The organism is Streptomyces sp. NBC_00038 (assembly GCF_026343635.1).
Classification (GTDB): domain Bacteria; phylum Actinomycetota; class Actinomycetes; order Streptomycetales; family Streptomycetaceae; genus Streptomyces.
Genome location: NZ_JAPELQ010000001.1, coordinates 4,181,165 through 4,238,835, shown reverse-complemented (window position 1 = coordinate 4,238,835; position 57,671 = coordinate 4,181,165). Strand labels below are relative to the sequence as shown.

Genomic DNA, 57,671 nt, shown 5'->3' with positions numbered 1-57,671 from the left:
CGTGTACGGCCCGTCGAAGGCGCCGTCCGCGGGGTCTTCGGCCCGGGCCCACGAGGGCCGTCGGGCTCCGCCGCGGCCTTCGCCTTCACGGGGAGCGCCCGGCGTCTGCGGGTGGTCCTCCAGTCGGCGGAGGAGTTCCTCGGTGCGGGCCGTGGCCTGTTCGCGGTCGTACGCGACAAGGAGGCGGCAGTCCTGGCCGTGGGTGGGGCGCAGGTGGGGGAGCCAGCCGAGCCAGGACCACTCGGCGGTGCGTTCCTCCACCGTGCGGGAACGGTCCGTGCTGATCAGGACGATCTCCAGCGCGTCGGGCGAGTGCAGCGCGGCGAGCTGCGCCACGACCGCGCGGGCCAGCCCCGTGAGGCGTTCCCGCGGTCCGGCGAGGCCCAGTGCGCCGGCCTCGCGCAGGTCGGCGGTGACCGGCACGGCGGGCAGCAGGCCGGAACCGTCGGGTGCCGCCCGGTCCGCCGTACCCAGTCGTACCGTCAGTGCCTCCGGGTGCCCCGGGCCGCGTTCCCACAGCCTCGGTCCCGGACCCAGCGCGGTGAGCAGCAGGGCCGCGGGGTCGGGCCAGCTCTCCGGTGACCGCGTCACCGGTGGGGGGTCCTCCTCCGCGGCGGCTTCCCCGTCGTCGTACGGGTCCTGCCCGGCTCCCTGCGGCTCCGCGCGCCCGCCGGTCAGGCGCCGGGCCCATGCGCCGAGTCCGCTCCGTTTGCGTACGCCCGACGGCACGTCCGTACCCCGAGGAGGGGTGCCCTTTCGTGTGCCCGTGGCAGAAGCGCTCGTGGCAGAAGCGCCTGACGTGGAAGTGCCTGTGCTGGAAGTGCCTGTGCTGGAAGTGCCTGTGCTGGAAGTGCCTGTGGTGGAAGCGTCGTCGGCAGCGGTCGGGTCGCCTGGGGCGCTGCCGGTGTCGCGGGGGGCCGCGGTCGCACTGGAGGGTCTGGAGGGTCCCCTGGTCTCGATCCGGGGCGCGCCGCCCTGTTCCGGTACGACCGGACCGTGGTCCTGTGCCGCCGGGACGCCGCCCGCGGCACCCCACTCGGCCGATCCGTAGCCGTGATGTGTGTCTCCCTCGGGCGGGAGCGCGCTGTCTCCGGCCGCCCCGGTGGCCGAGGTCGACGTCCGGGCCTGGGAGGCTCCGCCCACGCGCGCGTGGGGCACGTTCGCCGTCGGTGCGGGGCGGGTGCGTTCGGCGCCGTCGGCGTGAGCGCTGGCATCCCGCGTATCGCCGTGGACCGTCACCCGGACGTGCCCCTCGCCGTCCGGTGTCGTCCCCACGGACCCCGTGACCCCGGGCGGAGCCAGCCTCAGGGCCGACTCGCCGACGCGCAGGAGCGCCCCCGGGGCGAAGCGGACCGGGCGGGTGCCCACACGGGTGCCGTTGAGCGTCGTGCCGTTCGTGGAGCCGAGGTCGGCGACCGAGACGCGGCCCTCGGGGGTGACCGTGACCGCGCAGTGCAGGCGGGAGACGTCGGGGTCGTCCAGCGGTACGTCCGCGTCGGCGGAGCGGCCGATGCGGATCTGGCCGCCGTGCAGCAGGTGGACGCCGCCCGCGTCGGGGCCCGCGATCACCTGGAGCTGGGCGGCGACCTCGTCCACGTCGGGACCGGGCTCCGCGGGGGAACCCAGGGACAGCACGGCGCCGTCCGTCAGCGGTGGCTCGCCCACGGTGCAGCGCTGGGCGTCGAGGCGCTCGGCGCCCGCGTACAGCACGACCTGGCTGTCACTCCCCCCGACCGCCGAGGCAAGTGCCGAGGCCACCGCTGCCAGCGCCGTCCCGGCGGGGGCGGTGACGAGCACATCGCAGACCGCGGCTCGCCCCCGCGGCTCCGAGGGCGGGCCCAGCGGGTCTACGACGGTCAGCCGGATCTGCATCGCCGTCAGCGGTCCCTTCCGCGCGTGTGTCCGCGACGAGGAGAGGCTGCGCTGGTGTCCCCCCACCGCAGATTCCCCCACCGCACACGGGCACGTCGGCCAGTACTGGAGGCATCCTCGCACCTGCCACTGACAACACGCCCGCCACCCACCCTCAAGTGATCTTGATTGGTCGGCTCTGCCCGTAAAAGTTCCTGACCAGTGCCCTACCCGTGCCGGAGCGGTGCCCGCTTGAGATCGGTCACGTTCGCGTCTCGGCAACCAACCGACCGGACCGAGCGTCTTTCCATCGAACATGTACGGCAACTGGTACGTAAGCGACTATGAGGCGCACGGGATGCGGGGGGCAGCACAGCAGGACGACAGCCCAGTGCTATGTACCTCGGCACTACAGTGGGTCGGAATGAGCAGGCGAGCAGCAAGCAGCAGGGAGCCATGACGTGCGGCCGGTAGGGAGCAAGTACCTCCTTGAGGAGCCGTTGGGGCGCGGCGCCACAGGCACCGTGTGGCGCGCCCGCCAGCGGGAGACGGCAGGCGCCGAGGCGGCCGTCCAGGGCCAGCCCGGCGAGACCGTGGCGATCAAGGTCCTCAAGGAAGAGCTCGCCAGCGACCCCGACATCGTGATGCGGTTCCTGCGGGAGCGCTCCGTGCTGCTCCGGCTGACCCACCCGAACATCGTGCGCGTACGCGATCTCGTCGTCGAAGGTGATCTGCTCGCGCTGGTCATGGACCTGATCGACGGTCCCGACCTGCACCGCTACCTCCGCGAGAACGGGCCCCTCAGCCCTGTCGCCGCCGCCCTCCTGACCGCCCAGGTCGCCGACGCGCTCGCCGCCAGCCACGCCGACGGCGTCGTCCACCGCGACCTGAAGCCGGCGAACGTCCTGCTCATGCAGCAGGGCGGCCAGATGCACCCGATGCTGACGGACTTCGGCATCGCCCGGCTCGCGGACTCCCCGGGGCTGACCCGGACCCACGAGTTCGTCGGCACGCCCGCGTATGTCGCGCCCGAGTCCGCGGAGGGGCGTCCGCAGACGTCCGCCGTCGACATCTACGGGGCCGGCATCCTGATGTACGAGCTGGTCACCGGGCGTCCGCCGTTCGGCGGCGGGTCCGCGCTCGAAGTGCTGCACCAGCACCTGAGCGCCGAGCCGCGCCGCCCGTCCACCGTCCCGGATCCCCTGTGGACCGTCATCGAGCGCTGCCTGCGCAAGAACCCGGACGAGCGGCCCAGCGCCGAGAACCTCGCGCGCGGACTGCGTACGGTCGCCGCCGGCGTCGGTGTGCACGCGAGCTCCGCGCAGATCATGGCCGCGGAGGGGGTGGGTGCGATGCTCGCCCCCGACCTGTCCCCGGCGACCGTCCCCGGCATGCCCGGTGCCGCCGACCCCACCCAGGTGCTGCCGCAGGGCGCGGGCGCGTATGACCCGAACGCCGCGACCAGCTACCTCCCGCACACCGGTGCCGCCGACCCCACCGCCGTACTCCCCAATCGTGGCGCCGCCGACCCGACCGCCGTCATGCCTCCCGTGCCGCAGAACCAGCCGGGCGGGCAGGGCGGCCCCGAGGACCCGCACCCCTGGCAGAACCAGCTGCGGGCGGCCCGCGACCGCAACGAGGCGACGCAGGTCCAGTACCTCGACCCGAACGAGGACCCGCTGCGCCGCCGCCCCCAGCGGCAGGTCGCACGGCCCCAGCAGCGCCCGCAGCAGCAGCGCCCGCCGCAGGGACAGCAGCCGCCGCCCGGATACGGATATCCGCAGCAGCAACAGCCGCAGCAGTACGCGCCTCAGCACCAGCAGCCACAGCGTCAGCAGCCTCAGCCGCAGCACCAGCAGCCTCAGCGGTACGCGCCCGCGCCGCAGCAGCCTCAGCAGCCCGCGCCGCGTGAACCGCGCGAGCCCCGGCAGCGCAGTGCCAACCCGATGAAGATTCCCGGGCTCGGCTGCCTCAAGGGGTGCCTGTTCACCGTCGTCATCCTCTTTGTCGCCGCTTGGCTGATCTGGGAGTTGAGTCCCCTTCAGGAATGGGTTGGCAGCACGAGGAGTTTCTGGGGCCAGCTGACTGAGATGTACGACACGGTCTCCGGGTGGGTCGCGGACCTCGGCGGAGGTTCCAGTGGGACTTCCGGGCAGTAATCCGGGACTTCTGGGGACCGAGTCTGGGGATTTGTCGACACCTGGCGGGTGATTTCCCGCTCAGGAGTGAAGGTTGGCTCTTCGGACGCGTACTTTTAGCGACAACACGCGTCTGTAGGAGCAGCCTTGGCACGGAAGATCGGCAGCCGGTACACCGCAAACCAGATTCTGGGGCGGGGCAGCGCCGGCACGGTGTGGCTGGGTGAGGGGCCCGACGGGCCCGTCGCCGTCAAGCTGCTGCGCGAGGACCTCGCGTCCGACCAGGAGCTCGTGGGGCGGTTCGTGCAGGAGCGCACGGCGCTGCTCGGGCTCGATCATCCGCACGTCGTCGCCGTACGCGACCTCGTCGTCGACGGCAACGACCTCGCGCTCGTCATGGATCTCGTCCGCGGCACCGATCTGCGCACCCGGCTCGACCGGGAGCGGCGGCTCGCCCCCGAGGCCGCGGTCGCGATCGTGGCCGATGTCGCGGACGGGCTGGCGGCGGCGCACGCCGCGGGGGTCGTCCACCGGGACGTGAAACCGGAGAACGTGCTGCTCGACATGCAGGGGCCGCTCGGCCCCGGCGGCTCGCACCCCGCGCTCCTCACCGACTTCGGTGTGGCCAAGCTCATCGACTCGCCCCGGCGGACCCGGGCGACGAAGATCATCGGCACGCCGGACTATCTCGCGCCCGAGATCATCGAGGGGCTGCCGCCCCGGGCCGCCGTCGACATCTACGCCCTCGCGACCGTCCTGTACGAACTCCTCGCCGGATTCACGCCCTTCGGCGGCGGACACCCCGGGGCGGTGCTGCGGCGGCATGTGACCGAGACGGTCGTTCCGCTGCCCGGGATCCCTGACGAGCTGTGGCAGCTGCTCGTGCAGTGTCTGGCGAAGGCGCCGGCGTCGCGGCTGCGGGCGTCCGAGCTGGGGGCGCGGTTGCGGGAGCAGCTGCCTCTGCTGGCCGGGATGCCGCCGCTGGACGTGGATTCGCCGGACGCGGAGTCCGAGGACGAGGGGTACGAGGAGGCTGCCGAGCCGTCTGCTCCGCGGGCTCCGGCGGCGGCTCGGCGGGGGGCTGTGCCGCTCGTGCCGGGGGGTGTGTCCGACTCGAACCGGGACACCCATACGTCGATGCGGGTGCCGGGGCCGGACGAGCTGGCGGGTGGGGCGCGGGGGACGGCTCGCGTTCCGCGGGCCGCGGGGGCGCCGCGGCCCGGGTCCGCGCGGCATCGTGCCTCCGCCCGGAGGCGGCGGATCACTCTCGGGGCGGCGGCTGTCGCCCTCGTCGCCGCGGTGGGCGTCGGGACGTGGCTCGCCACCTCGGGTGACGACGCGGGGGCGACGCCCCAGGACACGAAGAACTCGGCGCCGGCGTCTCCGTGAGCTTGGTTTTTCTCGCCCCCTCCGCCCCTTCCCGTCCCTTGTTCCTGGGGGCTGCCGCCCCCAGACCCCCGCATCGCGCTGACGCGCTCGTCCTCAAACGCCGGACGGGCTGAAAGATCTCCAGCTCCGGCCGGGTAAGGGTTCAGCCCCTCCGGCGTTTGAGGAGCGGGGTCTGGGGCGGAGCCCCAGGAAGCAAGGGACGGGCAGGGGCGGAGGGGGCGAAAAACCACCCCCCAGCCCCGCCCCGGACCGAGCGGCCGGCCCCGGTTGTCGTAGCCGTTACGCTGGAGGCGTGGCAGTCGTCGATGTATCCGAAGAGCTCAAGTCCCTCTCCTCGACCATGGAGTCGATCGAGGCCGTCCTGGACCTCGACAAGATGAGGGCAGATGTCGCCGTGCTCGAGGAGCAGGCGGCCGCGCCGTCCCTGTGGGACGACCCGGACGAGGCGCAGAAGATCACCAGCAAGCTGAGCCACCTCCAGGCGGAGGTCAGGAAGGCCGAGGCGCTGCGCGGGCGTATCGACGATCTGAGTGTGCTCTTCGAGATGGCCGAGGAGGAGGACGACCCGGACACCCGCGCCGAGGCCGAGACCGAGCTCACGGCCGTCAAGAAGGCGCTGGACGAGATGGAAGTCCGGACCCTGCTCTCCGGCGAGTACGACTCCCGCGAGGCCGTCGTCACCATCCGCGCCGAGGCCGGCGGCGTCGACGCCTCCGACTTCGCCGAGAAGCTCCAGCGCATGTACCTGCGCTGGGCCGAGCGCCACGGCTACAAGACGGAGCTCTACGAGACCTCGTACGCGGAAGAGGCCGGCATCAAGTCGACCACCTTCGCCGTCCACGTCCCGTACGCCTACGGAACGCTCTCCGTCGAGCAGGGGACCCACCGGCTCGTCCGGATCTCCCCCTTCGACAATCAGGGCCGCCGCCAGACGTCGTTCGCCGGTGTCGAGATCCTGCCCGTCGTCGAGCAGACCGACCACATCGAGATCGACGAGTCCGAGCTGCGCGTGGACGTGTACCGCTCGTCAGGACCGGGCGGCCAGGGCGTCAACACGACCGACTCCGCGGTCCGCCTGACCCACCTCCCCACCGGCATCGTGGTGTCCTGCCAGAACGAGCGCTCCCAGATCCAGAACAAGGCCAGCGCCATGAACGTGCTCCAGGCCAAGCTCCTTGAGCGGCGCCGCCAGGAGGAGCAGGCCAGGATGGACGCCCTCAAGGGCGACGGCGGCAACTCCTGGGGAAACCAGATGCGTTCGTACGTCCTGCACCCCTACCAGATGGTCAAGGACCTGCGCACCGAGTTCGAAGTCGGTAACCCCGAGGGCGTGTTCAACGGCGAGATCGACGGCTTCCTCGAGGCCGGAATTCGCTGGCGCAAGCAGCAGGAGAAGTAAGCGGGTTCATTAACGCCGCTTTGTCGACAAGGCAACTGCCGTCACGTGGACGGCAGTTGCCTTTTGTGTGTGGGATGTCTGGGTTTTACATCACAGTCACATGACTCACGGCAGGCAAATGATGTTGATCCGGACATCGCTCGCGCAACGACCTTGACGTTGCTTTGAAAAGTGGGGATGGTAACGCGTGGCATGCGTATCTCTGGGGCGCATGTGAACCGGGGGGCTTGAGCGAAGCCACCTGTGACGCCGTGGCCCCGGGCGCTGTTCCATTGACGAATTAGCTACTGGGGGTAGCAGCCGAATGACGAAGAAGACGCGGATCCGTGTGGCACGGATAGCCGCTGGTGCCGTGATCGCCGCCGGTGCCTCGCTGACCGCAGCCGGAGCCGCTTCGGCCCTGGACGTCGACGTTGTAGCAGGACCGCTCAGCGTCAGCGTTGACACTGGCACCAGTGACGACGACGGCACCGACGACGACTGCCCGATCGGTGTCTGCACCGACGGCGGCACGACCGGTGACACGACGACCGGCGGTACGACCGGCGACACGACCACTGGTGGCACCACTGGTGACACGACCGGCGGCACCACGGGTGACACGACGACCGGTGGCACGACTGGTGACACGACCACTGGTGGTACGACCGGTGACACGACCACCGGCGGTACGACCGGCGACACGACGACCGGTGGCACCACTGGTGACACGACCGGCGGCACCACGGGTGACACGACGACCGGTGGTACGACCGGTGACACGACCACCGGCGGTACGACCGGCGACACGACCACTGGTGGCACCACTGGTGACACGACCGGCGGCACCACGGGTGACACGACGACCGGTGGCACGACCGGTGGTGACGACTCGACCGGCGGTACGACCGGTGGCACCGACCCCGACGGTGGCAACACCCCGGTCGAGCAGGGCGAGGGTTCCTCGTCCCTGACCGACACCGGCACGGACACCTCGGCCCAGGGCTCGGGTGGCGAGCTGGCCGAGACGGGTGCCGCCGAGACCGGCTTCCTGCTGATCGGCGCCGCCACGATGATCGCCGGCGGTATCGGCTTCCGTCTGCTGCCGCGCCTCATGGGCGGCCGCGGCGGTGCCGTCGCCTGACGCACACGCGCGTAGGAAGGGCCCGGAGCGTCACGCTCCGGGCCCTTCTCATGTCGGCTCTCGTGTCCGGCTCCCGTGTCGGCGGGCGCTCCGGGCCCCTTTCAGGCCGGGGGCGCGGTGGCCGCCGTAACGCCGGAAGCCGCGGGTCTCACACCGTCTGGTGGGCCACCAGTGCCAGTGCCGCGATCAGCACGGCCAGCAGTGAGATCAGTGCCATGGGGTTCATGCCCGCGAAGGGGCTCTCCTGCTGAAGCCGCTCCCGGTTGGCCCGGCAGACGCGGCAGCGCCCTTCGCTCACGGGTGCCGCGCAGTTCGCGCACACCAGTCGGTCGTACGTCATGCGCTTGCCCTCCTTGCGCCGGCTCTCCGCGTACATAACGCTGCGGGGAACGCAACCGTTCCCCCTCCACTGTGCCAGGTTCCGCGGATTTCGGCGCGGTTCGCCTTATCCTGCCCCGGCGCTCCGCTGGTTAGGCCGTGAAAAGAACGCTTCCGGAGGGGTGGCTGGGCTTCGTCCCGCGGCTGCGGCCCGGATGTGGTTGCTCGCGCAGTTCCCCGCGCCCCTATGGGGCGCCTCCTGCGAGGCGCCTCGCAGGAGGCGCCCCGGTACCAAAGAGACGTACAAAAACGCACAAGCCACACGCAACCCCGACCGGCGACTGCGCTGGCACACCCGGTTCGCGTATGGTCACGCACACCTACCCCCGGCGACCCGTGGTGCATCCGTGATCCGATTCGACAATGTCTCCAAGGTCTACCCCAAGCAGACCCGCCCTGCTCTCAGGGATGTCTCCCTTGAGGTGGAGCGCGGAGAGTTCGTGTTCCTCGTGGGGTCCTCCGGCTCCGGAAAGTCCACCTTCCTGCGGCTGATCCTCCGCGAGGAGCGGACCAGCCACGGCCAGGTGCACGTCCTGGGCAAAGACCTCGCGCGTCTCTCCAACTGGAAGGTGCCGCAGATGCGCCGCCAGCTGGGGACCGTGTTCCAGGACTTCCGGCTGCTGCCGAACAAGACGGTCGCGGAGAACGTCGCCTTCGCGCAGGAGGTCATCGGCAAGTCGCGCGGCGAGATCCGCAAGTCCGTGCCCCAGGTGCTCGACCTCGTCGGGCTCGGCGGCAAGGAGGAGCGGATGCCGGGCGAGCTGTCCGGTGGTGAGCAGCAGCGCGTCGCGATCGCGAGAGCGTTCGTGAACCGGCCCAAGCTGCTCATCGCCGACGAGCCGACCGGAAACCTCGACCCGCAGACCTCCGTCGGCATCATGAAGCTGCTCGACCGCATCAACCGGACGGGCACGACCGTGCTGATGGCGACGCACGACCAGAACATCGTGGACCAGATGCGCAAGCGCGTCATCGAGCTGGAGCAGGGCCGTCTCGTCCGCGACCAGGCGCGTGGCGTCTACGGCTACCAGCACTGACCGCGACTCTCCCGCACCTGTCCATGGAAAGGCCTGAGTAGACGCCATGCGCGCCCAGTTCGTCTTGTCGGAGATCGGAGTCGGTCTCCGCCGAAACCTGACCATGACCTTCGCGGTCGTCGTGTCGGTCGCCCTCTCGCTCGCCCTGTTCGGCGGCTCGCTCCTGATGAGCGATCAGGTGAGCACCATGAAGGGCTACTGGTACGACAAGGTCAACGTCTCGATCTTCCTCTGCAACAAGAGCGACGCGGAGTCCGACCCCAACTGCGCCAAGGGTGCGGTCACCGCCGACCAGAAGAAGGAGATCCTCGCCGACCTGGACAAGTCCACGGTCGTCGACAACGTCACCTACGAGTCGGCGGACGCGGCCTACAAGCACTACAAGGAGCAGTTCGGCGACTCCCCGCTGGCCGCGTCCCTCACGCCGGACCAGATGCAGGAGTCGTACCGGATCAAGCTGAAGGACCCGGAGAAGTACCAGGTCATCGCGACCGCCTTCGACGGGCGTGACGGCGTGCAGTCCGTGCAGGACCAGAAGGGCATCCTGGACAACCTCTTCGGGCTGCTCAACGGCATGAACTGGGCCGCCCGCGCGGTCATGGCGATGATGCTCGTCGTCGCCCTGATGCTGATCGTCAACACGGTGCGCGTCTCGGCGTTCAGCCGACGGCGCGAAACCGGGATCATGCGCCTGGTCGGCGCCTCGGGCTTCTACATCCAGGCGCCGTTCATCATGGAGGCCGCCGTCGCCGGGCTCATCGGCGGCGGGGTCGCGTGCGGCTTCCTGGTCATCGCGCGGTACTTCATCATCGACCACGGTCTGGCCCTGTCCGAGAAGCTGAATCTGATCAACTTCATCGGCTGGGACGCCGTTCTGACGAAGCTGCCGCTCATCCTGGCGACAAGTCTGCTGATGCCCGCGCTTGCCGCGTTCTTCGCGTTGCGCAAGTACCTGAAGGTGTGACGCATGCCAAGGGGGCCGTACTGCCAACCGGCGGTGCGGCCCTTCGCGTTGTCCTAGACTCACCGGCATGTCAGGCCGTGACCTGTTCTGTCAGCCCCGCCGCATCCGCCGCGGGGCCGCCCTGACATTGCTTTTCGCCAGCGTCTTCGTCGCCGGCGCGGCAACGGGATCCTTTCCCGACCCCGGCCGGAAAGCCACCTCCTCTCCTTCCTCCGCTTCTTCCGGGGACCGTTCGACGCCGGCCAGCGACCAGGAAGAGGTCACCGAGGCCGCCGAGAAGGCCATGGCCGACGGGAAGTCGCCCATGGAGGCCGCCGAGCGCGCCGTGAGCCGCAGCGGCGACCGCTGGGGCGCGGTCTACTCCCAGGGCGAGTACGAGGAGTTCGAGGAAGCACTCGACGGCCAGTACACCGGCGTCGGACTGTGGGCCAGGCGCGAGAGCGACGGACGTATCGAAGTGACCCGCGTGCAGAGCGGCTCGCCCGCGGCTGCCGCCGGGATCCGCAAGGGCGACCTGCTGCGCAGCGTCGACGGCGAGAAGGTCGACGGCCGTCCGGTGACCGAGGTCGTCTCCTTACTGCGCGGTGACGCGGAGGACGCCGCCGCCGGTACGGAGGTCTCGCTCGGTCTGGAGCGGGGCACGCGCGCGTGGAGCGAGACTCTGCGCCGGGCACTGCTGTCCACCGACTCCGTGACCGTGAGCAAGCTCGCCGACGGCGTCACCGTGATCAAGGTCGACGCCTTCACCAAGGGCGCGGGCGATCTCGTACAGGCCGCGGTCGCCCAGGCACCGCAGGGCTCCGGCATCGTCCTCGACCTGCGCGGCAACTCCGGCGGCCTGGTCACCGAGGCCGTCACCGCCGCCTCCGCCTTCCTCGACGGCGGCCTCGTCGCCACGTACGACGTGGACGGCGATGAGCGCGCCCTGCACGCCGAACCGGGCGGCGACACCACCAGACCCCTGGTCGTGCTCGTCGACGGCGGCACGATGAGCGCGGCCGAACTGCTCACCGGCGCCCTCCAGGACCGCGGCCGCGCGGTCGTCGTGGGCTCCCAGACCTTCGGCAAGGGCTCGGTCCAGATGCCGAGCCGGCTGCCCGACGGCTCCGTCGCGGAGCTGACCGTCGGGCACTACCGCACCCCGTCCGGGCGCGGCGTCGACGGGCAGGGCATCACCCCCGACCTGGACGTGGACACGCAGGCGCTGGAGCAGGCCGAGACGGTGCTCAGCGGGCTCGGGGACCCGTCGTAGCCGACCGGCGCATCTCTCGCGTAATCGGCTTTCCCTCCCACCCCCCTGTAGTGCGAAAATGGCCAGCACTATGAGCAAGGGAATGTACGTACCGAAGGAGTCCCAGCCGAAGCAGGGCGGTCAGGCGGGCTCCGGCAAGGCCAAGGACGGCAAGCGCAAGATCGTCGCGCAGAACAAGAAGGCACGGCACGACTACGCGATCATCGACACCTACGAGGCCGGGCTCGTCCTGACCGGCACCGAGGTGAAGTCGCTGAGGCAGGGCCGCGCCTCGCTGGCCGACGGCTTCGTCCAGATCGACGGCAATGAGGCCTGGCTGCACAACGCCCACATCCCCGAGTACAGCCAGGGCAGCTGGACCAACCACTCCGCGCGCCGCAAGCGCAAGCTGCTCCTGCACCGCGAGGAGATCGACAAGCTGGCGTCGAAGTCCGAGGAGACGGGTCACACGATCGTGCCCCTCGTCCTGTACTTCAAGGACGGCCGGGCGAAGGCCGAGATCGCGCTCGCCAGGGGCAAGAAGGAGTACGACAAGCGGCAGACCCTGCGCGAGAAGCAGGACCGGCGGGAGTCGGACCGCGCGATCGCGGCGGCCAAGCGGAAGCAGCGGGGCGAGTAGGAAATAGGTTGGCGTCGTCGTGCGTTGTTCACGTACGATGGGTCGTGCACCTCACAGCAGGTGCGCGTTTTGAAAAATGAACATGGGGATGATCGGTTTCGACAGCGGCTGTCGAAGCAGGGGAAGCGAGCCGAGGAAGCGGCAATGATCTCGTTAACCATATGTCGCAACCAATAATCGCCAATTCCAAGAGCGATTCCCAGTCCTTCGCCCTCGCTGCCTAATAACAGCGACTGAAGGACCCTAAAAGGGTGTCAGCCCGGGGGTGTTCCCGACCCGGATCCTGGCATAATCTAGGGAACTAAACCGCCGAGCCCGGTCACGGGGTTCGGTGGGAAATCAAACAGTGACTGGGCCTGTCGGAGACTTGTTCGCGAGAACTCCGGGGCCGAGAAAAGCGTAGCGAACTGCGCTCGGAGAAGCCCTGATTCTGCACCGTTGGACGCGGGTTCGATTCCCGCCATCTCCACTCATCCCATGTTTTGCATTCATGGAAAAGCCCCGTCGCTTTCGAGCGGCGGGGCTTTTCCATGTTTGCCGCAGGGGCCCCACCCTTCACAGACGGCGCACATGTTGGTTACTGTTCGGTCGCACCGTCGGCTTCCGGCCGCGGGCGTGCGGGCCTCGTCCCGCGTGCTCGCGTCGCGCCCATGGTGGCCGCCGCGCTCGGCGGAGCTGACCACTCCGCTGCCCGCGCACGTCAATCAGCGACCGGGGGAACACCGTCGCTACGGGGAGGGGTACATCGTCATGCCGCGATGTCTGACGCATCCGAGGACGCATCCGAGCCGTGCAGGCTCCTGACCGCGAGTCCTGACCGCCTCGCTCCGTCTCCACCTCCTCGTACGGGCCCCCGCCTGCCCTTCTCACGACAAACGGGATCTTCTCTTGCGTTCCAGACCAGGGTTCTTCACAGCCCCGACGCGGAAATCCGGATACTTCGCGCGAATAGTTCCGTCGGTTCTCGCGCTCGCCGTGCTGGCCACGGTCGCCGGCCGGCCGGACCTGCCCGACGAACGGGCCACCGACTTCAGCCCCGTGGCCGACAGTTACGACGGCTTCGACGCCAAAGCCGCCGAGCAACTCCGCCAGGACCAGTGCCTGATGGAGGAGGCGCTGCGCATGGGCGGCGCGTCCATGTTCACCACCGCACAGGACGGACTCAACCAGACCCCGGACAAGCTGCGCACCACGGCCGACCGCGAGTACTGGAACACCACTCCGCTCTCCACGGCGTTCGTCCAGGACAAGGCCGTCGCCGACAAGGAGGGGGACGCGCTCAACGCCTACGTCGACGTATGGAAGAAGCCACTTGAGGGCCTGAGCACCCCCGCCGGGTTCACCGTGACCGGATTCCACTGGCCTCCGGGGACCACCGGCACGGGCCCGGGCTTCTTCAGCCAGACCGGCCTGAGCCAGTGGACCGCGGCCCAGTTCTGGAAGTCCGAGGGCGACTTCTACGAGGACCCGACCCCGCTCGCCGACGAGGCGACGGTCAAGGCGGTCAAGGACCTCGGCACCCCGCTCTACGGCAAGACCCCGGACCCGTCGCTTCCCACTCAGCAGTGGCAGCAGGCCTACGCCGAACACCAGGCGTGGGACGGCCTGGTGAACTGGTCCATGGAGCCGGCCGGCGCGGACAACGCCCGGCAGTTCCTCTCCTCCGGCGGCTTCCCGCGCACCGCGCCCGAGCCGGGCAGCGTCGAGTACCGCCTCGCCGTCGAGGACCTGAAGACCCGGTTCGCCTCCTGCGCCTGGCGCACCCCGGTCGATCCGAGCAAGGTCCTCGGCAAGGAGGTCGCGTCCGCGTCCGCAGAGTGGCAGCAGGAGATCGCCGCCCAGGCCACCCAGCGCAACCAGATCCTCAACTCCAACCGCGACGCGACCAAGGCCCTCGCCGCCGGCTCCAAGTCGCTGGGCGAGATGCTCGGCCAGTCGTGGATCGCCGACCGGCTGGCCCGCTGGCAGGACTACTGGTCCGCCGGAGGCCCCGGCTGGATCGGCGACAGCCCGATGGTCGTGCACGCGCACGGCGCCGCCGACAAGTGCCTCGAGGTGGGGGCGAGCAAGAAGGACAACGGCACGCCGGTGCAGATCTACACCTGCAACGGCAGCGCCGGGCAGAAGTGGGAGATCCGCGACGACGCGTTCGTCAACGTCAACTCCGGCAAGTGCCTGGAAGTGAAGGGCGCCGGCGCCGCGAACGGTACGACGCTGCAGATCTGGACCTGCAACAACAGCGCCGCGCAGAAGTGGGAGTACAACACCCACGCGACCACGCGCATGTTCAACCCGGGCACCGGCAACTGCCTCGACCTCGCGACCTACGACAACGGCCGTGACGCGCGGATGTGGGACTGCAAGGGCACCGACCCGCAGAAGTTGGACATGACGCCCTCCGGTCACAACGGCACCGAGAAGCTGGACTACCCGACCAAGGCCCAGTTCGACAAGGCGAAGGCGGGCGTCACGGCCGCCCAGGCCGCCGCGAAGAAGCAGCTCGACCTGCTCAAGGCCCAGACCACCGCGGCGAAGAAGGCCGCCACCGACACGGACACCGCGACGCAGGCCGCCTACGCGGTCGCCGACCGGACGGGTGCCCCCAGGGGCCGTGGTCTGCTGGCCGGACAGCAGAAGGCCCAGGTCACCAAGGCCTCGGCCGCCGCCCTCGACGCCTTGTCCAAGGCCGGTGACACCGCCTACGCGGCCACCCGCGCCGCCGCAGGTGACAGCGCGACCATCGCCGCCCGTGCGGTGACGCAGGCCGCGCAGTCGAAGGCCGCGTTCCGTACGGCCGCCGCCAACGAGGCCAGGGCCCAGGCGAAGGCCGCCGCCGACGCGGCCGCCGTACAGGCGCAGAACGCGAAGACCGCCAGGGATCTCGCCAAGGCGAAGCTCGCCGAGACGCAGAAGGCCGAGGCCGACGCGAAGTCGGCGGCAGCCACCGCGCACGCCAAGCGGCTCTCGGCGGAGGCGGAGGAGGCCACGGCGAAGGCGGAGAAGGCGACCGCCGCGCAGAAGCAGGCCGAGGCCGCCCAGCACAAGAACAACGCCCAGGGCTACGCGAAGACCGCCACCGAGGCCAAGGGCAGGGCGGAGAACTCCGAAGGCACCGCCCGCGACCGGCGCAAGGACGCCGAAGCCGCCCGGGACCGGGCCAAGGGCAAGCGGGACGACGCCTGGGACGCCGAGAGCAAGGCGAACGCGGCACGTGCCAAGGCCGATGCCAAGGACGCCTACGCCGATGCCCACGACGCGGAGGACGACGCCACCGCGTCGCGGGCAGCGGCGAACGAGGCCGACCAGGCCGCCGACGACGCCGAGTCGGCCGCGAGTTCGGCCCGTTCCGAGGCGAACGCGGCCACCGAGGCGGCGGCCGACGCCGACGCCGCCGCTACACGCGCGGAGGCCGCGGCCAAGCGGGCCCGTTCCGACGCCGACGACGCCCAGGCCGCCAAGCTGAAGGCGGACGCCGCGGTGCGGACGGCGACCAGTGCCGCCGCGGATGCCATCAAGGCCTCCCAGGACGCGGCCGGTTCGGCCCGTACGGCGGTCAAGCTGGCCGACGACGCCGACAAGGCGGCGGCCGACGCGAAGAAGCAGGCCGGTGCGGCACAGGCCGAGGCGGTCAAGGCTGTCGCGGGTGCGGCCGACGCCGTCGGTCACGCGTACGTCACCGCGCAGGCGGCCGAGGACGCGGGCGCCTCGGCGCAGCAGGTCGCAGCTCCCGCGAACGACGCGATCCAGCTCGGCTCGCCCTATGTCACCACCGACTCCGCCGCGGGGCTCGTGGTGCTGACCGGGCAGTCCACGAAGACGATCGCCGAACAGCAGCAGGCCGTCGCCGAGGCGCACGCCGCCAACGCGCAGAAGGCCGCCGAGCAGGCGCAGAGCGTCGCGAACGCAGCGACCGGGGACGCGAAGGCGGCGTACACGCTGGCCGCCGAGGCCGCCGGATTCGCCGCGAACGCCCGCAGGTCGGCGAAGGAGGCCCTCGGTTACGCCGCCGAGGCGGCCAAGTACGCGGCGGAGGCGCAGAAGTCACTGGCCCGCACCATCGAGTACGGCCAGCAGGCCACCGAGGACGCCGACGCGGCCGACAAGGCCGCCGGACGCGCCGAGGGCTACGCGAAGGACGCCCGCGACTCCGCCGACCAGGCCGCCTTGGACGCGGCAGCGGCTCGCACCGCGGCTTCCGAGGCCGAGCAGGCGGCGAAGGACGCCCGAGCGGCGGCCGACCGGGCGGATGACGAGGCCACCGCGGCCGAGGCGGCGGCGAAGGAGGCCCTGAAGGCCGCCGAGGACGCGCAGAAGGCCGCGACCCTGGCGGAGACGGGTGGCGCCAACGACCAGATCAAGAACGGAGCCGGGACCGGCGTCGGAAACACCTTCTACACGGTCGACAAGACCAAGGAGACCGGTCGGGAGACCAAGGGCTGTGACTCGATCATCATGCCCAACGGCTGCACGCTGACCATCACCGTGCACTTCGACGCCACGGTCTCCTTCTACCTGTGCACCGCGGACCTGGACCCGTCGAAGTTCGGGTGCCCGGCGTCGGACACCGAGTTCCTCACGACGAAGACGTTCCCCGGCCTGTCGGCGGAGATCGTCCGCAACCTGTCGAACCTCGAGGTGAACCAGGGCATCGCCGAGTCGCTGCGCAAGGAGGGCCTCGGCCTTCTCTTCGGCGACTTCACGGGCTGCTACCACAAGCTGACCGGCAGCGGCGGCAGCTGGGGCGACTGTGCCTGGGCCGCGTCCAACTTCATCCCCGGCAAGCTGATCGAGAAGGCCATCGAGCCCCTGGTGCGACTGCGCGTTGCGCTCAAGTCCGGGGACGACCTCGCGGACGCCTGGAAGGCCGTCAAGGAGTCCGGCCTCGAAGAGGACGTCATCGCCGGCGTCGGGAAGAAGGCCGCCGAGAAGCTCAAGACGAGCTGCCCGACCAACAGCTTCCCCGCCGGAACCCAGGTCCTGATGGCCGACGGGACGCGCAAGGCGATCGACACGATCGCCGAGGGCGACCGGCTGCTGGCGACCGACCCGGAGACCGGGGCCACCCGCCCGGCGCCGGTCACCGCGACCTTCTCGCACCGCGCGGGCGAGCTCGTCGAGCTGACCGTCGAGGACGGAGGGCGTCTCCTCACCACCCCCGGCCACCGGGTGTACGTGGCGGGGAGTGGCTGGACGACCGTGTCGGAGCTGAGCCCGGGCGACCGGCTCCGCACCCGGGACGGCGCGTCGGACACCGTGACCGGTCTGCGGACCGTGGTGGCGCCGCAGACGGTGTGGGACCTCACGGTCGACGACCTGCACACCTTCTACGTGCTCGCTGGTGCCACGCCGGTGCTCGTCCACAACTGCGACGGTGAGCTCCCCGACGCGCTGTACGACGAGATCGAGAAGAAGCACGGCCTCGACATCGCCGACGGAGTGGACTACAACGCCCGCCGGATGCACGACGGCACCGCGAACTCCCTCGACCACGCGCTCCCGGGCATCGGACACAACCTGAAGGCGCTCGGCGACTACCTCGCGGGCTGGAAGGGCAAGTTCACGTACTTTGACACCAAGAAGAATTCGGAGGTCGTCTACGACACCGCCAAGAACGTGCTGGTGGTGAAGACGCCGTACAACATCCACGCTTTCCAGTACACGGCCGAGCAGTTCGAGAAGGGCGTGCACAGCGGTCGGTACGTGCTGAAGAGCCCGGGAGGGAGCACACCGTGAGGGCCAGGCCGTTCGTACGGCGGGAAGGAACGGGCTACTCCGTCCGGTTCGTCGGAGCGCAGCGCGACCTCCTCGGCGAGGTACTGCCGTGGCTCACCCACCGGCGGGAGGGCGAACCCGCCCTCACCCTCCGGGCGGGGTGCGGCAAGGAGCGCCTCGAACAGCTCGGCGCCACGCTGAAGGGTGCGGAGAGCGTGGTCCTCTCGGTCGAGGACCTGCACGTCCTGCATTCGGTGCTGCTGTCCGCGTACAGCATGTTCGCCTCGGACGAGGCCTTCCACGTCCAGCTCGGCTTCTACCGCGAGAACGTCCTGGCTCTGGCACAGGGTCTCGCGCTGGCCGTCGAGGACGCCGCGTCGCAGGACTGACCGGCAGGCTCTGCCGGGGCCCCTCTCCTGAAGACCGGGAGAGGGGCCCTTCTCCGTCAGCTCAGTGAGAAGCCCGACAGGCGCAGGCCGGTGCTCAGGACCAGGTACACGTCCGTGCGGCCCGTCGCGTTCGTCGTCGCCGTCGACACCGTTTCGTAGGTGTACGGCGATCCCGTCCCGTCCGTGTGCGCCGTGCCGGCGAGCGGGCCGGTCGGGGAGCCCAGGCGGATCTCCACCGTGCCGGGACCGCCGGCGACCCGTGCTGTGAACTTCGATGCGCCTGAGCCGAGTTGGACATCGGCGAACCTCAGCCAGGCTCCGTTCGCCGTCGCCTGCACCGCCGTCCCCCGTGCCTTCGACTCGTCCACCAGTCTCGTGGCGTCGTAGTCGTCGAAGTTCTCCGCGCGGGTGAGGCGGGACAGGTCACGTGCCGGGATCGTCTCGCCCTTCACCTGCCAGGCGGTACGGGCGCGGATGTCGGTGGACGAGGACCCCGCCATGACGTCGTACGTCCCGGTCTCCACGACCCAACGCGAGCGTGTGACGTCCCAGTGCGCGAGGTCCGCCGCCCGCACCTTCAGCCGGACCGTCCTCGTCTCGCCCGGCTTCAGCGACACCCGCTGGAAGGCCTTCAGCTGCTTCAGCGGCTGTTCGTCGCGGGAGGCGCGCTGGTGGGTGTAGAGCTGGACGACCTCGGCGCCCGCCCGGGCGCCGGTGTTCGTGACCGTCACCTCGTAGCCGCCGGGGACCCGCTTCAGGCCGGCGTAGCGGAAGGAGGTGTACGAGAGTCCGTGGCCGAAGGGGTACAGCGGCCGACCCTCGAAGTACTGGTACGTGCGCCCGGACTTGATGATGTCGTAGTCGAGGATCGACGGGAGGTCGGAGGCCGAGCGGTACCAGGTCTGGGTGAGGCGGCCCGCCGGGTTCGCGTCGCCGTAGAGGAGGTCGGCGAGGGCGTTGCCGGTCTCCTGGCCCGCGTGGGTGGTCCAGAGGAGGGCGGGGACCTCCTGCTGGAGGGCGCCGAGGGTGGTCGGGTAGCTGTTCTCGACGATCACGACGGTCTTCGGGTTTGCCGTGTGGACGGCTCTGACCAGGGCTTCCTGTGCGGGCGCCAGGCCCATGTCCGTACGGTCGTGGGCCTCGCGGCCGTTGATCGCAGGCATCGAGCCGACCACGACGACCGCCGTGTCCTTGCTCTTCACCGCGGCCACGGCCTCCTCGACCCCGCTGCGGACGACGTCCTTCGTGTAGTGGGCGGCCTGCTCCTCGGCGACCAGGCCGAGGGTGCCGTCCTCGCCGGTGGGGCCGAGGTAGACGGGGTTCGACCACCACGGCTCGCCGGTCTCGTATCCGGCGTATCGGAGGAGGTACGTGCCGTCGTCCTGGAGCTCCAGCTGGAACTGCTGCTGCACGTACCAACCACCCGGTTGCACCTGATCGTTGACGAAGTTCGACCAGTTGTAACCGACGTACCTGCCGTTGGCGGCCGAGCGCAGGGTCACGATGCCGGAGCCCCAGTCGAACACGTCGAACTGGGCGGCCGTACCCGTCTCCGCGCTCTCCTTGAGGGGCGCTCCCGAGTCGCCGGTGCCCGCCGTGACGTACTCGCCCGTCGTCGAGTTCTTCAGCGCGATCCGGTCCACGCCCTCGCTGCTCGCGACGGAGGTGCCGAGCTTCGCCGCGATGCCGTCCTTGGGGGTGACGGAGTAGGGCAGGGTGCCCGAGTACCAGTCGGTGTAGAGGGTGTCGGCGAGGGGGCCGACGACGGCGACGTTCTTCTGCGTGGAGGCATTCAGGGGGAGTGTCTTGTCGTTCTTCAGCAGGACCGCCGCCTCGGTCGCGGCCTCGCGGGCCAGCTTCCGGTGGGCGGGGCTGTTGATGACGGACCTGTCGATGGCGCCGAACTTGCCGCCGCCCGGGTCGAATTCACCGAGACGGACCCGGATGGCGAGGATGTGCGACACCGCCTCGTCGATGTCGGACTCCTCCAACAGGCCTTGCTGCAGAGCCGAGTTGATCGCCGCGATCGTCGGGGCCGGGGACGCGCTGTTGTCCGTGAAGCTGTCGATGCCCGCTTCCAGGGCGGCCGCGTCTCCCTCGGCGAGGGTGGGGTAGTACTGCTGGTCTCCGACGAGATTGCCCGGGGCGAAGGCGTCGGTGACGTTCAGCAGGTCCTGGTCCGTCCAGCCGCGCACGGTGTCGTCCAGGTCCGGATTCACCGTCGCGGGGCGGCCGTTGACCAGGTTGTAGGAGGACATGACGCCGGTCGCCGCGTCCGCTTCGACGGCCGGCCTGAACGCCGCCTCGTCGTACTCGTGGAGGACGCGGGGGCGCAGGTCGGAGGAGGTGGTGGTGCGGTTCACCTCGTTGTTGTTGGCGAGGTAGTGCTTCAGGGTGGGGGCCGTCTTGAGGTGGTCGGGGTCGCCGCCGGTCAGGCCGGTGCCGTACGCCGTCGAGATCGCACCCGTGAGGTACGGGTCCTCGGAGTAGCCCTCCTCGTTGCGTCCCCAGCGCGGGTCGCGCAGCAGATTCACCACGGGCGCCCACAGGTTGAGGCCCCAGCCGTCCGGGCGCTCCTGCTGGAAGCCGCGCGCCTCGTCACCGACCGCCGAACCGACCTGCTCCATCAGCTCCGGGTCCCAGGTCGAGGCCAGCCCGACCGCCTGCGGGAAGACGGTGGTCTCGCCGAGCCAGGCCACCCCGTGCAGGGCCTCGGTGCCGGTGCGGAAGGACTGGATGCCGAGGCGGGGGATCGCGGGCTCGTGCTGGTGGAGGAGGGAGACCTTCTCGTCGAGCGTCAGTCGCCCGAGCAGGTCGTCGACCCGTCTGTCCACGGGGAGGTTCGGGTCTCGGAAGGCGTACGCGGGGGTGTCCGCGCCCGCGGGGGCGGTGGCGCCGAGGCCGGCGATCAGCGCGAGGGTCAGTACGAGCGTGGTTCGCTGTCTTCTCTTGCCTTGTCTTCTCTTGCCTTTCCTCATGACACGGCTCCTCAAGTCCTCAAGGGGTCAGCGTGCGCGGCGCTGTACTGGCCCGCTCCGTCAGCCGGGGTGCGAGCAGGGTCGCCTCCGGTACGGGCGTGCCGGCCAGCTTCTTCATCAGCAACTCGACTGCCTGTGCGCCGACTTCGGCGGACGGTATGGCGATGGAGGTGACGGGGACGCGGACGTTCTCGGCGAGCTCGTCCGGGCAGATGGCGGTGACGGACAGGTCGCCGGGGACTCGCAGCCCGAGTTGTTCGAAGGCGTCGATCAGCGGTTCCAGGACCGGTTCGTTGTGCACGACGACGCCCGTCAACGCCGGGTACTCGCGCAGCAGTTGCTCGGCGACCCGGCGTGCCGCGGCCGGTGTCGCCTCGCAGGGGTGGACGGAGGACGCGAGCCCGCTCCGGTCGGCCGCGGCCGTGAACCCCCGCACCACGCGCTGCGCGAACCCGGTCTCCCGCACATACACCTCGGGCGGCGACCCGACCAGCGCGACCACGCGGTGCCCGAGGCGCGCCAGATGCTCCACGCACAGCTCGCCCGCCGCCTTGAAATCCAGGTCGATACAGGTGAGCCCCTCGGCGAAGGAGGGGAACCCGATGAGCACCGACGGCCGGTCGAGCGCCCGCAGCAACGGCAGCCGGGGATCGTGGAGTTGGACGTCCATCACGATCAGCGCGTCCACCAGCGCCGTGTCCGCGACCCTCCGCAGCCCGTCCTCGCCCTCCTCCTGGGTGAGCAGCAGCACGTCGTGGTCGTGCCGTCGCGCCGCAGTCACCACGGACACCGCGAACTGCATGACGACCGGCACATGGACCCCGCCCCGCAGCGGCACCACCAGCGCCACCACGTTCGACCGGCTGCTGGCGAGCGCCCGCGCACCCGCGTGCGGCCGGTAGCCCAGCTTGCGGATGCTCTCCTCGACGCGCTGCCGGGTCTCCTCGGAGATCGGACGCTTGCCGCTGAGGGCGTACGACACGGTGCTCGGGGACACCCCGGCGTGCCGCGCCACATCGGTGATCTTCACCATCAGGCCGGCTCCACTGTCAGGAACCCGGTTCCCGCCCGGGCCCGCACCTCGTGCCCGGCCGCCGCAAGGCCCCACGGCGCCGCCGGATCGCTGGAGGAAGCCCGCAGGGTGTCCCCCTCCCGTACGACCGTGAAGGCCACGCCGCCCACGGACACCGTCACCTGCGCGCCACGCTCCAGGCCGTACGCGCGCAGCGTGACCCCGTCGGCGTAGTCGTAGTCCGGCCGGTCGTCCACGGACCCCACCGGGATCACCGCCCCGGGCCGGACGAGGAGCGGCACACTCAGGAATCCGTGCCGCTCCCGCACCCAGCGCGGCCCGGTCACCGTCCGCCCGCTGAGGAAATGGGTCCAGGTGCCCTCGGGCACGTAGTACGACACGTCTCCCTCGTCGGAGAACACCGGCGCGACCAGCAGGTCGGGACCGAGCATGTACTGCCGCTCCAGATGCGCGCACCCGGGATCGTCCGGGAACTCCAGGACCATCGCCCGCATCACCGGCACGCCCTCGGCGTGGGCGGCGCGCGCCGCCTCGTACAGATAGGGCATGAGGCCGAGCTTCAGCCGCGTGAACACCCGCAGTACGTCCACGGCCTCCTCGTCGAACAGCCAGGGCACGCGGTACGAGGACGAGCCGTGCAGCCTGCTGTGCGAGGACAGCAGCCCGAAGGCGATCCACCGCTTGAACAGCGCGGGCGTCGGCGTCCCCTCGAACCCGCCGATGTCATGGCTCCAGAAACCGAACCCCGACATCCCGAGGCTCAGTCCGCCGCGCAGCGACTCGGCCATCGACTCGTACGTCGCCTCGCAGTCGCCGCCCCAGTGCACGGGGAACTTCTGGCTCCCGGCGGTGGCGGAGCGGGCGAAGACGACGGCCTCCGCCTCGCCCCGGTGTTTGCGGAGCACATCGAACACGGTCTGGTTGTAGAGGTAGGTGTAGTAGTTGTGCATCCGCTCGGGGTCGGCGCCGTCCGCGTACGCGACGTCCACCGGGACCCGCTCCCCGAAATCGGTCTTGAAGCAGTCGACGCCCTGGGAGAGCAGTGCTTCCAGTTTGGCCGCGTACCACTCGCGCGCGGCCGGGCTGGTGAAGTCGACGAGTGCCATGCCCGGTTGCCACAGGTCCCACTGCCAGACGCTCCCGTCCGGCCGCTTGAGCAGATGCCCGAGCGCCCGCCCCTCCGCGAACAGCGGCGAACGCTGCGCGATGTACGGATTGATCCATACGCAGATCCGCAGGCCCTTCTCCTTCAGCCGCGCGAGCATCCCCTCCGGGTCCGGAAAGACACGTGGATCCCATTCGAAATCGCACCAGTTGAACTCGCGCATCCAGAAACAGTCGAAGTGGAAGACGGAGAGCGGGAGTTCGCGCTCCCGCATGCCGTCGATGAAGGAGGTGACGGTGGCCTCGTCGTAGGAGGTGGTGAAGGAGGTCGACAGCCACAGGCCGAAGGACCAGGGGGGCGGCAGGGCCGGGCGGCCGGTCAGGGCCGTGTACTTGCGGAGGATGTCCTTCGGGGTCGGGCCGTGGATGACGTAGTACGTCAACTGCTGTGTCTCGGCGCTGAACTGCACCCGGGACACCGCCTCCGAGCCGACCTCGAAGGAGACCCGGCCGGGGTGGTCGACGAACACGCCGTACCCCGCGTCCGTCAGATAGAACGGCACGTTCTTGTAGGCCTGTTCGGTCGCCGTGCCGCCGTCCGCGTTCCACATGTCCACGACCTGGCCGTTCTTGACCAGCGGCCCGAAGCGCTCACCGAGGCCGTAGACCTGGGTGCCGACGCCGAGGTTCAGCTGCTCGCGCAGATAGTGCGCCCCGGTCGCGTCCCGCATGATGCCCATGCCCTTGGGGCCGCTGGTGGTGAGCGTGCGGCCGTGGGCGAGGAAGTCGACGTGCCAGGGGGTGGTGCGGGCGACCTTGACGGAGAGGGTGCCGGAGGTGAGTACGGCGTGGTCCTCGTCGTACGACGCCTGTGGTGAGAACTCCCCGCGGGTGAGCTCGAATCGGGGCTCCCGCGGCTCCTCGCCCTCGAAGTGGGTGAACGTGACGCCGATGACGTCGGGCATCGGCGCGTGTGCGGTGATCGTCACGACCGGTCCCTTCAGCAGGTCGCCGCGGTGGCGGATGGGCTGGGTCGGCGCATGGATCTCCAGGCTCCCCGGCCCGGACGTCACATCGAGGACCTGGACCGGGTGGGCCGCGGTGACACCCTCGCGCAGCAGCCAGTAGCCGTCGGTGAACTTCACGCCCGCACCCCTTACTTGAGCGCACCCACGGCGATACCGCGGGTGAGCGTCCGCTGGAAGACGAGGAAGAAGACGATGGCGGGGAGCACGCCGAGCAGCGCTGCCGCGTTCGTCATCGTGGCGTCCATCAGGCGCTGGCCCTGGAGGACACCGAGGGCCACCGACACCGTCTGGTTGTCGTTGGAGATCAACATGACCAGCGGCAGCAGGAATTCGTTCCACGTCCAGATGAAGAAGAAGACGAGGAGCACCCCGATGGTCGGCCGGCTGACGGGTACGACGATCCGCCACAGCACCTGCCACTTGTTCGCCCCGTCGATCCGGGCGGCCTCGATGATCTCGCGCGGGAACCGGCCGAGGACCGAGGCGAGGAGGTACGTCCCGAAGGCCGCCTGGATGACCGTGAAGACGATGATCACGCTCAGTCTCGTGTCGTACAGGCCTGCTTCCTTGCTCAGGTAGTAGACCGGGTAGACCAGCGCCTCCTGCGGCAGCATGTTCGCGAGGACGAAGAAGGCGAGCACCCAGGTGCGGCCTCTGACGCGCCCGATGCCTATCGCGTACGCGTTGAGGACGGAGAGGATCACGGCGAGGACCGCCACCGACCCGGATATCAGGGCCGAGTTGACGAGTTTCTGGCCGAAGTCGACGCGCTGCCAGAAGTCCTTGATCCCGTCGAGGTAGAGGCCCTCGGGCAGGCTCAGCGGGCCGTTCGCCGAGTATTCGGCGGGCGATTTCACGGCGTTGACCGCGACGATCGCGAACGGCACGATCATGAAGAGGGCTGCGAGGACGAGGGCGGCGAGGACGGGGTAGCGGCGGACCGTTGTCATCGGCTGGGGCATCGGGCGAGTCATCGGGCGATCCCTTCCTCGACGTCCTCCGCGCGGGTCTGGAGCTTGAGGCCGATGAGCGCCAGGGCGAGGATGATCACGGTGAGGACCGTGGAGATCGCGGCGCCGTAGCCGACCTGCGTCTTCTCGAAGAAAGTGGTGAAGGAGAAGTAGGAGGGGACGTTCGTCGCGCCGCCTGGACCGCCCTTCGTGAGGACGTACACCGCGCCGAACACCTTGAGCGCGGCGATCGTGCACCACAGCAGGACGACGTAGATCTCGGGCCTGATCTGCGGCAGCGTGATGTGCCAGAAGCGGCGCCACCAGCCGGCGCCGTCCAGTTCGGCGGCCTCGTACAGCTGCGGGTCCACGCGTTGCAGCCCCGCCATGAAGATGACCAGCGGGAAGCCGATCTGCACCCACACCATCACCCCCATGACGCTGTAGAGGGCGATGTCGGGGTCGCCTAGCCAGTCCTGCTGCCATGATCCGAGGCCGACGGACTTCAGCAGCTCGTTGAGGGAGCCGTTGTCGGGGGCCAGGATCCAGCTCCACACGATGCCTGCGACGGCGATGGGCAGGACCTGGGGGAGGTAGAAGCAGGCGCGGAGTACCGAGGCCGTCGCCGACCCGAAGTGTTTTCCGACGAAGTCGAACAGGGCTGCGGCGAGGACGAGTCCGACGGCGGTTGGTACGGCCGCCATGGCGACGACCATGAAGAGGCTGTGCCGGAAGGACGCCCAGAACTCCGAATCGTCCATCAGCTCGCGGTAGTTGGCGAGACCTGACCACTTCGGGCTCCCGACGCCCTGCCAGTCGGTGAAGCTCACGCCGGTGTTCATCAGGAACGGGACGATGATGACGGCGGTGAAGGCGAGGGCTCCCGGGAGCAGGAACAGGGCGTAGGAGTCGCGGGGGCGGCGCGGGATCTTCGCGTGGTGACGCCTTTCGACCAACCGGCCGCCCCGTTCGACGGTGACCGTCATTTCGTCGGTACGTCCTTGTCGTACGCCTCCTGCAGTGCGCTGAGGTAGGCGTCCGGATCCTCGCTGTCCGTGATCAGCTTCTGGGTCCCGGAGACGAGGACGTCGTAGAAGCCGGGGACCGGCCAGTCGGGGTAGAAGGCCAGACCGTCCCTGTCCGCAAGGGTGTTGAAGTTCGCGATGAGCGACTTGGCCTGCGGGTCGGTGATGGCGGCGGGGTCGGCGGCCACCGGGACACCGCCCTTGTTGCCCAGCAGGTTCTGGATCCTCTTCGACATGGTGATGTCGATGAAGTCGTACGCCAGGTCCTTGTTCTTGGCACCCTTGGGGACGACCCAGAGGTTGCCGCCGGAGCCGAGCGTCAGGTTCGAGTCGGGCCACAGGAAGGTGCCCCAGTCGAACTTCGCCTCCGACTTGAAGCGGCCGTACCACCAGCTGCCGGAGAACAGGATCGGGCTCTTGCCCTGGATGAACGAGATCCCGGCGTCCTCTGCCTTCAGGCCGCTGGACTTCTCGCTGATGTAGCCCTTCTTCACCCAGTCGGCGAAGGTCTCGGCGCCGTAGGTCCACGCCGCGTCGTGGAAGTCGGTCTTGCCCTTGTAGAGCTCGTAGCTGTCGACCCAGGAGCGGTCGGCCTTGGAGAGGGCGAGCTGGTAGAGGTACTGCTGGGCCGGGTACTCGGAGCCGGCGTTGGCGAGTGGGGTGATGCCCTTCGCCACGAACGTGTCCATGGCGGTGGTGAGTTCGTCGAGCGTCTTCGGCTCGGCGATCTTGTACTTTTCGAAGAGCTCCTTGTTGTAGAAGACCATCGTGTACTCGGCGTAGTTGGGCACGCCGTACCACTTGCCGGAGCCCATCACGCCGTTCGCGTCGTACTGGCTCGTGGTGCGCACGCCGGCGCTGAGTTTCTTGTCCCAGCCGCGTTCGGTGGCCTCGGTGGTGAGATCGGTGAGGAGGCCCTGCTTGGAGAGCAGGCCTGCGGTCGCGTTGCCCTTGTTGTACTCCATGAGGTCGGGGGCGTCGTCCGAGTTGAGGACCATCTGAGCGGTCTTCTGGATCTGTTCGAAGCCCTTCGACTCGAACTTCACCGTGACGCCCGGGTGCGTCTTCTCGAACTCCTTGATCGCCTCGTTCCAGGCGGCGCCCATCGCGCTGTTGGGGTCTTCGTAGTGCCACAGTTTGAGGGTCTTGGCGTCCGATCCACCGCTGTCCGAGCCGCCGCAGGAGGCCAGCAGCAAGGCCCCGCTCATTACCGCTGCGGCTGTCGCCACCACACGCCTTTGTGCCGTCAACATCCTGTGCCTCCGGGGGAGTCGGATGGTTCGCATTGCCGGTGAGCCGTGCTTGCTGTGCTCGTTGTGGGGGCGTCACGCAGTGGTCGTCGAATCGTTTCGATGCGTGACGTCGAAGCGCTTCGACGGGGGAAGGTATGTGGGGGTTGGGGGTGCGTCAATGGGGGGCGCGGGAATTGGGGCGGGGGCGGGGCTGTGGTGGGTCGCCTTCCGCCGGGGGTGAGTCGGGGCCGTGCCGGAGCATCCGTCCTCGGTCTGGCGCGGAATCGGTTGCTTACCAACGTGCCGGTGTTGACGCGCCAGCCGCTGCGGGCGGACGTTCCGGCACGTCCCCTTCGGTGATCTCGCGGGTGCGGGTGCGTGCTGCCTCGGCCTGCCGTCCACCGGGGGGCGGCCCGTCAGGCGCCTCGGCGGCTTCGCCCCGAGAGCGACGCGATCAGCAGCGCCAGCGTTGCTGCCGTGACCGGGACTCCGTATCCCGCCGTCGTCGACATTCCCTCCACCACCAATCCGCCGGCCGCTGAGCCGCAGGCGATCCCGCCCAGCAGGCCTGTTACCGCGAGGGTCATGCCCTCGTTCAATCGGCCCTCGGGAGTGTGGTGTTGGACCAGGGCCATGCCGGTGACCATGGTTGGGGCGGTCGCCATTCCGGCGAGGAGGAGGGTGCCGGAGAGGGCGAGGAGGGAGTTGGTCAGGGCGGCGGCGAGCAGGGGGAGGGTCAGTAGCGCCGCCATGGCTGCGACGCAGAGTATGTAGCGCTGTTCGGTGGGGCCGGTCGGTTTGCGGGTTCCGTACAGCAGGCCCGCTGCGCACGAGCCCGCGGCCTGGAGGGCGAGGACCGCGCCCGCTGCCGACTTGTGGCCCTGTGCGTCGGCGTAGGCGATCGTGACCACCTCCATTGAGCCGAAGACCGCGCCCGTGGCGAGGAATCCGAGGAGGAGTGGGGGCATTCCGGGGGCGCGGAGGGGGGACTTGGCGTTCGTACGTGGCTGGGGTGGCGGTTCCGTTGAGCGCTGGGCGGCGAAGAGCAGTACGCCCGTCATCATCAGGACGCCTCCGACCAGCGTGCCCGCCTCCGGGAACAAGGTTCCGCACAGGAAGGCCGCGAGGACCGGGCCCAGCATGAAGCACAGCTCGTCCGCGGCCTGTTCGAAGGAGTTGGCGGTGTGCAGGGCCTTGTCGTCGCCCTGGTGGAGGTGGGCCCAGCGGGCGCGTGACATGCCGCCCGTGTTGGGGATCGTGGCCGTGGCGGCGTACGAGACGAACAGGGTCCAGTCGGGTGCTCCGTGGTGCACGCACAGCATCAGCGCGATGGTGCCGAGGAGGGCGAAGGCCGTCGCCGGCACTGCGACGCGTGCCTGGCCGTGGCGGTCGATGAGACGTGCGGTCCAGGGGGCGACCACCGCCGTCGCAGCCAGGCCCGTCGCCGTCACGGCACCGGCGAGCGCATATGAGCCTCGTGCTCCCGCGATCATGATGACCGCGCTCACGCTGAACATGCCCATGGGGAGACGGGCGAGGAGGTTTCCGAGGGTGAAGGCGCGAGTGCCGGGGGTGGTGAAGAGGCGGCGGTACGGGCCCGGTGGGCGCCGCTGCTTGAAGCGTGGCCGGAAGTCGACGGCTACGAGGGTGTCGCCCGTGACGGTGAGGAGTGGCAAGTGTGGCTGGTCGGAGGGGTGTTGCGGCATGGATCAACCGTCGCTCGGGGTGGTGACCGGGGTCCAACACCTACTCCGTGGCGATTCACGCACCTGGGTTGTAGGTTCGCGTGATGCCCGCTCCGCAGCCGACCCTTGATCCCCGCCTCCTGCGCGCCTTCGTGGCGGTTGCCGAGGATCTGCACTTCACCCGTGCGGCTTCCCGCCTCTATGTCGCCCAGCAGGCACTGAGCCGGGACATCCGGCGGCTGGAACGGGAGCTGGGCGCCGAACTCTTCGTACGCACGACCCGGCAGGTGACACTCACGGCGGACGGCGAGCGGCTGCTGCCGTACGCGCGGCGCGTGCTGGAGGCGCAGGACGAGCTGCTGGCCGCCTTCACGCGGGGGCAGCGCGAACGGCCTCTCCTCGTCGACATCAACACCCCGGGACTGCTCTCCGGCCGGGTCCTCGACCGGGCCCGCGAGCTCGCCCCCGGCAGCGAGCTGATGGCCCGCTTCGAGAGCGGGCTCACCGGCGCTGCGGGGGAGATGCTCGCGGGTCGCCTCGACGCGTCGTTCGGGCGGTTCGCGGGGCTCGACCCGGTGCTGCGGGCCCGGCTGGAGCAGCAGCCCGTTCGGTACGAGCCGATGGCCGTCATCCTGCCCGAGGACCATCACCTCGCCGCCCTGGACGCGGTGCCGCTGGCCGCGCTCGCGGGCGAGACCGTGTACGCGGGTGCGGGAAATCCGCGCACGCTGGAGTGGACCGACCTTGCCCGCCGCCTGTTCGAGGGACGCGGCATCGAGCTCGCCTCACCGGCGCCGGTGGCCATCGGAGCGGAGGAGTTCCGGCGGATCATGGCCAAGACACGGACCCCCGTTCTCGCCGTGGTGGATTTTCCGGCCATGCCTGAAACGGTCCTGAGACCTCTCGTCGACCCCGTCCCCCTGTCACCGGTGTCTCTGGTGTGGCGGAAGGGGCTGGTGCATCCGGGGATTGCTGCCCTCCGCCGGGCAGCCGTCGAACTCGCGGGCGAAGAAGCATGGCCCCGGCGGCCCGAGGACGGGTGGATTCCGGCCGCAGATGCACTCATCATGATGAGCCACAGGTGAGACAAAGCGATGTGTGTCTCTGGCGTGCGCTACATTCTGGGTCCGGGCGCAGTGTGGTAGTGGGGGGCGCTGGAGTGGGTGGGGGCCCATTCCGTGACGACAAATGAGCAAGGCCCGGCGTCGTGCGCACACCCGGTGACTGTCCCGTGGGGGGATGCGCGTGCACGTAGAAAATTGGCGGAAAGACGCCCAACTGGTCGGACGCGATGTCGATCAGCCGAGTGGGCGCGGAGTCGATCCGTCGTATCCAGAGCCGCAGCATCAGCCGCAGCAGCCGCATTCGCATGCGCAGCCGCGTGGAACCGAGCGGTTCCCTCGGCAGGAGCCCGACGGGTCGGTGGTCTGGCCGGAAGCCGCCGGTAGAACGTCGTCCTGGCCGCTGACCCAGCGACAAGGGTCGAGCGCGGAGCGTGCGCCGGAAGCAGGACCGGACCCGGACTCGGAGTCTGAGTCTTCTTCGGTGGAGCCGGAATTCCGGTCGGGTGGTGCCGAACGCGATCCCGGCGGCCCGGAGCACCCGGGGCACACCTGGGAGCAGGACGACCCCGGGCACACCCACGACCCCCACGAGGTGACGATCCAGCTCGACGGGGTCGGACGTCAGCTCGAGGACTGGCTGGTCCAGCAGGCCAAGGACGCCCCGGCCGCACAGGACGGCTCGGACGGTCCGGTCTTCGTCGACGAGTCGGGTCGCCGCAGCCGCAGATACCGCCGCCTGGGCATGCTCGTGGGCCTGGCCTGCGCGGTCTACGCCGTCGTCATCCTCGTCACCCTCCTGTCGGGCAACTCCAACGCGCCCTGGATCCCGATGCCGGGCCAGCAGGAGGACCAGCCCGCCGGCCAGGTCGACACGTCACCGCTGCCGGCCGAGACGGCAGGCCCGACCGGCACGGGCAGCGCCTCGCCGGGCGCGTCCGCGACGGCCAGTGACGGTACGACGCCGGCACCGGGCGCCAGCCCGACACCCGCCGCCTCCGGCACCGCCGCGAACCCGGGCACGTCCACCGACCCGGACCCGTCGACGCCCGCCACGACCTCGCCGGACCCGGGCACCAGCACCACGCCGGACCCGGATCCGGAGCCCACCGACACGGCGACCAACTCCCCGGACCCCACTCCGACCGACACCGCCACGACGCCCGCCCCGTCGGACAGCGCGGTCACCGGCGGCGACTCCGGGGCAGTCGCCGACGGCGCCGTCGAGCAGAACCCCGTAGCGACCTTTGAGCCCGAGTCCAGCACCACCAGCTCCTCGTCCCCGGAGAACATCCTCTGATGGCATCCCGCACCAGCCGTCACGCCTCCGCGCCCCGCGCGAGGCGACCCGAACGAAGCGCGGGGCGCCGACGGCTGCCCATGCGCTACCTGCTGCCCTCGCTCATCCTCATCGCCCTGATGGCGATGCTGATGCTGCGCGGCTACGTACACAGCGAGATCCTCGCCGACCACCGCGTCCGCCCAGCGGTGTCCTACGACCAGGTGCCCGAGAAGATCCTCAAGGGCGGCCCGGTCATCGACACCCGCAGCGGCCGCACGACCACCTTGAGAGTCCCGGACCACCGTCTCGTCCTCACCTTCGACGACGGCCCGGACCCGACGTGGACCCCGAAAGTCCTCGACGTCCTGAAGAAGTACGACGCGCACGCCGTCTTCTTCGTCACCGGCACCATGGCCTCGCGCTACCCGGACCTGGTGCAGCGCATGGTGGACGAGGGTCACGAGGTCGGCCTGCACACCTTCAACCACCCCGACCTCTCCTACCAGTCCAAGAAGCGCATCGACTGGGAGCTGTCCCAGAACCAGCTGGCGCTGGCGGGCGCGGCGGGCATCCGTACGTCCCTCTTCCGCCCCCCGTACTCGTCCTTCTCCGACGCCATGGACAACAAGTCCTGGCCCGTGACGCAGTACATAGGCACCCGCGGCTACATCACCGTCGTCAACAACACGGACAGCGAGGACTGGAAGAAGCCCGGCGTCCGCAAGATCATCGCCAATGCCACGCCCAGGCGCGGCAAGGGCGCGATCGTCCTGATGCACGACTCCGGCGGCGACCGCCACCAGACCGTCCAGGCGCTGGACAGGCTCCTTCCCCAACTCCAGGACCGCGGCTACAAGTTCCAGAACCTCACCGAAGCGCTCGACGCCCCCAGCGCGAGCACCCCGGTCACCGGCCTCGACCTGTGGAAGGGCAAGGCCTGGGTCAACCTGGTCCAGGCCTCCGAGAAGACCACCGACGCCCTCGTCGTCGGCATCGCCGTCATCGGCGTGCTGGTCTTCACCCGCTTCGGCCTGATGCTCCTGCTCTCCGTGCTGCACGCCCGCCGGGTGCGGCGCGCCGGATTCCGCTGGGGCCCGGTGCCGATCACCGAACCGGTGTCGGTGCTGGTCCCGGCGTACAACGAGGCCAAGTGCATTGAAAACACGGTTCATTCACTGATGGCGAGCGAGCATCCCATCGAGATCATCGTCATCGACGACGGCTCGAGCGACGGCACGGCCCGCATCGTCGAGGACCTGCGCCTGCCGAACGTGCGCGTCGTACGGCAGCTCAACGCCGGCAAGCCCGCCGCCCTCAACCGCGGTATCGCGAACGCCCGTCACGACCTCATCGTGATGATGGACGGCGACACCGTCTTCGAACCCGCGACGGTACGCGAACTGGTCCAGCCCTTCGCCGACCCGTCCGTCGGCGCCGTCGCCGGCAACGCGAAGGTCGGCAACCGCGACTCCCTCATCGGCGCCTGGCAGCACATCGAGTACGTGATGGGCTTCAACCTGGACCGCCGTATGTACGACATGCTCCGCTGCATGCCGACGATCCCCGGCGCCGTCGGAGCCTTCCGCCGCTCCGCCCTGGAACGCGTCGGCGGCATGAGCGACGACACGCTCGCCGAGGACACCGACATCACCATCGCGATGCACCGCGACGGCTGGCGGGTCGTGTACGCGGAGAACGCCCGAGCGTGGACCGAGGCACCGGAGACCGTCCAGCAGCTCTGGTCCCAGCGCTACCGCTGGTCGTACGGCACGATGCAGGCGATCTGGAAGCACCGCAGGGCCGTCATCGAACGGGGCCCGTCGGGCCGCTTCGGCCGCGTGGGCATGCCCCTGGTGTCCCTCTTCATGATCCTGGCCCCGCTTCTCGCCCCGCTGATCGACGTGTTCCTCCTCTACGGACTCGTCTTCGGCCCGACGCAGAAGACGATCGTGGCCTGGCTGGGCGTACTGGCCATCCAGGCGGTCTGCGCGGCGTACGCCTTCCGCCTCGACCGGGAACGCATGACGCACCTGATATCCCTCCCGCTCCAGCAGATCCTCTACCGGCAGTTGATGTACGTGGTCCTGCTCCAGTCCTGGATCACCGCCCTCACCGGCGGCCGGCTGCGCTGGCAGAAGCTGCGCCGTACGGGTGTCGTGGGGGCACCGGGGGCGATCCCGCGCCAGCCGGACCGGGATTCGCGTGACCGGAACCCGAACGACCAGAGCTCGAAGGATCGGAACTCGAACAATCGGAGGCCGGTCGGATGACGACGCACGACTACGCGGCGGGTGCCACGCCGCCGTTGGGGGCACCCAAGGCTGTCCTGCCTGAACGGGGTGCGGCACCGGGGGCTCCGAACGCCCCGGGGGCTCCGGATGTGGCCCCGGCTGCGGCTGCGGCCCCGTCCGCGGGTCCGAAGAGGCCGGGCCGCGACCGCTACTTGGACATGCTGCGCTCGATCGCCCTGGTCCGCGTGGTCGCGTACCACCTCTTCGGCTGGGCGTGGCTGACGGTCCTCTTCCCCTCCATGGGCGTGATGTTCGCGCTGGCGGGTTCGCTGATGGCGCGCTCACTGAGCCGTCCGGCGTGGGGTGTGATCCGTGGCCGTGTCCGCCGACTGCTGCCGCCGCTCTGGGTGTTCAGCGCGGTGGTGCTGGTCCTGTTGTTCGCGGGCGGCTGGAATCTGTCCGAGGACCCGGACCACGGCGGCACCTGGGGCCTGGTCGAGATGATCAACTACGTCATCCCGATCGGCGCTCCGCCGTTCCCCTGGAACATCGGCTCCAAGTCGGGCCTCCTGGAGGACACTTGGGCGGTCCAGGCGGCGGGCCCCCTGTGGTACCTGCGCGCTTACCTGTGGTTCGTGATCGCCTCCCCGCTGCTGCTGTGGGCGTTCCGTCGCGCACCCTGGCCCACGCTGCTCGCCCCCCTCGCCCTGACGGCGGTGGTCGGCACCGGCGTGGTGTCGATCCCCGGCGAAACGGGCAACGCCGTCTCGGACTTCGCGGTCTTCGGCGGCTGCTGGGTCCTGGGCTTCGCCCACCAGGAAGGCGTACTGGCGAAGGTTCCCCGCTACCTCGCGGTCTCCTGCTCGGTCCTGCTCATGGCCTTCGGCCTGTGGTGGGCGTCCGGCCATCTGGGCCCGGACGGCTGGGACTTGAACGACATCCCGCTGGCCCAGGCGACCTGGTCCTTCGGCTTCGTCGTCATCCTCCTCCAGTACGCCCCGTCCTGGCAGGAGCTCCCGGGCCGCCTCGCCAAGTGGGACAAGCTCGTCACCCTCTCCAACAACCGAGCCGTCACGATCTACCTCTGGCACAACATGCTGATCATGGCCACGGTCCCCATCATCGACCTCGCGTACAACCTGCCGTTCATGCAGGGCGAAGGGGCGACGGGGCTGCTGGACTCGACGTACATGCTGTGGATGTTCGTACTGGTCTGGCCCCTGATAGCCCTCGCGATCGTCTCCGTGGGCTGGGTCGAGGACCTGGCGGCACAGCGGAGCCCGAGGCTGTGGCCGGACGGGGCGAAGCGGGGGGCTTCGCGGGGGCGGCGGAAGGGTTGATGCGGGGGCGTATGCCGACGGGTGCGTACCTGCGTACGCACCCGCATACGTGAGGGATCCGGTGTTGGTGGTCCCGGCTTTGCAGGGGCCAACGTGGTGACGGATTCAGACCATCAAGATCACTGAATCGAAGGTTCCGCACCGCGAATTAGCCATGTTCTGTAGGCGTATGCCTGACTTGACTTCCCCTTGGAAGCAATTCGCTCTGGTGTCACCACATACGCCCCCGATACCGTGTGGCTGCCCTCCCGAACCCCAGGCCGCACAGGAGTCCGTTGTGAACCGCCGTCCCAGCCTGCTCGCCACGGCCGCCCTCGGTGCGGCCACGGCTGTCCTTCTGACTGGCTGTGGGGGAGGTGACGGTGACTCTGCGGGGAATGACAAGATCGCCGGGGCCGATACGGGAAGCGAGACGTCGGCGTCGCCAAGTGCCTCCGCTTCGGCGGCCGCCGACCGGCCGAAGGTCGAGTTGCCGTCGGACGTCACGGACAAGTACGAGGACTGGAAGACCGGCGACGACGCCAAGGACGCGGTCCTGGCGGACACCGCCGGGCGCATCGACGCCACGAACTACGCCATCCTGCAGGGCGATACAGGTGCGCCCGGCCTTTCCTTCTACTACCGGGACACGGCGTTGAGCGACGCGGTGGAGTGGGTACAGGCGTACGTGGACTCCAACTTGTCCTTCACCGGCACGACTCGTTACTACGCCCCCAAAGTCACCCTGTCCGGTGCGAAGTCGGCGGATGTCGTCTACTGCGCTGACGAGAGCAAGGGGTTCAACAAGAACCGCAAGACGAACAAGGTCGACAAGACGGCCTCGGACGAAAGCCCGTACGTGCTGTACAACACGCGCCTTGAGAAGAACGGACAGGGCGTGTGGCAAGCAACGAACCTGATCTCGAAACGGGGAGACAAAACATGCGCCGCCTGAGCGGACGGGGGCGCACCTTGGCCCTGAGTGCGATGGTTGCCGTCTGCGTCGCCGGGTTGCCCGGCACCGCTGTGGCGTACGGGCCGGGCGACGGCCAGGGATCCGACACCACGGGCCCTTCCGGCAACGCCGATGGCAAGGGCAATATCTCGGCGACTGCGGGCGCTGTCGTCTTCGACCGCTCGAAGAATGGCTCGGGCGAGTCCGCGGGTCCGGTGGCGTCCACCACCAGCACGTGGACCCCGCCTGCTTGTTACTACGCCCCGATGTATTCGCCGGCCCAGTTGCAGGCGGAGTTGGAGCCGGTCTGGGAGGCGGAGTCGACGGGTTATGAGTGGGACGCCTCGCAGCGCAAGCGCTATGTCGACGGTGAGCCGTACACGGACTTCAACAAGGACAAGGCCGGCAAGGGGTATTGGTGGTCGGGGTATGTCGCGGAGGGGCGTGCGGGTGATCCGGGCGCGCTCGACTGTGACAAGCCCTACTTCTGGGTAGACACGGGCGAACCCCCGCCGGCGGACATCCCGGAGGCGATTACGCCCGAGATTCTGGCGCAGTTGGCGTATGCGGAGATCCGTGTGCCGTCGACCAAGGTGGATCTGGCTCCGGCCGGTACGACGAAGGTGAATCTGCCGACGTGGGCGTGGCTGGACACGGCGGAGTTCAAGCCAGTGTCGGTCACGGCGTCGGTTCCGTTGCTCGGTGTCGAGGCGACGACTGTCGCGGAGCCGGTCTCGGTGAAGATCGAGCCGGGCACGGGCGACGCCACGACGTACCCGGCCTCCGGTGTCTGCGAGATCAGCAACAACGGTCAGATCGGTGAGGCGTACGCGGCGGGTAAGTCGGACGAGACTCCGCCGTGTGGAGTGAAGTACCTGCGGTCCTCGGGCGAGGACTCGTACAAGCTCAGGGCGACGATCACGTGGAAGATTCACTGGACGGGCACGGGCGTGAACCAGCCAGTGGGCCTGCCGGACGGCGCGTTCGGGGCGGAGCAGGACGTCATTGTGCAGGAGATTCAGGCCGTGAACCGCTGACCGACCGGGGCACGGGCCGCCGTCAAGTTGGCGCCCGGCTCCCTGTCTCAGGCGTCGGGTTCCTCCTGGCCGCCGGTGTCGAGGAGTTCCTCCAGCCGGCGGGCGTACGCCCGGAAGCCTGCTCTGCCGCTCTCCGGCGCGCTCGATTCCGGGCGAAGAATGCTCGGAAGGCAAGCGACCCTCCAGGTCCTGAAGACGCCCGTCGGAGTGGTTCGCCCCGTCCCGTCCGCCAGGTCGACCGCAATCCCGAGGATTTCGGCAACCGCCCCCGCTCCCTGTCGTGCCTCGGTTCCTGCGGCGAGGGCCCCGTTGATCAGCGCTTGCAGGAACTGCGTGAGCTGGAGGTCAGCCCCCATGTGGCACATGCGGCGTACTGTCCGGGGTTCTTCGAGTTCTTCGCGGCGTTCCGGGACCCCTTCGACACCACCGGACCAGAGGAGCAGGAAGGGGGCGATCACCTCGTGATCGCGAAACCGGCCCAGCTCGTCGAGGATCGCCATGGACGCGTCGCTGAAGCCGCAGACGGTGCGGATACCGCTCAGTAGGCGATCCACCTCGTTCTGCCGAGGTGCCAGAAAGTCTCCCATCGACACGTCAGGGAGCGTCCAGGTACCGGTGGCTTGCACGGCCCCGATCTCCATGATGCCGCCGAGCGGGCCGAAGATCTCGCGAGCGAGACTCGCCTCCGGAATGGGGATGACTTGTCCTGGCACTTTCACTTGCCTCGCAGGTTCTTGGCGAGCGACCGCACACGGTCCGGATCCCCCGGCGTCGGATCCTTGTCCAGGTCCAGGACATGCCAGTCACTCGGCCGATTCCCCGCCACGCCGCAACCCCCGTCACGCCCGCCTCACCAATAACCGTACGCGGGTGCGAAGTTACTAGGTGCTTGCCGGAGGAGGGAAGGACCGCCAGTGAGCTGAGCGCGGGTCCTGAGCGCGCGCATGAGTTTGCGCAGGCTGTCGAGGCGCAGGTGGACGGCGGCGGGATCGGGCTGCGGGTTACGTGGACGTAGTTGGCGACCTTGGCGGTGCAACTACATTTCTGCGTCGAGGAATTCGCGGCCGACGCCGGCGTCCAGGACGGCAGTGCCGAGTTGGGTACGGGGCGGGGGCGCGAGCCAAAGGTGCGGGGGACTGGGTTGGTCGCAAGCGGGACGGGTGGCGATCGCCGAGCTTTGGATAGCGCTCGGCGGTCTTTGCGGTGGCCAACGTGGTGACGCTTTCCGACGTCCAACATCACTCAATCGAAGGTTCCGGGCCGTCGGTTAGGAGTGATACATGGCGATATTCCCGACCTGCGCGCCCTGTTGACGTAATTCGCTCTGGTGTCGCCACACGCGCCCCCGATACCGTGTGGCTGCCCTCCCGAACCCCACGCCGCACAGGAGTCTGCCGTGAACCGCCGTCCCAGTCTGCTTGCCACTGCCGCCCTTTGCGCGGCCACGGCCGTCCTTCTGACTGGCTGTGGGGGCGGTGACGGTGACTCCACGGGCAACGACAAGATCGCCGGGGCCGATACGGGGAGTGAGACGTCGGCGTCGCCAAGTGCCTCCGCCTCGGCAGCCGCCGACCGGCCGAAGGTCGAGCTGCCGTCGGATCTGACGTACACCTTCGACTGGCCCAAGACCGGCGACGAGAACAAGGATGCGGTCCTGAGCGACAGCGAGCAGTCCATCAAGGCGGTGGACCTCGCCATCGCGAACCAGGACGCCCTCGACAAGGCATACCTCTTCTACTACGAGGGGGAGGCGGCAGCGAACACACAGACGTTCATCGAGGCGTATGTCGAGGCCAAAGCGCGCACGACTGGTGCCTATCGCTACTACGACGCGGTGGTCAACGTCAGCGACTCCGACAGTGCGTCGCTTGTGTATTGCGAGGATCAGGGCAAGGCGTACGACATGTACCTGGAGACGAAGAAGGTCGACAAGACTGCCGTCACCAAGAACAGCTACGTGCTCTACAACACTCAGCTGCACAAGAACGCCGACGGCGTCTGGGTCATCGAGAAGCTTCTTTCCCAGAGGGGGAGTGCCAAGTGCCAGCCCTGAGCGCCGGTTCACGAATCTTGATCGCTTCTCTGCTGCTCGGCTCGGTCGTCATGGGCACTGCTCCCGCCATGGCTGACAACGGCATCGGTGGTGGCGCCCAGGCGCCTCCTCCCAGCGGGAGTGCATCCGGCGACTCTGATGGCGAGGGCAATATCTCGGCGACTGCGGGTGCTGTTGTCTTCGACCGTTCGAAGAATGGTTCGGGTGAGTCGGCGGGTCCGGTGGCGTCCAGCACCAGCACGTGGACCCCGCCTGCTTGCTATTACGCGCCCATGTATTCGCCGGCTCAGTTGCAGGAGCATTTGGAGCCGATCTGGGAGGCGGGGTCGACTGGCTACGAGTGGGATGCCTCGCAGCGTAAGCGCTATGTCGACGGTGAGCCGTACAAGGACTTCAACAAGGACAAGGCCGGCAAGGGCTATTGGTGGTCCGGGTATGTAGCGGAGGGGCGCGCGGGTGAGCCGGGCGCGCTGGACTGTGACAAGCCGTATTTCTGGGTGGACACGGGGGAACCTCCGCCGGCGGATATCCCGGAAGCGATCACGCCCGAGATCCTGGCGCAGTTGGCGTACGCCGAGATCCGTGTGCCGTCGACCAAGGTGGATCTGGCTCCGGCCGGTACGACGAAGGTGAATCTGCCGACGTGGGCGTGGCTGGACACGGCGGAGTTCAAGCCGGTGTCGGTCACGGCGTCCGTTCCGTTGCTCGGGGTCGAGGCGACGACCGTCGCGGAGCCGGTCTCCGTGAAGATCGAGCCGGGCACGGGCGACGCCACGACGTACCCGGCCTCCGGAGTCTGCGAGATCAACAACGGCAAGATCGGCGAGGCGTACGCCGCGGGCAAGTCGGACGAGACCCCGCCGTGCGGAGTGAAGTACCTGCGGTCCTCGGGCGACGACTCGTACAAGCTCAGGGCGACCATCACCTGGAAGATTCACTGGACCGGTACCGGCGTGAACGAGCCAGTGGGCCTGCCGGACGGCGCGTTCGGGGCGGAGCAGGACGTCATTGTGCAGGAGATTCAGGCCGTCAACCGCTGACGCTGGGGCAACCGGCGTACGAAGAGAATCCGGGAAGAGACGCGTGGCGGATCGGCTGGCCGTCGACGGCGATGAGTTGGCGCACTTCATGAAGATGCTCAGGAAATCGACCGACTCACTGAAAGGCATGCGTAGGGCGTTGGAAGACGCGACCGTCACCGGTCTCGGTACCGACGATCTCGACCGCGCCTGCGAGGACTTTCAGGATGACTGGAAGTACGGAGCCGATCAGATCGGTGAGCAGACCGAAGATCTGGCCAAGATCATCGGAAAGAGCAGGGACAGCTACCGCGAGGTCGACAAGGCCTTGGAGGAAGCGCTCAAGAAACCCGGCGAGGGCAAGAGCAGGGGTTCGAAGTGACGCACTCGTCTGGTGCTGGGGATTCGGGAGCCGCCCTCGACCCGCAGTCCCGAGCCGACCTGGGTAAACCCCAGGGACTCAAGTCCGCGCCGCACATCCCGAACCCTGATTACCCGAACCTGGGCTTCAACCCTGTGCCGGGCAGTACCGAGACAGTGAGCGGCCTGCACAAGAAGCTTGCCGGGTGCGCCAAGGTTCTGGAAGAGACGCATGAACTTGTCACCAAGCTGATGGACGGCAGCTATTGGGAGGGTGACGCGGCTGTCGCCTTCCGCGAGCAGCTCGACGGTGGTCCGCTGCCGTTGAACTTGAAGAACGCCGCTCACTCCATTCGCAAGGCGGCCAAGCAACTCGATCGCTGGGACGGCGAGTTGGAAGACTTCCAGCGCCGGGCGAAGCGTCTTGAGGAAGACGCGAAGGACGCGCAGGCCGCCGTGGACCGGGCGCAGGGCCACGCCAGCAAGGCAGGAGACAGTCCTGACCTGGACAAGAAGGGCGCCAAGCACGACGACGCACAGCAGGCTATGACCCAGGCGAACACGGCGGTGGACGACGCCGAGGACGAACTGGAGAAGATCCGGGGGAGAGCCCGGAAGCTCGCGGAGGAGCACGAGCATCAGGCTCAGTACCGGGCGGGCAAGATCCGTGACGCCACGAAGAAGCTGGCGCCGCATGAGCCGGGATGGTTCGACTCGGCGCTCGACTGGCTTGGCGAGAATCTGCCGGACATCCTCAGTTTTGTGGCAGGTGCCATCGGCCTGGCAGCGCTCATCCTCGCCGGGCCGCTGGGATGGGGCATCGCGGCGGTGGCGGCTCTGATGCTGACAGCATCGGCGATCAGTTTGACGGCGTTCGTATTGCGCATCTCGGATCCGGAGGTGCGAGCATCCCTGTGGGACGGCTTCACCAAAGGCGAGTTGGATGCCGATTTCTGGAGTAACGCGGTCTCAAGTGGAGCTGACCTGGCGGGATCTCTGCCGGGGATCGGGGCAATCGGCAAGGGGGCCTTTACAGGCGTCCGGGCCATTACCCAAAGTACCGCGACACTGAGCATTGGCCAGAAGATGGCCATGTACGGCACGAAGACCATGGATGAGGCGCGGGCCATCACCCGCCTGGATAACCCGCTGGTTGGATGGATGGTGCGAGGCGTCAGCGCCAGTAGCCACGCGGCGGCAATCAAGAATGTAACCGTTACCTCAGGCCTGACCGGCGCGGTAACAGGCGGGTTCGGCCTGTACGACAGTCTGGTGGACGCTGATGACGACGGCATCAAGGACGGTACAGTCGCCGGGATCGATGGTACGCGGCTTGTTCTCGACAATGGTGGGTTCTTCAAGCTCCTCGGCCATGTCTTCTGACCCTTCCCACACGGAGAGAGAACGCCTGTGAATCCCGCCGACTACCCCACCGCATGGGAGCACCCGCCCACCCGCCGGGCTTGGGCAGGGCACATGGCCATGAATGCTCTCGGCTTGGTCGGCTGGATCGGCGGCTGGATCGCGCTGCTCGGCGTCTCTACCTACACCCCTAACTGGGTTGTATGGATCTTCATGCCCTACTTCCTCTACGGGGCGTATCGGGCAGTCATCCAAGTGCGCTATTTCCCACTGGCCTTTCACATGCTGCGAGTCCTGCGAACCTATCCCTGGCAGTTGCTCTCCGGCCTATCTCGCGGCCTGGACCAGCACCCAGATGCGGAAAACGATGGTATTTGGATCGAACTACCCAACCCTGATGAACGATCGAAGGCGATTCCGCTCGTCTTCGTCAAGCATCACCGCGCCTATTGGTGGATGAAGCGCATCGGAGGCCCTCGTACCGAGCCCGCGCTCAAGGCCCAACTGGAGCCGCTCTGGTTCGCCGGGGACCCTCGATTTGTCGGTGTTGTCGCAGCGTCGGCCAGAGGCGCCGCCGCACCCCGGAGATTGCACTTCCTCTATCAACCCTCCGCCTTCTACAAGGCTGTTGCTCGTAGGCACTGGGAGGACGTCAGTCCAGTCCATCTCGACCGAGCTCGCCGCGCCGGGGCATTGCTCTTCGACGCTGTCCCGAGATCCCGTTAACGCCCTGCGTTTCGCTAGCGCTCTCTGCCATCGACGGACAGGACCCATGAACACCCCCGTCATCATCCTCCACGAGTCCGTCGAAGACCCCGGCGCGGAGGCTTGGTTTGCCGAACCACCTGGCTTCACCGCCCTCCCCCTCGATGCTCTGTTGTCCGAGCCCGATTCTCCGGCGGCCGGGGAACTGCGCTCCGCCCTGGCTCCGTTCCTCGACTCGGCGCCTGACGAGATGGCCCGCCAGCAGTTCATTGCCGAGTTCACGCAGGGCCAGCAGTTGCTCGGAGCCATGCGCGAGGTCGGCACGGTGCACTGCTCGATCGGTCTGCACCGCGACGACTTGGACGACACGGGCACGAGTAGCGGTCAGCCGCTGTTCTCCCTCTTCACCCTCTCCTGGCGAGACACGGCCGTGGCCCCAAGGGCCGTCACCGCCGCACGCGCCGTGACCTCCGCCGCGGGCCACACCCACATTGAGTACCTCGAACTGCCTTGCGGCCCGGCCACCCTCAGCGAGACCGTGCGCACAGCCTCCGCCGACAGCGGCCTCCCGCGGCTTCCGCTCCTCCAGATCCACGCCCACCTGCCACACACGGACTGCAAGCGCCTGATCGTCCTCACACTGAGCACCACGGCCGTGGTCCGTCGTGAGGAATACCGTGCGGTCCTCCAACAGATTGCCGAAACGGTCAGTTTCGAGAGTCCCCTGGAGTCAGACGCAAGTAATGCAAGCTGACTGGGAGGAGAGGACTCCGTCGACCGAGAGGACGGCACGAAGCGACGGAGATTCGCCAGTTCATGGCCTGTGGGGTGTGGCTAGGTTGAGCAGCATGAACATGCAGGGGCGGGGCTATCGCTATGTGGGGCCTGCCGACTTGAGGGCACTGGTCCGGCCGGGAGGCGAGGGCCGGAGCATGCTCTCGGCGGCTGATTTCGACGAGTGGGTCTTGGGGAGGACCACGGAGGAACTCGCAGAGCCGTTCACCTTTGTCGTCGACGCTGCCCGAGTCCTACGGCTGGCGCCGCGCCGGAGTGAACACGTGGCGTGTGCCGGCGGAGAGGCGGTACTGAGCGCCGGCGAAGTGAGCTTCCGCCGGGAGTTCGGGCGGTGGTTGGTCGACGAGATCAGCAATCAGTCGACTGGCTATTGCCCGGAAATCAGCTCGTGGCCGGCCGTCGCGGTTGCTCTGGACCGAGCTGGGATCGTTCGTCCGTTGGGCTTCACCCACGAGGTGGCGTTCCGACGCTGCCCGTCGTGCCGGCAACTCAACATCGTTCGGGAGGAGAACTTCGTCTGCGTCTTCTGCGACGAGTCTCTCCCGCTGGAATGGAATGTGGACGGCGCGGGCGGCGTGTGATCGGTAGCTGGTCGGGCGCCGCCTCTCGGTGGCCAGAACCTTGACGTGGCCCCGGAAGGCGGCTGGATCTGGGCCCATTCAGCTCTGCCTGCTCCCGTTGCTCTTGTCAGCGGGAGCAGATCACGCTGACGAGGGTGAAGGAAGCGAAGAACGGGCCTTCGGAGAGCGAGGCGAACCACTGGCGGCCGCGTGCTTCGTCGATGTGACCATCCGCGATGGCTTGCTGCATGTTGCGGCCAAGCCCCAGGGTGTGGTCCGCGTCCTGGAAGTCGAGGAAGAGCGGAGTCGTGGCGGTCACCGTCTCGACGGTGAAGCCTGCCTGATCGGCATGACGGGCGAGGCTGCGGCCGATGGTGGCGTGACGGATACATTCTGATGTGGTGTAACGCGTGAAGGCGCGGCTTGTGCCGAGATCCTCCGCATCAACGATCAGGGTGTCCCAGTCCGGCTCGGCAAGACCGATCCGTGCCCCTGGCCGGGTGGCCAGGTGGAGTTGTGCCAACACGTCGGCGGGTTCGGTGACATGCATGAGAACGCGATCGATTTTGGCTCGGTCGACTGTGCCGGGCTCGACAGGGAGGGAGTGGGCGTCACCCGCGCGGATCTCCACCGAAGGCAGGCCGCTCGTGCGTCGGCGTGCCTCGGCGAGCATTGCCGGGTCACGGTCCACGCCGATCACTGCGCCGCTCGCGCCGACGCGTTCCGCCAGCGCCGGCAGGTCAGTACCAGGGCCGCATCCCAGATCGAGTGCGGTCTGCCCTGCGTGTATGTCCAGCAGTTCCAGTAACTCCTGCTTGTAGCTGCGGCCGGCGGCACTGGCTGCGGTTCGCAACATATAGGCAGCTGGGTTGGGATGGGATGCGCCGAGAGTCGTTGACATGCGGGCGAGTGAAACACCCTGGATGGCGGCCGCGCCACTCGGTGAGAGGAGCATCCAGGAACGGGAGGGCGTCTCCTGCAAGGCGCGCTCCGTGTCGGCACAACAGGTACCAGTGCTCAACCCCGTACACGCGAAGTTGCCCATCTCAGCCCCACAGCTCGGCGAAGCAACGGGGCACGCAGGTCGCCAAGTCGGCCGTGTTGTCGGTTCGGTAGCCTCGGCCTTCGTAGCAGTGGTCATGTGTGCGCCATGAAACCCGGGGGTCTTTCGATGCAGGGGAAGAAGACCGAGAGCCTCGCCGGCCGGGTCGGCACCGAAGAGCGCTTCCTGCGGGACTGGGGTTTCGAACTACCGGAGTCGATCTTTCGGTTCTGGGCGTTTCTGGAGTCCTTGGGGCCGGTCGAACAGCAGGCGCTCCGGGACTTGGACGTGTCGCCCGTCGGCATCATGGACTTGTTCGCCGACGCAGGACTGCGGCCGTGCGAGGGGATCGACGTACGGGTGCACGGTCGCTACTACCGTGACCCGCCCGAGTTTCTGACCTTTATGCACGGCGGCTCAGACGGCCTCCACCACGGGCTGTGGTTCGACGACGGCCGCACCTGCAGTGGGGTCGCTTCGTACTACAACAACGATGGCGGTGGAATCGACACCCGTTCGGGAACTCCGCTGGAGGCGCTGCGCGCGATCCTCGAACGCTGCTGGCGGGACCTCGATGACGACGGCATGCAGGACGAGGAGACAGCCGCGCGCCGGTCCCGCCTGGGTCTGCTGCGCGATGCGCTGACCGTCCACGAGACCGGGGGCCGGCCCGAGGCGGGCATCGCCTATTCCATGGCCTACGACGCGATCGTCCCGCCCGTGGACCTCGGCCGGCTCACCACGCTGGACGGCGCGGGCGCACTCGTGACGGGCGGAACCGCGCTGGACCGCCCTGCCCACGGTCAGGCGGACGAGTACAAGTTCGCGACGTACATGTATGCCCTGTTCGAGGATCCCGCGGCGCTGCAGGCGAGCGTGCAGGACGCCCGCGGCCGGTGTTCGGCAGGCGATCCGGCGGAGGCCCTGGTCCTGGGCCGCGACCTGCACTGGGCGTCACATGGTGACCCGGTCCGCGAGACACTCGCGAACGAACTCCTCGTGATGGCCTATCGCGCGCTGGACCGCCCCTCGCTGGCGGAGATTGCCGACGCCCACCACCGCCACCGTTCCCTGCCGCGCGTAACCGTCCTGGAGACGAAGAAGGCGTAGCAGCCGCATGGACGGACTTGCAGGATCGAGTCGCTCCTCGTGCCCACTCAGTTTGCCTTTTTGCTCGACGCGAACCGACTTCTCACGCCCTCAAGGCCGAATCGCTCCCAGGGGAGCAGCGCCAGAGGAACCCACCCGAAGCCGACTGCGAAGACGCCGGCGAGGACAACGAGGCCCTCGGGGAGGATCCAGCCGAGCTGGGCGACGACTACGGACACGACCACCAGATAGATGCCGAAGAGAAGGACACCGAGCATCTTGCGGGAAGCCTCGATGGGGCGAAGCCTCGGCTTCTCACCAGTCCCGTTCTCATCAGTCCCGCCAAAGAGCCCCAATATGGTCAGCGGCAGGAACCCTCCGACCATGGCACCAAACCCAACCCCACCGATCACCAGGGCGATACGTCCGTCTTCCGGGATCGCGGGCGACAGGAACGACTCGTCCGCCAACTTGAGAGTCAGGTAGACCCCCGCGAAAGCGCCGAGGATCGTGCTCGCCAGGACGAGGATCAATCCGGCCGCGAAAGCGATATTTCCGGCCGTCGAGCGTTGAGGTTTCCGAGCCGTCTCGGGTCGGCCTGCCCGTGATCCAGCGGACATGAAAACTCTCCCTTTCCTGTGCCTCGGCTTCAATTGGCAGCTTGGTTCCAGCAGGCGCGAGGCGGCGCCCGTTGCTTGCCGGGTCGGAGGGCCCGTCGCGTGGGACGAGTCTGCCAATTGGTCAGGCGCTACGCCCGGACGGGGTCGAGCGATGACCGGGTTCCGCCGCGTCTCCCTGCCGGAGTCCGCGAAACGCGGATATACCGTGGCGGAACAGGACCAGTCGTCCGACCGAGGAGTCCGAATGGTCAACAGTCCTACAGCTGTCGTCGAAGCGGCGTTCCGGTACTACAGGTCACAGGACCGCGACGCGGCCTTCGTTCTCTACGCCGATGATTTCTCGTTCACGAGCCCGCGGGACGATCACATCGACAAGGCAGCATTCTTCGAGCTGTGTTTCCCGACCGCCGACCGGTTCAAGGAGCAGCGGTTGCTGCACGTCACCCCCGCGGACGAAGAGCTCGTCCTCGTCCACTACGAGTACGAGCTCACGACGGGCGGCAGGTATCGCAACGTCGAGGCGATCACTGTCCGGGACGGGCTCATCCAGGAGGTGCAGGTCTTCTTCGGTGGCGAAGTCGGCGGCGAAGCATGACGAGCAAGACGAGCGCGGACGGCAACCCGCACGCCAATCCATACGCCAACCTCACCACCGCCCCACCCCCAGAGTGAGAGCAACGTTCCATTCCGGTCACCCACAGCCACAGGCCGGAAACGCGCCCTCCCTACCTTCGGTTCTCATCCCCCCAGTACCAGACCTGAGCACCGGAGAACCGTGGAGGCGTCATGACAGCCCCAGCCGCAAGCCCGGGCCCCCCGCCCGCAGCCCCCGCACAGAGCAGGGGAGGCCGCTGGATCGACGAGTGGGATCCCGAGGACGAGGCCTTCTGGAACGAGGGCGGCGAGAAGGTCGCCCACCGTAACCTCTTCTTCTCCGTGCTCTCCGAGCACATCGGGTTCTCGATCTGGACCCTGTGGTCGGTGATGGTGCTCTTCATGGGGCCGGAGTACGGGCTCACCCCGGCCGACAAGTTCTTCATCGTGTCGATGGCGACGCTGGTCGGCGCGATTGTGCGCGTCCCCTACACCTTCGCCGTCGCCCGCTTCGGTGGCCGGAACTGGACGATCATCGCCGCGAGCATGCTGCTCGTACCGACCATCGCCGCGTTCGTGGTGATGGAGCCGGGCACGTCGTTCGGGACCTTCCTGGTCTGCGCGATGCTCGCCGGCGTCGGAGGCGGGAACTTCGCCTCCTCCATGACCAACATCAACTCGTTCTTCCCGCTGCGGAAGAAGGGCTGGGCCCTCGGGCTCAACGCCGGCGGCGGCAACATCGGCGTGCCGGTCGTGCAGCTCGTGGGGCTGGCCGTCATCGGGGCGAGTGGTGGGCCCAGGGTCCTGCTCGGCATCTACATCCCGCTCATCGTCCTCGCCACCGTCCTCGGCGCCCGCTACATGGACAACATCTCGTCCGTGAAGAACGACACCGGGGCCGCCAAGGAGGCCGTGAAGGACGCCCACACCTGGATCATGTCCTTCCTCTACATCGGGACGTTCGGGTCCTTCATCGGATACAGCTTCGCGTTCGGCCTGGTGCTTCAGACGCAGTTCGGGCGTACGCCGCTGGAGTCCGCGTACGTCACCTTCATCGGGCCGCTGCTCGGGTCCCTGATCCGTCCCGTCGGCGGCTGGCTCGCCGACCGCTACGGCGGCGCGAAGATCACCCTGTGGAACTTCGTCGGAATGGGCGCCGCGACCGCGGTCATCATCGTCGCCTCGATGGAGGAGTCGCTGGCCCTGTTCACCACCGCGTTCATCGTGCTGTTCGTGCTGACGGGGCTCGGCAACGGGTCGACGTACAAGATGATCCCCGGCATCTTCCAGGCCAAGGCCGTGGCCAAGGGACTGAGCGGAGAGGAAGCGGCCGCCTACGGGCGCCGGCTCTCCGGCGCCTCCATGGGGCTCATCGGAGCGGTGGGCGCGCTCGGCGGGCTCGGGATCAACCTCGCCTTCCGGCAGTCCTTCCTGAGCGTCGGCTCCGGCACCGGTGCCTTCGTGGGCTTCCTCGCCTTCTACGCGCTCTGCTTCGCGGTCACTTGGGCCGTATACCTTCGCCGCCCGGCCGCCGCCAAGGAGGCCTCGGCACCGGCCACGGAGGAGAAGCTGCAGCTCAGCTACGCCGAGGTGTGACGTAACACGGGCGACATGCGGATGATCCGGGCCTGTCACGGGGCGTTGACAGGCTCGGTCAGCCGTAAGGCCAGCCCTGAGTGCACGACGACTCGAGTGCAGGACGAGAGCCGGGACGACCCTCATGTACGACGAACAGCAGCGACCAGAATCCCTGCCGCACGGGCCCCTCGCGGGGTTCACCGTAGGCGTGACCGCCGCCCGCCGCGCCGACGAACTCGGGGCGCTGCTCCAGCGGCGCGGCGCCTCGGTCGTGCACGCGCCGGCCCTGCGCATCGTGCCGCTCGCCGACGACAGCGAACTGCTGGTCGCCACCAAGGAGCTGATCGACGAGGCCCCGGACGTCGTGGTGGCCACGACCGCCATCGGGTTCCGGGGGTGGGTCGAGGCCGCCGACGGGTGGGGGATCGGGGAGGAACTGCTCGCACGGCTGCGCGGCGTCGAACTGCTCGCCCGCGGCCCCAAGGTCAAGGGCGCGATACGGGCCCAGGGGCTGACCGAGGAGTGGTCCCCCTCCTCCGAATCCATGGCCGAAGTGCTCGACCGGCTCCTTGAGGAGGGCGTCGAGGGGCGCCGTATCGCCCTCCAGCTGCACGGGGAGCCGCTGCCCGGTTTCGTGGAGTCGCTGCGGGCCGCCGGAGCCGACGTGGTCGTCGTCCCCGTCTACCGCTGGATGCCGCCCGAGGACATCGCCCCCGTCGACCGGATGCTCGACGCGGCCATCACCCGCGGCCTGGACGCGATCACCTTCACCAGCGCGCCCGCCGCCGCGTCCCTGCTGACCAGGGCGGAGAAGCGCGGGCTGCTGCCCGAGCTGCTCGCCGCCCTGCACCACGACGTACTGCCCGTCTGCGTCGGCCCGGTCACCGCGCTGCCGTTGCAGGCCCACGGCATCGACACGGTCCAGCCGGAGCGCTTCCGGCTCGGCCCCCTCGTACAGGTGCTGTGCCAGGAACTCCCCGGCCGGGCCCGTACGCTACCCATCGCCGGCCACCGGGTCGAGATCCGCGGCCACGCCGTGGTGGTCGACGACCGGCTGCGGCCCGTACCGCCCGCCGGGATGTCGCTGCTGCGCGCCCTGTCCCGGCGGCCCGGCTGGGTGGTGGCCCGGGCCGAGCTGCTGCGCGCGCTGCCGGGTGCCGGACGGGACGAGCACGCCGTCGAGACGGCAATGGCCCGGCTGCGTACGGCACTTGGCACCCCCAAGCTCATCCAGACGGTGGTCAAGCGCGGCTACCGGCTGGCGCTCGACCCGGCCGCGGACTCCAAGTACGCCGACGCGTGAGGCCCGCGGTACAGCAGCAGGGCACGCGCCAGGCAGGCCAGCGCGAGCGTCGACAGCAGCGCCCGTACGACGTTCCAGGCCACCCACGGGTCCTCGAACTCCTCGCGTACGGCGGCCGGATCGGCGATCTTCGCGGGGTCACCGGCGTCCGCGAGCTCGTTGTTGAGCGGGATGTTCGCGGCGACGGTGACGAAGAACGCGAGCGCGTACGCGATGAGGGCCGCGAACACCCACCAGCGGTGGGGCGACCTGCGTGACTGCCAGGCGGCGACCGCCGCGAGGAGCAGGGCGCCCATGAAGCTCAGGAAGAAGACCGGGTTCTGGATCTGGTCGTCGATGTTCTGCATGACCTCGATGAAGACGCGGTCGTCGCTGCGGGACAGCGACGGCATGATGTTGCAGGCGTAGATGTAGAAGACCCCGGCGATCAGGCCCATCGCGACCGTGGCCGCAACCAGTACACCTCCGGCGGTGGTCCGCCGCCCCGTGCTGTTGTTGTCCGTCATGGGAACCAGTCAACCGGCGCTCCGGCGCGGGTGACATGGCCGAGCCGCGCGGTCCCATAAGCGGACGTCCAGGGCGCGGGCGGCAGGAAGTCTTCCGGCGGGGGGTGCGCGCGTGCACTGTAGGGGGTACCTACTCCCTAAAAGCTCCCCCTGAAGGCTCCTGGCGGTAACCCCTAGGCGGTGACAGGCACATGGCATCGGGTATGGCCACGGCCTCGTACGAGCTGCGATTCGACTCCGGGCGGATCTGCCTGGACCTGCTGGCGACCACCCACCCCGAGGAACGGCTCGACTCGGTGGACCACCTGCGCGCCTGGATCGCCCGCTCCGGGCTCGTCCCCGCGGGCACGCCCCTGGCGGGCGCCGACCCCTCGTGGCTCGTGGGGTTCCGCGAACTGCGCGGGCACGTCGACCGGTTGGTGCGCGGCGAGCTCGACGCCCGGCCCGCCGACGCGGCGCTCGCCCGCGTCAACGCGGCCGCCCTCGCCGCGCCGCCCGCGCCCTGGGCCGTACGTGCGGACGACGGCTCCCTGCGCGGCCGGCTGCACGCGCCGCCGGGCTGCGCCGAGTTGCTCTCCCTGATCGGCCGGGACGCCCTCGAACTCCTCACCGACCCGGCGGCGCGGGCGAGTCTGCGCCAGTGCGAGGGCGACAACTGTCCGATCGTCTATCTCGACACATCCAGGGGCCGGCGCAGAAGATGGTGCTCCAGTGAGGTGTGCGGCAACCGGGAGCGGGTGGCCCGGCACCGGCGGCGGGCGGCACTCGCCCGCGCGTGAACCTCCACGAGCGGTCACTTCCAACTGCTGGCAGTGATCACGAAATTGCAAAGGGTGATCTTGTAACCGTCTTCACATCCTGCCCAAGAAATATGTGCGACCCCTTTGAACACGCGCGCACCGAGATCCGTACCCCGTGGTGAGCGACCGACTGGGGGACCCCGGTCGAATCGGGGACACCGGAGGTAGGCGTGCGCAAGGATTCCGCCGTGGCTGATGAACGCCCGCCAAGGGCACGACATCGCGCGTCTCAGTCCTCGGAGCCTGACGAGGAACTGATGCGTGCGCTGTACAGAGAACACGCGGGACCCCTGCTTGCCTATGTGCTGCGGCTGGTCGCGGGCGACCGGCAACGTGCCGAGGACGTCGTACAGGAAACCCTCATCCGTGCCTGGAAGAATGCCGGGCAGCTCAATCGAGCAACCGGTTCGGTACGACCCTGGCTGGTGACGGTGGCACGGCGCATCGTCATCGACGGACACCGCAGTCGGCAGGCCCGGCCGCAGGAGGTGGACCCGTCACCGCTGGAGGTCATCCCCGCGGAGGACGAGATCGACAAGGCGTTGTGGCTGATGACACTGTCGGACGCGCTGGACGACCTGACCCCTGCTCACAGGGAAGTCTTGGTCGAAACATACTTTAAGGGGCGTACGGTCAATGAGGCGGCCGAGACGCTCGGCATCCCCAGCGGCACCGTGCGCTCACGGGTGTTCTACGCCCTGCGGTCGATGAAGCTGGCTCTGGAGGAGCGGGGGGTGACGGCATGAACACATACGGGGGATACGGAACGGGTGGTCCGGGAGCCATGCAGAGTCCACAGGGGCAGCAGGGTCCCGGTGACATTCACGAGACTGTCGGCGCGTACGCCCTCGGGATTCTCGACGACGCCGAGGCAACCGCTTTCGAAGGCCATCTCGCCACCTGCGAGTGGTGCGCCCAGCAGCTCGACGAGCTCGCCGGGATGGAGCCGATGCTCGCCGCGCTCGCGGATCTGCCCGCCTCGATGGGCACCCCTGCGATCGGCGAGTCGCTGTCCGCACGCCCGAGCCCACAGCTCGCGGAGCGGCTGGTCGACGAGGTGTCCGAGCGGCGCGCCCAGAAGCGCCGGCGGAGCTTCTACATGGTGGCGGCCGCGGCCGCGCTGATCGTCGGCGGCCCGCTGACCGTGATGGCGGTCGGCGGCAACGAGGGCACTACGACGCCCTCGGCACACGCCACCAGTCCGGCCAAGGCGGCCTTCGAGGTCATGACCGACAAGGTCACGGCCACGGACGCGAGCACCAAGGTCACCGCCGTCGTGGCCATGGAGCCCAAGGCCTGGGGCACCCACGCCGTACTGGAGCTCAAGAACGTCGCGGGCCCGGAGAAGTGCTCACTGATCGCGGTCGGAAAGAACGGCGAGCGCGAGACGGTGACCTCCTGGTCGGTCCCGACTTGGGGCTACGGCCTTCCGAACGCCAAGACGGACGAGGCGAAAGCCCCCCTCTACGTCCACGGCGGCGCGGCCTTCACCCCCAACGAGATCGACCACTTCGAGGTCATGACCTTCGACGGGAAGCAGCTCGTGGAAGTCGACGCGTAAGCGGGCGCGTAACTCGTGTCAGCAGACGGAAAACTCGTGTAAGCAGTGGACGCACAAATGGACGCGTGAGCGAACCGGAGCGCACGCGTAGCTTAAGGGCCCCCCTTCGCGTACGGTTGACGGCTGCCCAGCACGTCAGAAGGGGGCCCGGTGGCCGCTCAGGCTCAGCAGGAAACCGCGCTCGGTTCGGTCCACGATTCCGTACAGGAGAAGTCCCTCCGGGACGACTCCGTACGGGACCGTGAGATCAGCGTCGAACAGGAACATCTCGACCGGGTCTACCGGCGCCTCGAGGAGAAGATCCACGAGGCGGAGTTCCTGATGAACGACGCCGCCAAGCGCGGTCAGGTCGGGACACCGGGGGCGCTCGCCGAGCGCGACGCCCAGGTGTTCCGGGCGGGAATTCACCTCAACCGCCTGAACAACGAGTTCGAAGACTTCCTCTTCGGCCGCATCGACCTGCTCCTGGGGAAGGACGGCAAGAAGGGTCCGGACGGCGCTTACACGGCGGTGGAACCCGCCGAAGGCGCCGTGCGTGACAACAACACCGCCGACATCGCGGAGACGCTGCACATCGGCCGTATCGGTGTCCTGGACACGGACTACGCGCCGCTGGTCATCGACTGGCGGGCGCCCGCCGCGGCCCCGTTCTACCGCTCGACCCCGGTCGAGCCGGGCCGGGTGGTGCGACGCCGGGTCATCCGCTCCAAGGGCCGCAAGGTCCTCGGCGTCGAGGACGACCTCATGCGCCCGGAGCTCAAGGCCACCCTCGACGGCCACGAACTCCCGGTGATCGGCGACGGCGCCCTGATGGCCGCCCTCGGCCAGGCCCGCAGCCACACCATGCGGGACATCGTGGCGTCCATCCAGGCCGAGCAGGACCTGGTGATCCGCGCCCCCGCCGCCTCGGTGACATACGTCGAGGGCGGCCCCGGCACGGGCAAGACGGCGGTGGCCCTGCACCGCGCCGCCTACCTCCTCTACCAGGACCGCCGCCGTTACGCGGGCGGCATCCTGATCGTCTCCCCGACGCCTCTGCTGGTCGCGTACACCGAGGGCGTCCTCCCGTCCCTCGGCGAGGAGGGCCAGGTCGCCATCCGCGCCATCGGCTCCCTCGTCGACGGCGCCGAGGCCGCGCTGTACGACTCTCCGGCGGTGGCCCGCGCCAAGGGCTCCTACCGGATGCTGAAGGTGCTGCGGAAGGCGGCTCGGGGGGCGCTGGAGGCGCCTTCGGGGTTCTCCGGCGGCGCCCGCCGACCCTCCAACGGTGGCCGGTCCGCCCCGGACCAACAGCTCTCCTTCGGCGAGGCGTTCGGCGGGGGCTTCGGCGAGGACTCCGATGACGACGGCGACGCCCGGCCGCAGGCCCCCGCCGGCACCCCCACCCGCCTCCGTGTCGTCGCCTTCGGGCGCCGCCTGGAGCTGGAGGCCCCCGAGCTGGACCGGATCCGCAACAACGCGCTGAGCGGTACCGCGCCCGTGAACCTGCTGCGTCCCCGGGCGCGCAAGCTGCTGCTCGACGCCCTGTGGGCGCGGTCGGGGGCCGGGACGCGGCACTCGGACCCGGAACTGGCGGCCGAGCTGCGCTCCTCGTTCGACGAGGACATCACGTCCGAGGACAGCTTCATCGAGTTCCTGGACGTGTGGTGGCCCGAGCTGACCCCGCGGGGTGTGCTGGCCGCGATGGCCGACGAGCGGCGCCTCGGTCGGTGGGCGCGGCGGATCCTCAACCCCGGAGAGGTGCGCCGGGTGGCGCGCTCCCTCAAGCGGGACGGGCTCTCCGTGCACGACGTGGCCATGCTCGACGAGCTGACCGCCATCCTCGGCAGCCCCGCCCGCCCCAGGAAGCGGCGCGAGCTGGACCCGCTGGACCAGCTCACCGGCCTCGAAGAGCTCATGCCCACCCGCGAGGAGACGCAGTGGGAGCGCGCCGAGCGACTGGCGCAGGAGCGCACCGAGTACGCGCACGTCATCGTCGACGAGGCGCAGGACCTCACGCCCATGCAGTGGCGGATGGTCGGGCGCCGGGGCAGGCACGCCACCTGGACCGTGGTCGGCGACCCCGCCCAGTCCTCGTGGTCCGACCCGGACGAGGCCGCCGAGGCCCGGGACGAGGCCCTGGGCAGCCGCCCCCGGCGCCGTTTCACCCTCAGCGTCAACTACCGCAACCCGGCCGAGATCGCCGAACTGGCCGCCAAGATCCTGGCCCTCGCCATGCCGGGTGCGGAATCCCCGTCCGCCGTACGGTCCACCGGCGTCGAGCCCCGCTTCGCGGTCGTACGGGACTCACTCGCGCAAACCGTACGAGCGGAGGCCGCCCGCCTCCTCGACCGCGTCGACGGCACCGTCGGCGTCGTGGTGGCCATGAACCGGCGTGACGAGGCCGCCCGCTGGCTCAAGGGGCTCGGCGACCGTGTGGTGGCGCTGGGCAGCCTGGAGGCGAAGGGCCTGGAGTACGACGCGACGGTCGTCGTCTCGCCCGCGGAGATCGCCGACGAGTCACCGGCGGGGCTGCGCGTGCTGTACGTCGCCCTGACCCGGGCGACCCAGCAGCTGACCATCGTCTCGGCGGACCGGGACGAGCCGGACGGGAACGGGGTGCCGGACCTGCTGCGGGACTGATCCCGGGCCCTGATGCCGAGAGGCCCACGTCACCAGGTGACGTGGGCCTCTCGTTCGTTCAATGACACCGACCCGCCATGCTCGCCTCGCGGCAAGTGGTCGCTCGTAGCGACGAAGGTTGGGCCCGGGGGCTTGGATCGGGCCGGTGTCACGTCCACGGTAACAAACGATCCCCGCAAGGCAATTCCCGTCCCGAAAGTTCATTTCCGCGGCGCGGGCTCCCACCGGGATCGCCCCTTCCGCCGCCACCCAGATTCTCGTATGGTGGAATCTGTTTTCCGAAACCGTCGGGCGCCCGCGAACAATACGTTCGCAACCCGGGGCGGCTACCACGTACTCAGGGGTAGGTGCGACGATCGGACGGCATACCCGCGAGGCAGCGGGGCACGGCAGTACACGGTGAAAGCAGAGGAAGTCGGCCATGGCAACGGCGCCCAGCGTCTCCTACTCGATTACGGTCCGGTTGGAGGTGCCCGCGAGCGGAACCGCGGTCTCTCAGATCACCACGGCCGTGGAGTCCCACGGAGGCTCGGTGACCGGCCTCGACGTGACCGCCTCCGGCCACGAGAAGCTCCGGATCGACGTCACCATCGCGGCGAGCTCCACGGCGCACGCCGACGAGATCGTCGAGCAGCTGCGCGGCATCGAGGACGTGACGCTCGGCAAGGTCTCCGACCGTACGTTCCTGATGCACCTCGGCGGCAAGATCGAGATGCAGTCCAAGCACCCGATCCGCAACCGTGACGACCTCTCGATGATCTACACGCCCGGTGTGGCCCGCGTGTGCATGGCGATCGCCGAGAATCCCGAGGACGCCCGCCGCCTCACCATCAAGCGCAACTCCGTTGCGGTCGTGACGGACGGGTCCGCTGTCCTCGGGCTCGGCAACATCGGCCCGATGGCCGCCCTCCCGGTGATGGAGGGCAAGGCGGCGCTCTTCAAGCGCTTCGCCGGCATCGACGCCTGGCCGCTGTGCCTGGACACCCAGGACACCGACGCCATCGTCGAGATCGTGAAGGCCATCGCCCCCGGCTTCGCGGGCATCAACCTCGAGGACATCTCCGCGCCGCGCTGCTTCGAGATCGAGGCCCGGCTGCGCGAGGCCCTCGACATCCCCGTCTTCCACGACGACCAGCACGGCACCGCGATCGTCGTCCTCGCCGCCCTCCAGAACGCCCTGCGTGTCGCGGGCAAGGCGATCGGCGACATCCGTGTCGTCATGTCCGGTGCGGGCGCGGCCGGTACGGCCATCCTCAAACTGCTGCTCGCCGCGGGCGTCAAGAACGCGGTCGTCGCCGACATCCACGGCGTCGTGCACGCGGACCGCACGGACCTCGTGGACGCCGCCGCCGATTCGCCGCTGCGATGGATCGCCGACAACACCAACCCCGAGGGCCTCACGGGCACGTTGAAGGAAGCCGTGCGCGGCGCCGACGTGTTCATCGGCGTCTCCGCCCCGAACGTGCTCGACGGCACCGACGTGGCCGCGATGGCCGAGAACGCCATCGTGTTCGCGCTCGCGAACCCCGACCCCGAGGTCGACCCGGCAATCGCCCGCCAGACGGCGGCAGTTGTCGCCACCGGCCGCTCGGACTTCCCCAACCAGATCAACAACGTCCTGGTCTTCCCGGGCGTCTTCCGTGGCCTCCTGGACGCCCAGTCGCGTACCGTCAACACGGAGATGATGCTGGCCGCCGCGACCGCCCTCGCGGACGTGGTGACCGAGGACGAGCTCAACCCGAACTACATCATCCCCAGCGTCTTCAACGACAAGGTCGCGGGCGCGGTCGCCGGAGCGGTGCGCAACGCCGCGAAGGCGGCGGGGGTGACGGAGTCGGGCAGCACAAGCGCGTGAACGCGGCCGTGAAGCTGCTGTGACGGTCGCCACGACCGCCGGAGCCCCGGCGCGTCGCGGATGGCGGGGCCTGTGG

45 protein-coding genes and 1 other RNA gene (1 of these 46 cut by a window edge) are annotated in these 57,671 nt (G+C 68.9%); 33 read left to right on the top strand and 13 right to left on the bottom strand.

Annotated elements, in window-relative coordinates:
• A protein-coding gene (locus OG219_RS19225) for an FHA domain-containing protein (RefSeq protein ID WP_266836146.1) crosses the window boundary here: on the bottom strand, positions 1-1,872 show its 5' portion. The gene continues 1,806 nt to the left of window position 1, outside the view; only the first 1,872 of its 3,678 coding nucleotides appear in the window; it begins with the start codon at positions 1,870-1,872; its stop codon lies off the left edge, out of view.
• Positions 1,873-2,312: 440 nt separating this feature from the next.
• Here OG219_RS19225 and OG219_RS19220 point away from each other — a divergent pair, with 440 nt between their 5' ends.
• The 4 genes from OG219_RS19220 (at position 2,313) to OG219_RS19205 (ending at position 7,900) form a co-directional block, all read left to right on the top strand.
• Positions 2,313-4,010, top strand: a complete 1,698-nt coding sequence (locus OG219_RS19220; RefSeq protein WP_266828144.1) for a serine/threonine-protein kinase — start codon at positions 2,313-2,315, stop codon at positions 4,008-4,010.
• 126 nt (positions 4,011-4,136) lie between these two features.
• On the top strand, positions 4,137-5,378 hold the full coding sequence (locus OG219_RS19215; protein ID WP_266828143.1) for a serine/threonine-protein kinase: 1,242 nt from the start codon (positions 4,137-4,139) through the stop codon (positions 5,376-5,378).
• Between the two features lie 292 nt (positions 5,379-5,670).
• Positions 5,671-6,777 carry a peptide chain release factor 2 gene (prfB, locus tag OG219_RS19210; RefSeq protein WP_266828142.1) on the top strand — a complete coding sequence of 369 codons (1,107 nt, stop codon included), beginning with the start codon at positions 5,671-5,673 and terminating at the stop codon, positions 6,775-6,777.
• A 304-nt stretch (positions 6,778-7,081) separates the two neighbouring features.
• Complete coding sequence (locus OG219_RS19205; RefSeq protein WP_266828141.1) at positions 7,082-7,900, top strand: hypothetical protein; 819 nt, start codon at positions 7,082-7,084, stop codon at positions 7,898-7,900.
• Between the two features lie 148 nt (positions 7,901-8,048).
• On the opposite strand, the gene OG219_RS19200 is transcribed toward OG219_RS19205, so the two are convergent.
• Positions 8,049-8,240: a hypothetical protein gene (locus OG219_RS19200; protein WP_266460813.1), complete on the bottom strand. Its 192-nt coding sequence runs from the start codon at positions 8,238-8,240 to the stop codon at positions 8,049-8,051.
• Positions 8,241-8,625: 385 nt separating this feature from the next.
• Here OG219_RS19200 and ftsE point away from each other — a divergent pair, with 385 nt between their 5' ends.
• The 7 genes from ftsE to OG219_RS19165 all read left to right on the top strand — a co-directional run bounded on the left by ftsE (position 8,626) and on the right by OG219_RS19165 (position 18,251).
• On the top strand, positions 8,626-9,315 hold the full coding sequence (gene ftsE / locus OG219_RS19195; RefSeq protein WP_266460816.1) for a cell division ATP-binding protein FtsE: 690 nt from the start codon (positions 8,626-8,628) through the stop codon (positions 9,313-9,315).
• Between the two features lie 46 nt (positions 9,316-9,361).
• On the top strand, positions 9,362-10,279 hold the full coding sequence (gene ftsX / locus OG219_RS19190; protein WP_266460820.1) for a permease-like cell division protein FtsX: 918 nt from the start codon (positions 9,362-9,364) through the stop codon (positions 10,277-10,279).
• A gap of 67 nt (positions 10,280-10,346) precedes the next feature.
• Positions 10,347-11,531: a S41 family peptidase gene (locus OG219_RS19185; protein ID WP_266828140.1), complete on the top strand. Its 1,185-nt coding sequence runs from the start codon at positions 10,347-10,349 to the stop codon at positions 11,529-11,531.
• 82 nt (positions 11,532-11,613) lie between these two features.
• Entirely contained in the window at positions 11,614-12,150 is a 537-nt protein-coding gene (gene smpB / locus OG219_RS19180; protein WP_266464194.1) for an SsrA-binding protein SmpB, read from the top strand.
• An 84-nt stretch (positions 12,151-12,234) separates the two neighbouring features.
• Positions 12,235-12,622: a transfer-messenger RNA gene (ssrA, locus tag OG219_RS19175) on the top strand.
• 416 nt (positions 12,623-13,038) lie between these two features.
• The gene (locus OG219_RS19170) at positions 13,039-17,883 is read left to right on the top strand and encodes a ricin-type beta-trefoil lectin domain protein (RefSeq protein ID WP_266828139.1); all 4,845 of its coding nucleotides are present in this window, start codon (positions 13,039-13,041) and stop codon (positions 17,881-17,883) included.
• A complete protein-coding gene (locus OG219_RS19165) occupies positions 17,880-18,251 on the top strand; it encodes a hypothetical protein (RefSeq protein ID WP_266828138.1) in 372 nt (123 codons plus the stop codon). Before OG219_RS19170 ends, OG219_RS19165 begins: the two co-directional genes overlap by 4 nt.
• A gap of 56 nt (positions 18,252-18,307) precedes the next feature.
• Here the strand turns inward: OG219_RS19165 and OG219_RS19160 are convergent, their stop codons facing one another.
• From OG219_RS19160 to OG219_RS19130, 7 genes are all read right to left on the bottom strand, one after another.
• Positions 18,308-21,229: a glycoside hydrolase family 3 protein gene (locus tag OG219_RS19160; RefSeq protein ID WP_266828137.1), complete on the bottom strand. Its 2,922-nt coding sequence runs from the start codon at positions 21,227-21,229 to the stop codon at positions 18,308-18,310.
• A 19-nt stretch (positions 21,230-21,248) separates the two neighbouring features.
• The gene (locus tag OG219_RS19155; protein WP_266828136.1) at positions 21,249-22,262 is read right to left on the bottom strand and encodes a LacI family DNA-binding transcriptional regulator; all 1,014 of its coding nucleotides are present in this window, start codon (positions 22,260-22,262) and stop codon (positions 21,249-21,251) included.
• Positions 22,262-24,511 (bottom strand): alpha-xylosidase, encoded by a 2,250-nt coding sequence (gene yicI, locus OG219_RS19150; protein ID WP_266828135.1) that lies wholly within the window; start codon positions 24,509-24,511, stop codon positions 22,262-22,264. Before yicI ends, OG219_RS19155 begins: the two co-directional genes overlap by 1 nt.
• An 11-nt stretch (positions 24,512-24,522) precedes the next feature.
• Positions 24,523-25,344 (bottom strand): carbohydrate ABC transporter permease, encoded by an 822-nt coding sequence (locus OG219_RS19145; protein ID WP_266836145.1) that lies wholly within the window; start codon positions 25,342-25,344, stop codon positions 24,523-24,525.
• 20 nt (positions 25,345-25,364) lie between these two features.
• Positions 25,365-26,330, bottom strand: coding sequence for a carbohydrate ABC transporter permease (locus OG219_RS19140; RefSeq protein WP_266828134.1), 966 nt, complete (start codon positions 26,328-26,330; stop codon positions 25,365-25,367).
• Positions 26,327-27,622 (bottom strand): ABC transporter substrate-binding protein, encoded by a 1,296-nt coding sequence (locus OG219_RS19135; protein ID WP_266828133.1) that lies wholly within the window; start codon positions 27,620-27,622, stop codon positions 26,327-26,329. Before OG219_RS19135 ends, OG219_RS19140 begins: the two co-directional genes overlap by 4 nt.
• Positions 27,623-28,017: 395 nt before the next feature.
• Entirely contained in the window at positions 28,018-29,307 is a 1,290-nt protein-coding gene (locus OG219_RS19130; RefSeq protein ID WP_266828132.1) for an MFS transporter, read from the bottom strand.
• Between the two features lie 83 nt (positions 29,308-29,390).
• Between OG219_RS19130 and OG219_RS19125 the strand changes: the two genes are divergently transcribed.
• The 6 genes from OG219_RS19125 (at position 29,391) to OG219_RS19100 (ending at position 37,171) form a co-directional block, all read left to right on the top strand.
• Entirely contained in the window at positions 29,391-30,371 is a 981-nt protein-coding gene (locus OG219_RS19125) for a LysR family transcriptional regulator (RefSeq protein WP_266828131.1), read from the top strand.
• Positions 30,372-30,831: 460 nt separating this feature from the next.
• The gene (locus tag OG219_RS19120; protein WP_266828130.1) at positions 30,832-31,647 is read left to right on the top strand and encodes a hypothetical protein; all 816 of its coding nucleotides are present in this window, start codon (positions 30,832-30,834) and stop codon (positions 31,645-31,647) included.
• A complete protein-coding gene (locus OG219_RS19115) occupies positions 31,647-33,899 on the top strand; it encodes a glycosyltransferase (RefSeq protein ID WP_266828128.1) in 2,253 nt (750 codons plus the stop codon). Before OG219_RS19120 ends, OG219_RS19115 begins: the two co-directional genes overlap by 1 nt.
• Entirely contained in the window at positions 33,896-35,200 is a 1,305-nt protein-coding gene (locus OG219_RS19110; protein WP_266828126.1) for an acyltransferase, read from the top strand. Before OG219_RS19115 ends, OG219_RS19110 begins: the two co-directional genes overlap by 4 nt.
• Before the next feature lie 277 nt (positions 35,201-35,477).
• Positions 35,478-36,134, top strand: a complete 657-nt coding sequence (locus tag OG219_RS19105) for a hypothetical protein (RefSeq protein WP_266828124.1) — start codon at positions 35,478-35,480, stop codon at positions 36,132-36,134.
• Positions 36,122-37,171: a hypothetical protein gene (locus OG219_RS19100; RefSeq protein ID WP_266828122.1), complete on the top strand. Its 1,050-nt coding sequence runs from the start codon at positions 36,122-36,124 to the stop codon at positions 37,169-37,171. Before OG219_RS19105 ends, OG219_RS19100 begins: the two co-directional genes overlap by 13 nt.
• A 47-nt stretch (positions 37,172-37,218) precedes the next feature.
• Here the strand turns inward: OG219_RS19100 and OG219_RS19095 are convergent, their stop codons facing one another.
• On the bottom strand, positions 37,219-37,884 hold the full coding sequence (locus OG219_RS19095; RefSeq protein WP_266828121.1) for a hypothetical protein: 666 nt from the start codon (positions 37,882-37,884) through the stop codon (positions 37,219-37,221).
• Between the two features lie 683 nt (positions 37,885-38,567).
• On the opposite strand from OG219_RS19095, the gene OG219_RS19090 reads away from it, so the two are divergent.
• From OG219_RS19090 to OG219_RS19060, 7 genes are all read left to right on the top strand, one after another.
• Complete coding sequence (locus tag OG219_RS19090) at positions 38,568-39,224, top strand: hypothetical protein (RefSeq protein ID WP_266828119.1); 657 nt, start codon at positions 38,568-38,570, stop codon at positions 39,222-39,224.
• Positions 39,212-40,264 (top strand): hypothetical protein, encoded by a 1,053-nt coding sequence (locus OG219_RS19085; protein WP_266828117.1) that lies wholly within the window; start codon positions 39,212-39,214, stop codon positions 40,262-40,264. Before OG219_RS19090 ends, OG219_RS19085 begins: the two co-directional genes overlap by 13 nt.
• 43 nt (positions 40,265-40,307) lie before the next feature.
• Positions 40,308-40,625, top strand: coding sequence for a hypothetical protein (locus OG219_RS19080; RefSeq protein WP_266828116.1), 318 nt, complete (start codon positions 40,308-40,310; stop codon positions 40,623-40,625).
• Positions 40,622-41,986, top strand: coding sequence for a hypothetical protein (locus OG219_RS19075; protein WP_266828115.1), 1,365 nt, complete (start codon positions 40,622-40,624; stop codon positions 41,984-41,986). The genes OG219_RS19080 and OG219_RS19075 overlap by 4 nt, the downstream gene beginning before the upstream one ends.
• Before the next feature lie 93 nt (positions 41,987-42,079).
• Entirely contained in the window at positions 42,080-42,691 is a 612-nt protein-coding gene (locus OG219_RS19070; protein ID WP_266828114.1) for a hypothetical protein, read from the top strand.
• A 46-nt stretch (positions 42,692-42,737) separates the two neighbouring features.
• Positions 42,738-43,424, top strand: a complete 687-nt coding sequence (locus OG219_RS19065) for a hypothetical protein (protein WP_266828113.1) — start codon at positions 42,738-42,740, stop codon at positions 43,422-43,424.
• A 94-nt stretch (positions 43,425-43,518) separates the two neighbouring features.
• Positions 43,519-44,046 (top strand): hypothetical protein, encoded by a 528-nt coding sequence (locus tag OG219_RS19060; protein WP_266828111.1) that lies wholly within the window; start codon positions 43,519-43,521, stop codon positions 44,044-44,046.
• Positions 44,047-44,152: 106 nt separating this feature from the next.
• On the opposite strand, the gene OG219_RS19055 is transcribed toward OG219_RS19060, so the two are convergent.
• The gene (locus OG219_RS19055) at positions 44,153-44,926 is read right to left on the bottom strand and encodes a methyltransferase domain-containing protein (RefSeq protein WP_266828109.1); all 774 of its coding nucleotides are present in this window, start codon (positions 44,924-44,926) and stop codon (positions 44,153-44,155) included.
• Between the two features lie 270 nt (positions 44,927-45,196).
• Here OG219_RS19055 and OG219_RS19050 point away from each other — a divergent pair, with 270 nt between their 5' ends.
• Entirely contained in the window at positions 45,197-46,177 is a 981-nt protein-coding gene (locus OG219_RS19050) for an ADP-ribosylation family protein (RefSeq protein WP_266828107.1), read from the top strand.
• Between the two features lie 47 nt (positions 46,178-46,224).
• On the opposite strand, the gene OG219_RS19045 is transcribed toward OG219_RS19050, so the two are convergent.
• Entirely contained in the window at positions 46,225-46,776 is a 552-nt protein-coding gene (locus OG219_RS19045) for a hypothetical protein (protein WP_266828105.1), read from the bottom strand.
• A gap of 244 nt (positions 46,777-47,020) precedes the next feature.
• Here OG219_RS19045 and OG219_RS19040 point away from each other — a divergent pair, with 244 nt between their 5' ends.
• The 3 genes from OG219_RS19040 to OG219_RS19030 all read left to right on the top strand — a co-directional run bounded on the left by OG219_RS19040 (position 47,021) and on the right by OG219_RS19030 (position 50,251).
• Entirely contained in the window at positions 47,021-47,371 is a 351-nt protein-coding gene (locus OG219_RS19040) for a nuclear transport factor 2 family protein (protein WP_266828089.1), read from the top strand.
• Positions 47,372-47,562: 191 nt separating this feature from the next.
• Positions 47,563-48,966: a NarK/NasA family nitrate transporter gene (locus OG219_RS19035; RefSeq protein WP_266828088.1), complete on the top strand. Its 1,404-nt coding sequence runs from the start codon at positions 47,563-47,565 to the stop codon at positions 48,964-48,966.
• A gap of 124 nt (positions 48,967-49,090) precedes the next feature.
• Positions 49,091-50,251 (top strand): uroporphyrinogen-III synthase, encoded by a 1,161-nt coding sequence (locus OG219_RS19030; protein WP_266828087.1) that lies wholly within the window; start codon positions 49,091-49,093, stop codon positions 50,249-50,251.
• Here OG219_RS19030 and OG219_RS19025 read toward each other — a convergent pair.
• On the bottom strand, positions 50,200-50,757 hold the full coding sequence (locus tag OG219_RS19025; RefSeq protein ID WP_266828086.1) for a DUF1772 domain-containing protein: 558 nt from the start codon (positions 50,755-50,757) through the stop codon (positions 50,200-50,202). The two genes, OG219_RS19030 and OG219_RS19025, sit on opposite strands and share 52 nt — an antisense overlap.
• A gap of 191 nt (positions 50,758-50,948) precedes the next feature.
• Here OG219_RS19025 and OG219_RS19020 point away from each other — a divergent pair, with 191 nt between their 5' ends.
• The 5 genes from OG219_RS19020 to OG219_RS19000 all read left to right on the top strand — a co-directional run bounded on the left by OG219_RS19020 (position 50,949) and on the right by OG219_RS19000 (position 57,595).
• On the top strand, positions 50,949-51,536 hold the full coding sequence (locus OG219_RS19020) for an ABATE domain-containing protein (protein WP_266828085.1): 588 nt from the start codon (positions 50,949-50,951) through the stop codon (positions 51,534-51,536).
• Between the two features lie 191 nt (positions 51,537-51,727).
• Positions 51,728-52,303 carry a sigma-70 family RNA polymerase sigma factor gene (locus OG219_RS19015; protein ID WP_266460930.1) on the top strand — a complete coding sequence of 192 codons (576 nt, stop codon included), beginning with the start codon at positions 51,728-51,730 and terminating at the stop codon, positions 52,301-52,303.
• A gap of 38 nt (positions 52,304-52,341) precedes the next feature.
• On the top strand, positions 52,342-53,118 hold the full coding sequence (locus OG219_RS19010; protein WP_266828084.1) for a zf-HC2 domain-containing protein: 777 nt from the start codon (positions 52,342-52,344) through the stop codon (positions 53,116-53,118).
• 150 nt (positions 53,119-53,268) lie between these two features.
• The gene (locus tag OG219_RS19005) at positions 53,269-55,740 is read left to right on the top strand and encodes a UvrD-helicase domain-containing protein (RefSeq protein WP_266828083.1); all 2,472 of its coding nucleotides are present in this window, start codon (positions 53,269-53,271) and stop codon (positions 55,738-55,740) included.
• A gap of 421 nt (positions 55,741-56,161) precedes the next feature.
• Positions 56,162-57,595 (top strand): NAD-dependent malic enzyme, encoded by a 1,434-nt coding sequence (locus OG219_RS19000; RefSeq protein ID WP_266828082.1) that lies wholly within the window; start codon positions 56,162-56,164, stop codon positions 57,593-57,595.
• The last annotated feature ends 76 nt before the right edge of the window (positions 57,596-57,671 follow it).

Bases quoted from the DNA above. Each gene is read 5' to 3' on its own strand.
- OG219_RS19110 (WP_266828126.1), top strand. From the start codon at position 33,896: ATGACGACGCACGACTACGCGGCGGGTGCCACGCCGCCGTTGGGGGCA.
- OG219_RS19065 (WP_266828113.1), top strand. From the start codon at position 42,738: ATGAACACCCCCGTCATCATCCTCCACGAGTCCGTCGAAGACCCCGGC.
- OG219_RS19025 (WP_266828086.1), bottom strand. From the start codon at position 50,757: ATGACGGACAACAACAGCACGGGGCGGCGGACCACCGCCGGAGGTGTA.
- smpB (WP_266464194.1), top strand. From the start codon at position 11,614: ATGTACGTACCGAAGGAGTCCCAGCCGAAGCAGGGCGGTCAGGCGGGC.
- OG219_RS19045 (WP_266828105.1), bottom strand. From the start codon at position 46,776: ATGTCCGCTGGATCACGGGCAGGCCGACCCGAGACGGCTCGGAAACCT.
- OG219_RS19070 (WP_266828114.1), top strand. From the start codon at position 42,080: ATGGCCATGAATGCTCTCGGCTTGGTCGGCTGGATCGGCGGCTGGATC.
- OG219_RS19205 (WP_266828141.1), top strand. From the start codon at position 7,082: ATGACGAAGAAGACGCGGATCCGTGTGGCACGGATAGCCGCTGGTGCC.
- OG219_RS19130 (WP_266828132.1), bottom strand. From the start codon at position 29,307: ATGCCGCAACACCCCTCCGACCAGCCACACTTGCCACTCCTCACCGTC.
- OG219_RS19010 (WP_266828084.1), top strand. From the start codon at position 52,342: ATGCAGAGTCCACAGGGGCAGCAGGGTCCCGGTGACATTCACGAGACT.
- OG219_RS19030 (WP_266828087.1), top strand. From the start codon at position 49,091: ATGTACGACGAACAGCAGCGACCAGAATCCCTGCCGCACGGGCCCCTC.
- ftsX (WP_266460820.1), top strand. From the start codon at position 9,362: ATGCGCGCCCAGTTCGTCTTGTCGGAGATCGGAGTCGGTCTCCGCCGA.
- OG219_RS19020 (WP_266828085.1), top strand. From the start codon at position 50,949: ATGGCATCGGGTATGGCCACGGCCTCGTACGAGCTGCGATTCGACTCC.
- OG219_RS19145 (WP_266836145.1), bottom strand. From the start codon at position 25,344: ATGACAACGGTCCGCCGCTACCCCGTCCTCGCCGCCCTCGTCCTCGCA.
- OG219_RS19135 (WP_266828133.1), bottom strand. From the start codon at position 27,622: ATGTTGACGGCACAAAGGCGTGTGGTGGCGACAGCCGCAGCGGTAATG.
- OG219_RS19200 (WP_266460813.1), bottom strand. From the start codon at position 8,240: ATGACGTACGACCGACTGGTGTGCGCGAACTGCGCGGCACCCGTGAGC.
- OG219_RS19115 (WP_266828128.1), top strand. From the start codon at position 31,647: ATGGCATCCCGCACCAGCCGTCACGCCTCCGCGCCCCGCGCGAGGCGA.
- OG219_RS19035 (WP_266828088.1), top strand. From the start codon at position 47,563: ATGACAGCCCCAGCCGCAAGCCCGGGCCCCCCGCCCGCAGCCCCCGCA.
- OG219_RS19055 (WP_266828109.1), bottom strand. From the start codon at position 44,926: ATGTCAACGACTCTCGGCGCATCCCATCCCAACCCAGCTGCCTATATG.
- OG219_RS19060 (WP_266828111.1), top strand. From the start codon at position 43,519: ATGAACATGCAGGGGCGGGGCTATCGCTATGTGGGGCCTGCCGACTTG.
- OG219_RS19140 (WP_266828134.1), bottom strand. From the start codon at position 26,330: ATGACGGTCACCGTCGAACGGGGCGGCCGGTTGGTCGAAAGGCGTCAC.
- OG219_RS19040 (WP_266828089.1), top strand. From the start codon at position 47,021: ATGGTCAACAGTCCTACAGCTGTCGTCGAAGCGGCGTTCCGGTACTAC.
- OG219_RS19185 (WP_266828140.1), top strand. From the start codon at position 10,347: ATGTCAGGCCGTGACCTGTTCTGTCAGCCCCGCCGCATCCGCCGCGGG.
- OG219_RS19160 (WP_266828137.1), bottom strand. From the start codon at position 21,229: ATGAGGAAAGGCAAGAGAAGACAAGGCAAGAGAAGACAGCGAACCACG.
- OG219_RS19000 (WP_266828082.1), top strand. From the start codon at position 56,162: ATGGCAACGGCGCCCAGCGTCTCCTACTCGATTACGGTCCGGTTGGAG.
- OG219_RS19125 (WP_266828131.1), top strand. From the start codon at position 29,391: ATGCCCGCTCCGCAGCCGACCCTTGATCCCCGCCTCCTGCGCGCCTTC.
- OG219_RS19155 (WP_266828136.1), bottom strand. From the start codon at position 22,262: ATGGTGAAGATCACCGATGTGGCGCGGCACGCCGGGGTGTCCCCGAGC.
- OG219_RS19100 (WP_266828122.1), top strand. From the start codon at position 36,122: ATGCGCCGCCTGAGCGGACGGGGGCGCACCTTGGCCCTGAGTGCGATG.
- OG219_RS19050 (WP_266828107.1), top strand. From the start codon at position 45,197: ATGCAGGGGAAGAAGACCGAGAGCCTCGCCGGCCGGGTCGGCACCGAA.